The sequence below is a fragment of the Eubacterium sp. genome (genome assembly GCF_057858645.1).
Genome location: NZ_DBLZZO010000011.1, coordinates 1 through 57,671 on the forward strand (window position 1 = coordinate 1; position 57,671 = coordinate 57,671).

General features: G+C 32.4%; 53 protein-coding genes (1 of these 53 running past the window's edge). 46 read left to right on the plus strand and 7 right to left on the minus strand.

Going from position 1 to position 57,671, the window contains the following annotated elements:
• The 19 genes from ACZM4J_RS05055 to ACZM4J_RS05145 all read left to right on the plus strand — a co-directional run.
• The coding region (locus tag ACZM4J_RS05055) for a sensor histidine kinase (RefSeq protein WP_489485715.1) at positions 1-1,288 on the plus strand (1,288 nt) is incomplete at its 5' end.
• A gap of 5 nt (positions 1,289-1,293) precedes the next feature.
• The gene (locus ACZM4J_RS05060) at positions 1,294-1,992 is read left to right on the plus strand and encodes a LytR/AlgR family response regulator transcription factor (protein ID WP_256279007.1); all 699 of its coding nucleotides are present in this window, start codon (positions 1,294-1,296) and stop codon (positions 1,990-1,992) included.
• 228 nt (positions 1,993-2,220) lie between these two features.
• Positions 2,221-2,583 carry a hypothetical protein gene (locus ACZM4J_RS05065; RefSeq protein WP_302690391.1) on the plus strand — a complete coding sequence of 121 codons (363 nt, stop codon included), beginning with the start codon at positions 2,221-2,223 and terminating at the stop codon, positions 2,581-2,583.
• 88 nt (positions 2,584-2,671) lie between these two features.
• Positions 2,672-4,534 (plus strand): ABC transporter permease, encoded by a 1,863-nt coding sequence (locus ACZM4J_RS05070; protein WP_022164552.1) that lies wholly within the window; start codon positions 2,672-2,674, stop codon positions 4,532-4,534.
• Between the two features lie 5 nt (positions 4,535-4,539).
• Positions 4,540-5,169, plus strand: coding sequence for an ATP-binding cassette domain-containing protein (locus ACZM4J_RS05075; protein WP_022164551.1), 630 nt, complete (start codon positions 4,540-4,542; stop codon positions 5,167-5,169).
• Between the two features lie 337 nt (positions 5,170-5,506).
• Positions 5,507-6,385 (plus strand): S8 family serine peptidase, encoded by an 879-nt coding sequence (locus ACZM4J_RS05080; protein ID WP_489485717.1) that lies wholly within the window; start codon positions 5,507-5,509, stop codon positions 6,383-6,385.
• 1,216 nt (positions 6,386-7,601) lie between these two features.
• Positions 7,602-8,048, plus strand: coding sequence for a hypothetical protein (locus ACZM4J_RS05085; RefSeq protein WP_412622735.1), 447 nt, complete (start codon positions 7,602-7,604; stop codon positions 8,046-8,048).
• Entirely contained in the window at positions 8,014-8,406 is a 393-nt protein-coding gene (locus tag ACZM4J_RS05090) for a hypothetical protein (RefSeq protein ID WP_412335914.1), read from the plus strand. The genes ACZM4J_RS05085 and ACZM4J_RS05090 overlap by 35 nt, the downstream gene beginning before the upstream one ends.
• Before the next feature lie 256 nt (positions 8,407-8,662).
• On the plus strand, positions 8,663-9,955 hold the full coding sequence (locus ACZM4J_RS05095) for a sensor histidine kinase (RefSeq protein WP_412622737.1): 1,293 nt from the start codon (positions 8,663-8,665) through the stop codon (positions 9,953-9,955).
• 5 nt (positions 9,956-9,960) lie between these two features.
• Entirely contained in the window at positions 9,961-10,659 is a 699-nt protein-coding gene (locus ACZM4J_RS05100) for a LytR/AlgR family response regulator transcription factor (protein WP_022164693.1), read from the plus strand.
• A gap of 185 nt (positions 10,660-10,844) precedes the next feature.
• Entirely contained in the window at positions 10,845-13,802 is a 2,958-nt protein-coding gene (locus tag ACZM4J_RS05105) for a phage tail tip lysozyme (RefSeq protein ID WP_412622739.1), read from the plus strand.
• Between the two features lie 104 nt (positions 13,803-13,906).
• Positions 13,907-14,629 carry a hypothetical protein gene (locus ACZM4J_RS05110; RefSeq protein ID WP_302689958.1) on the plus strand — a complete coding sequence of 241 codons (723 nt, stop codon included), beginning with the start codon at positions 13,907-13,909 and terminating at the stop codon, positions 14,627-14,629.
• Complete coding sequence (locus ACZM4J_RS05115) at positions 14,616-14,810, plus strand: hypothetical protein (protein ID WP_302689957.1); 195 nt, start codon at positions 14,616-14,618, stop codon at positions 14,808-14,810. Before ACZM4J_RS05110 ends, ACZM4J_RS05115 begins: the two co-directional genes overlap by 14 nt.
• A gap of 24 nt (positions 14,811-14,834) precedes the next feature.
• Positions 14,835-15,257, plus strand: coding sequence for a hypothetical protein (locus ACZM4J_RS05120; protein WP_412622741.1), 423 nt, complete (start codon positions 14,835-14,837; stop codon positions 15,255-15,257).
• A gap of 737 nt (positions 15,258-15,994) precedes the next feature.
• Positions 15,995-16,468, plus strand: coding sequence for a hypothetical protein (locus tag ACZM4J_RS05125; protein WP_022165153.1), 474 nt, complete (start codon positions 15,995-15,997; stop codon positions 16,466-16,468).
• Positions 16,469-16,619: 151 nt separating this feature from the next.
• Positions 16,620-16,895 carry a hypothetical protein gene (locus ACZM4J_RS05130; protein ID WP_412622744.1) on the plus strand — a complete coding sequence of 92 codons (276 nt, stop codon included), beginning with the start codon at positions 16,620-16,622 and terminating at the stop codon, positions 16,893-16,895.
• Positions 16,885-17,523 carry a hypothetical protein gene (locus ACZM4J_RS05135; RefSeq protein ID WP_412622746.1) on the plus strand — a complete coding sequence of 213 codons (639 nt, stop codon included), beginning with the start codon at positions 16,885-16,887 and terminating at the stop codon, positions 17,521-17,523. The genes ACZM4J_RS05130 and ACZM4J_RS05135 overlap by 11 nt, the downstream gene beginning before the upstream one ends.
• 93 nt (positions 17,524-17,616) lie before the next feature.
• Complete coding sequence (locus ACZM4J_RS05140) at positions 17,617-18,726, plus strand: DUF6273 domain-containing protein (protein ID WP_412622748.1); 1,110 nt, start codon at positions 17,617-17,619, stop codon at positions 18,724-18,726.
• Between the two features lie 79 nt (positions 18,727-18,805).
• Positions 18,806-19,150 carry a hypothetical protein gene (locus ACZM4J_RS05145; RefSeq protein WP_412622749.1) on the plus strand — a complete coding sequence of 115 codons (345 nt, stop codon included), beginning with the start codon at positions 18,806-18,808 and terminating at the stop codon, positions 19,148-19,150.
• 75 nt (positions 19,151-19,225) lie between these two features.
• Here ACZM4J_RS05145 and ACZM4J_RS05150 read toward each other — a convergent pair whose 3' ends face one another.
• The 3 genes from ACZM4J_RS05150 to ACZM4J_RS05160 form a co-directional block, all read right to left on the minus strand.
• Positions 19,226-19,822: a metallophosphoesterase family protein gene (locus ACZM4J_RS05150; RefSeq protein WP_022165149.1), complete on the minus strand. Its 597-nt coding sequence runs from the start codon at positions 19,820-19,822 to the stop codon at positions 19,226-19,228.
• 47 nt (positions 19,823-19,869) lie between these two features.
• Positions 19,870-21,768 carry a BMP family ABC transporter substrate-binding protein gene (locus ACZM4J_RS05155; protein ID WP_302689952.1) on the minus strand — a complete coding sequence of 633 codons (1,899 nt, stop codon included), beginning with the start codon at positions 21,766-21,768 and terminating at the stop codon, positions 19,870-19,872.
• Between the two features lie 66 nt (positions 21,769-21,834).
• Positions 21,835-22,470, minus strand: coding sequence for a hypothetical protein (locus ACZM4J_RS05160; RefSeq protein ID WP_412622752.1), 636 nt, complete (start codon positions 22,468-22,470; stop codon positions 21,835-21,837).
• A 250-nt stretch (positions 22,471-22,720) separates the two neighbouring features.
• Here ACZM4J_RS05160 and ACZM4J_RS05165 point away from each other — a divergent pair, with 250 nt between their 5' ends.
• The 5 genes from ACZM4J_RS05165 to ACZM4J_RS05185 all read left to right on the plus strand — a co-directional run bounded on the left by ACZM4J_RS05165 (position 22,721) and on the right by ACZM4J_RS05185 (position 26,410).
• Positions 22,721-23,602, plus strand: a complete 882-nt coding sequence (locus ACZM4J_RS05165) for an ATP-grasp domain-containing protein (protein WP_303000133.1) — start codon at positions 22,721-22,723, stop codon at positions 23,600-23,602.
• 142 nt (positions 23,603-23,744) lie between these two features.
• Positions 23,745-24,572, plus strand: coding sequence for an ATP-grasp domain-containing protein (locus tag ACZM4J_RS05170; protein ID WP_412622754.1), 828 nt, complete (start codon positions 23,745-23,747; stop codon positions 24,570-24,572).
• Between the two features lie 60 nt (positions 24,573-24,632).
• Positions 24,633-25,214: a DUF5662 family protein gene (locus ACZM4J_RS05175; protein WP_412622756.1), complete on the plus strand. Its 582-nt coding sequence runs from the start codon at positions 24,633-24,635 to the stop codon at positions 25,212-25,214.
• 104 nt (positions 25,215-25,318) lie between these two features.
• Positions 25,319-25,921 carry a rhomboid family intramembrane serine protease gene (locus ACZM4J_RS05180; RefSeq protein ID WP_022165143.1) on the plus strand — a complete coding sequence of 201 codons (603 nt, stop codon included), beginning with the start codon at positions 25,319-25,321 and terminating at the stop codon, positions 25,919-25,921.
• A gap of 75 nt (positions 25,922-25,996) precedes the next feature.
• Positions 25,997-26,410: an HIT family protein gene (locus ACZM4J_RS05185; RefSeq protein ID WP_302689948.1), complete on the plus strand. Its 414-nt coding sequence runs from the start codon at positions 25,997-25,999 to the stop codon at positions 26,408-26,410.
• Positions 26,411-26,508: 98 nt separating this feature from the next.
• On the opposite strand, the gene murG is transcribed toward ACZM4J_RS05185, so the two are convergent.
• Positions 26,509-27,570, minus strand: a complete 1,062-nt coding sequence (murG, locus tag ACZM4J_RS05190; RefSeq protein WP_022165141.1) for an undecaprenyldiphospho-muramoylpentapeptide beta-N-acetylglucosaminyltransferase — start codon at positions 27,568-27,570, stop codon at positions 26,509-26,511.
• Positions 27,571-27,579: 9 nt separating this feature from the next.
• Positions 27,580-28,980 (minus strand): LCP family protein, encoded by a 1,401-nt coding sequence (locus tag ACZM4J_RS05195; protein ID WP_412622758.1) that lies wholly within the window; start codon positions 28,978-28,980, stop codon positions 27,580-27,582.
• 425 nt (positions 28,981-29,405) lie between these two features.
• On the opposite strand from ACZM4J_RS05195, the gene ACZM4J_RS05200 reads away from it, so the two are divergent.
• The 6 genes from ACZM4J_RS05200 (at position 29,406) to ACZM4J_RS05225 (ending at position 36,605) form a co-directional block, all read left to right on the plus strand.
• Positions 29,406-30,767: a sugar transferase gene (locus tag ACZM4J_RS05200; RefSeq protein ID WP_022165139.1), complete on the plus strand. Its 1,362-nt coding sequence runs from the start codon at positions 29,406-29,408 to the stop codon at positions 30,765-30,767.
• Between the two features lie 9 nt (positions 30,768-30,776).
• Positions 30,777-31,595 (plus strand): glycosyltransferase, encoded by an 819-nt coding sequence (locus ACZM4J_RS05205; RefSeq protein WP_412622760.1) that lies wholly within the window; start codon positions 30,777-30,779, stop codon positions 31,593-31,595.
• Positions 31,596-31,602: 7 nt separating this feature from the next.
• A complete protein-coding gene (locus ACZM4J_RS05210) occupies positions 31,603-32,727 on the plus strand; it encodes a CDP-glycerol glycerophosphotransferase family protein (RefSeq protein ID WP_412622762.1) in 1,125 nt (374 codons plus the stop codon).
• Positions 32,724-33,911 carry a CDP-glycerol glycerophosphotransferase family protein gene (locus tag ACZM4J_RS05215; protein ID WP_412622763.1) on the plus strand — a complete coding sequence of 396 codons (1,188 nt, stop codon included), beginning with the start codon at positions 32,724-32,726 and terminating at the stop codon, positions 33,909-33,911. The genes ACZM4J_RS05210 and ACZM4J_RS05215 overlap by 4 nt, the downstream gene beginning before the upstream one ends.
• 72 nt (positions 33,912-33,983) lie before the next feature.
• Positions 33,984-34,400 carry a glycerol-3-phosphate cytidylyltransferase gene (gene tagD / locus ACZM4J_RS05220; protein ID WP_117999977.1) on the plus strand — a complete coding sequence of 139 codons (417 nt, stop codon included), beginning with the start codon at positions 33,984-33,986 and terminating at the stop codon, positions 34,398-34,400.
• A gap of 9 nt (positions 34,401-34,409) precedes the next feature.
• Positions 34,410-36,605, plus strand: coding sequence for a CDP-glycerol:glycerophosphate glycerophosphotransferase (locus ACZM4J_RS05225; RefSeq protein ID WP_296964692.1), 2,196 nt, complete (start codon positions 34,410-34,412; stop codon positions 36,603-36,605).
• A gap of 146 nt (positions 36,606-36,751) precedes the next feature.
• Here the strand turns inward: ACZM4J_RS05225 and ACZM4J_RS05230 are convergent, their stop codons facing one another.
• Complete coding sequence (locus tag ACZM4J_RS05230; RefSeq protein WP_412622765.1) at positions 36,752-38,434, minus strand: CDP-glycerol glycerophosphotransferase family protein; 1,683 nt, start codon at positions 38,432-38,434, stop codon at positions 36,752-36,754.
• Between the two features lie 105 nt (positions 38,435-38,539).
• The gene (locus ACZM4J_RS05235; protein WP_412622767.1) at positions 38,540-41,002 is read right to left on the minus strand and encodes a CDP-glycerol glycerophosphotransferase family protein; all 2,463 of its coding nucleotides are present in this window, start codon (positions 41,000-41,002) and stop codon (positions 38,540-38,542) included.
• A gap of 181 nt (positions 41,003-41,183) precedes the next feature.
• Here ACZM4J_RS05235 and ACZM4J_RS05240 point away from each other — a divergent pair, with 181 nt between their 5' ends.
• From ACZM4J_RS05240 to ACZM4J_RS05315, 16 genes are all read left to right on the plus strand, one after another.
• Positions 41,184-41,984 carry an ABC transporter permease gene (locus tag ACZM4J_RS05240; RefSeq protein ID WP_412622768.1) on the plus strand — a complete coding sequence of 267 codons (801 nt, stop codon included), beginning with the start codon at positions 41,184-41,186 and terminating at the stop codon, positions 41,982-41,984.
• 8 nt (positions 41,985-41,992) lie between these two features.
• On the plus strand, positions 41,993-42,736 hold the full coding sequence (locus tag ACZM4J_RS05245) for an ABC transporter ATP-binding protein (protein ID WP_022165130.1): 744 nt from the start codon (positions 41,993-41,995) through the stop codon (positions 42,734-42,736).
• Between the two features lie 42 nt (positions 42,737-42,778).
• Complete coding sequence (locus ACZM4J_RS05250; protein WP_022165129.1) at positions 42,779-43,027, plus strand: TIGR03905 family TSCPD domain-containing protein; 249 nt, start codon at positions 42,779-42,781, stop codon at positions 43,025-43,027.
• 83 nt (positions 43,028-43,110) lie between these two features.
• Positions 43,111-43,803, plus strand: coding sequence for a 5'-methylthioadenosine/adenosylhomocysteine nucleosidase (locus ACZM4J_RS05255; protein WP_301956063.1), 693 nt, complete (start codon positions 43,111-43,113; stop codon positions 43,801-43,803).
• Positions 43,804-43,894: 91 nt separating this feature from the next.
• The gene (locus ACZM4J_RS05260) at positions 43,895-44,608 is read left to right on the plus strand and encodes a hypothetical protein (RefSeq protein ID WP_022165127.1); all 714 of its coding nucleotides are present in this window, start codon (positions 43,895-43,897) and stop codon (positions 44,606-44,608) included.
• 124 nt (positions 44,609-44,732) lie between these two features.
• On the plus strand, positions 44,733-46,079 hold the full coding sequence (locus tag ACZM4J_RS05265; protein ID WP_290989588.1) for a glucose-6-phosphate isomerase: 1,347 nt from the start codon (positions 44,733-44,735) through the stop codon (positions 46,077-46,079).
• A 271-nt stretch (positions 46,080-46,350) separates the two neighbouring features.
• Positions 46,351-47,655 (plus strand): leucine-rich repeat domain-containing protein, encoded by a 1,305-nt coding sequence (locus ACZM4J_RS05270; protein WP_489485721.1) that lies wholly within the window; start codon positions 46,351-46,353, stop codon positions 47,653-47,655.
• A gap of 168 nt (positions 47,656-47,823) precedes the next feature.
• Entirely contained in the window at positions 47,824-49,128 is a 1,305-nt protein-coding gene (locus tag ACZM4J_RS05275; RefSeq protein WP_489485721.1) for a leucine-rich repeat domain-containing protein, read from the plus strand.
• A gap of 319 nt (positions 49,129-49,447) precedes the next feature.
• Complete coding sequence (locus tag ACZM4J_RS05280; RefSeq protein WP_412335962.1) at positions 49,448-50,437, plus strand: LacI family DNA-binding transcriptional regulator; 990 nt, start codon at positions 49,448-49,450, stop codon at positions 50,435-50,437.
• Between the two features lie 218 nt (positions 50,438-50,655).
• Entirely contained in the window at positions 50,656-51,306 is a 651-nt protein-coding gene (gene rpe, locus ACZM4J_RS05285; protein ID WP_412623126.1) for a ribulose-phosphate 3-epimerase, read from the plus strand.
• A 15-nt stretch (positions 51,307-51,321) separates the two neighbouring features.
• Positions 51,322-52,224, plus strand: a complete 903-nt coding sequence (alsK, locus tag ACZM4J_RS05290; RefSeq protein WP_412335964.1) for an allose kinase — start codon at positions 51,322-51,324, stop codon at positions 52,222-52,224.
• A gap of 350 nt (positions 52,225-52,574) precedes the next feature.
• Positions 52,575-53,570, plus strand: coding sequence for a sugar phosphate isomerase/epimerase family protein (locus tag ACZM4J_RS05295; RefSeq protein ID WP_412335966.1), 996 nt, complete (start codon positions 52,575-52,577; stop codon positions 53,568-53,570).
• A gap of 33 nt (positions 53,571-53,603) precedes the next feature.
• On the plus strand, positions 53,604-54,710 hold the full coding sequence (locus tag ACZM4J_RS05300; protein ID WP_412335968.1) for a sugar ABC transporter substrate-binding protein: 1,107 nt from the start codon (positions 53,604-53,606) through the stop codon (positions 54,708-54,710).
• Between the two features lie 78 nt (positions 54,711-54,788).
• Positions 54,789-56,285 (plus strand): sugar ABC transporter ATP-binding protein, encoded by a 1,497-nt coding sequence (locus ACZM4J_RS05305; protein WP_022165119.1) that lies wholly within the window; start codon positions 54,789-54,791, stop codon positions 56,283-56,285.
• A 1-nt stretch (position 56,286) separates the two neighbouring features.
• Positions 56,287-57,261, plus strand: coding sequence for an ABC transporter permease (locus ACZM4J_RS05310; RefSeq protein WP_296963618.1), 975 nt, complete (start codon positions 56,287-56,289; stop codon positions 57,259-57,261).
• A gap of 139 nt (positions 57,262-57,400) precedes the next feature.
• A protein-coding gene (locus ACZM4J_RS05315; RefSeq protein ID WP_412623125.1) for a ribokinase crosses the window boundary here: on the plus strand, positions 57,401-57,671 show its 5' portion. The gene runs 629 nt beyond the window's last position; 271 of the gene's 900 nt are visible here — the first part of the coding sequence; the start codon lies at positions 57,401-57,403; its stop codon lies beyond the right edge, outside the window.

The following is a 57,671-nucleotide window of genomic DNA, read 5'->3' on the forward strand; positions in this document are numbered from 1 at the left end:
ATATATGAATCTATTTATAGCAATATTAACAGATTTCAGCCATTTTATAAAAATAATAATGGCAATGAATTTGTTTGGAAATTTTGAAGAGAGAATTAATAAGTATAAAATCATATTGATAGCTGCAATCATAGCACTGGCATCAGGTATTATTTACTTTGATGAGAAAATGAAGATTGGTTCAATTGTATACTTTATTACAACATATTCAGTGTTTAGAATGTGGTATGCAGAAAAAAGAAAATTATTGCTTTTATTTTCTATATGGATTCCATTTATGATGTCTATGATAGACACTATGTTTTTAATTTTGGTAAAACTCTTTTTGGGACTTTTACCGTTTGGCATTAAGAGTTTTGAAGAACTTATGGCGTCAGTTTTATCGTTAATGTTTATTTATACGGTAGGCTATATTTATAGGAAACATTATCAATACGGATTGAAAAAAATAGAATATAAAAATCTGGTATTACTGACAGTGCTAATTGTTGTAAATTCCATTGTGGTGATGACGGTTGCAAAAGTTGCAACAATTGAATTGTCTGAAAAACATAAACTAGTATTTTCAGGTGCGTTCATAGCTGTTATAGTTGGGATATTCATACAATTGGGGGCAGTAATTCTACTTAAGGTTTCAAAAAATGTTTCTCAGGAAAGAGAACTGGAAACAAAAATGTACTTGAAGGAGCAGCAAAACTATTATGAATATCTTGAAGAACGTGAAAAAAACACAAAAAAGTTCAGACACGATGTTAGAAATCACTTAGAATTGCTTACAAAACTTATAAATAGCAAACAGTATGAAGAAGTAAATGACTATTTAGAAAAAATAAACATAAAAATAGATGAGTTGGGAAATGCAGTTAGCATCGGAAACGGAATAGCGGAAGCAATAGTGAATAAATACTATTATCAGGCAATAGATTCAGGTGTAAAAATGAAAGTTTCAGGTGTTTTACCTACAGAGTGTAGGATTGATGCTTATGATTTATGTACAATATTTTCAAATGTTTTAAGCAATGCAATTGAAGCTGCAGGTAAGTCAAAAAAGAAACAGATTTATTTAGATTGCAGATACAACGATGAAAACATAATTATAAACATAAGAAATACCTATAAGGATAATGGACAATTTAAAAATAAGAATCTGGTTACAACAAAAAGTGACAGAGAATATCATGGTTTCGGACTTGAAAATGTTAGAGAATGTGTAGAAAGGAATAATGGTCTTATATACATAGAGATAGGGAAGGAAGAGTTTATGGAAACTATTTCTATAAAAAGGTAAATAACATGAAAATTGCAATAGTTGATGATGAGGCTTACTGGAGAGAAAAGGCAGAAGAATGCATTAAGGAAGAGATGAAGAATGAAATAGAGATTACAGTGTATGACAATCCAATATCCTATTTGGAATCTAAGGATGAATATGATATATCTTTAATAGATATAGAAATGGATGAGTTGGATGGCTTTGAAACTATTAAAAAAGCCAGGGAGAAAAATAAGGACACCATCTTTATGATATTAACAACACATACGGAAATGAGTAGAAGAGGTTATCTCGTAAATGCATTTAGATATTTGGACAAAGTGAATTTAAAAGAAGAGCTGAAAGAGGCGTTTTATTCAGCAAAAAAATTGCTTGAAAAGGATAAAAAGATAACCTTAAATATCGTTGGAGAAGCACAGCAGGAGGTAGCGCTAAAAAACATTTATTATTTTGAAGCACAAAGACATGGGGTACTGATTTATACGACATTGGGAGTAAAAAGATGTAACGACAGTATGTCGGAGATGGAACAGAAACTGGACAATAAATGGTTTTACAGATGCCATAATTCGTTTATAGTAAATCTGGACGAAATAGAATCACTAAAAGGCACAGTAATATATATGAAGAACGGTAATGATATAGATATATCAAGAAGGAAGGTCAGTGAGTTTAAAAAAGTTTTTTTGAAAAGACAATATGAATGTGCAAATGGTTAAAAAGTCACGCAAGTGGCTTTTTTTTGCTACAAAAGTATGGGAAAAATATTAATAATAAACATTTTCACATTTAGAACTACCATTTAAGTAAAAATATATACCATTTAGGCAAAAGATATTGAGTTTATGAAAGTAAAAGGATATATTCAGATTGTTTTGAAACAACGAAAAATAAAATCTTATAAGAATTTATTTTCTTTAAAAACATAATAAGAGGAGGAAATTAAAGTGAACAAATTGAAGAAAGTAATGGTTTATGTTTGTACGGTGGCAACAGTTTTTGGCGCTACTACAGCAGTTTATGCAGGAGCGTCAAAAACACTTAACGGTGGCGGAGCAAAATGGACGGGTGGAGAAACATCAGATGGTATATTATACTCTAATTTGTATGATGAAAAAGAAGATGGTATAAAATATAATGTTACAGTATGGGTAGATCCAGATTGGAGTCCTAAAAAAGAAAAATCTGGTGAAACGACTGCTAAAGGAAAGAAAGGAAGAGTACATGTTGCAAAAGCAGCTACTCATAAAAATCCTTTTGTGGCAGAAAAATGCGGATATAAAGATTTCAAGGCTGTCGCTGTAAAATAATCTTTAAAGGATAGAAAACCTTGATAATGATATATCAAGGTTTTCTAAATATACACTATTAATTTTATGAATAAATAGGGGAGGCTTTATGAAAAAAATATTCTCACTAATTGGCGTGATGCTTGTGATTTTTTCAGTATATTTTATGCTACTTGTAGTTGATAAATCTAACTATATTAGTGACGAAAGGATTTCCGATTTCTCATTAGAAAAACAAGTTGGGTTTGATACACTTGAAAAATTTGCAAAGGAAAGCGATGTATCAGTACAGATTAGAACATTTAATAATTATTCTTTTGGAAATGTTCAATGCAAAATTGAGGTTATTAACCCTAAACATAATACTCAATATGGTGTTATGAAGAGCCTGTTTCCAAATAGACATATAGAAATAGTACCAAATGAAAAAAGGAAAGATAGAAAAGCCAGATATTTTATGGTACAGGATAATGAATTAGGTAAAGTTTCAGCATTAAAAAATATATTGGATAAAAATGGTTATAATGCAGAAGTGGTATACAAAGAACCGGTTAAGTTTAGTTTTGAAATGTTATTTAGTCCTTTAAATATTGGCTTTTTTGTATCCATCTTTTGTTTATCTTTATTCAGCACATCGATATATTATATTTCAAGATTAAAAGAAATTGGAATATTGAAATTAAATGGTTGGTCTGAACGAAGAATTTCAGTACGATTGTATAAGGATATTGTAAAAAATACAGGATATGGATTTGTACCATGTGCAATATTATTTGTCTTGTACATAATGTTTATGGATATTAGTCAATTGCCGGAATATTTAATAATGTTGCTGTTTTTAATTTTAGCTCTGGATTTTGTGTATATATGTGTTGCAATGGTAGCAGTAATTTTTATCAAGAATACAGATTATATAGATTCTATAAAGAACAAAAAAAACAATAAAATCATATTTTTAATGGTAATGCTGTTTAAAGTAATCTTGGTGGTAGTAGTGCTTATTATATCAACACAATTAATAGATAATACTTTGAGACTAACGGAAGGAGTTAAAAGAGCAGAGGAGATTGAAGCTCATAATTGGTATATTTGTACACAGCATGTTGCATTAAGTAGTGATGAAGAAAAAGAACTTGATTTATATATGCAAAAGTTTAAGTCTAATGAAATCTTTAATTATTGTCCATCAGACAGCACACAAGATAGAAATGAACCTGCTGTTGTGTACAAGGACTTAGATAGCATTGAAAGCAATATGATAATTGCTTCATCTAATCTTATTTCTTATTTGGGAATAAAAAATAAAAACGGAAATAAATTGCAAATAAAAGATAATAGAGAGTACTTGTTAATTCCAGAAAATTTATGGGAAAAACGTAGCAAAATAATAAAGTATGAAGGATTAGAAAATATAGAAACCATATGCATTCCAAATGGACAATGGATTATGGATTTGGAAACTCCGGGTAAGTATTCTTATAATTCTGTTATACAGGTATCAAAACTAGAAAAAAGGGCTACAGTTAGCTATGGTGATGTTTTTATGACTGAAAATGTAGCAAAACAGATGGAAGAAAAATTACTAACAATGGGATATGAAAAAGCAGATATAGAGATGGAAGAATTGGGTGTAGAATTGCGCACACATATATCAACTTATCAGACGGAATTATTTGAAAGTGTAATATATTTCTTTATTGTTTTTTTAACATATGTACTTGTAGATATAAGTTTGTATTGTATTTATTATGAATTTAAGAAAAAGAAAATGGCGGTATATAGTTTGTTAGGAAGAAAGACCGTGAATGATATTTTTAATTTTATATTTTATAATGCTACGATTATAGTAGCAGCATCTATTATCATAAATAGGATCTTTATGTTTTTAATTATTCCTGAAACAATAATATTTTATATTATCTTATCAAGAAAATCATTTGAAAGCATAGGAACTGTAATTAAAGGAAGGTAGTTATTATGAATGCGTTAGAATTAAAAAATATATCAAAGAAGTATGGAAATAATACTATATTTGATAACTATAATTTAGAGGTTAAAAAGGGTACATTTCTAGGAATTAAAGGAAAAAGTGGACGAGGAAAAACAACTTTGTTGAATATAATGGGTTTATTGGAGGACTATGAGGGTACTCTCAATATTATGGGGGAAGAGGTAAGGTACAGAGATAAGAAAAAACGAAAAGAGATGTTAAAAAAGGTAATAGGTTATCTGTTTCAAAATTACGCACTTATTGATGATTTGACAGTATATGAAAATCTCAAGATTGTAATCAATAAAAAGAATAAGATAAAAGGAAAGGAGTTAATGTTAGAAGCTCTTGAGAAAGTTGGAGTTGCAAATGAATTTTTAAATAAAAAGATTTATACTTGTTCAGGAGGTGAGCAACAAAGAATTGCCATTGCAAGACTGATGCTTAAAGATTGTGATATTGTTCTGGCAGATGAACCTACAGGAAGTTTGGATGACAAGAATACGGCGATTGTGATGAAATTATTGACTCAATTAAATGAAGAAGGAAAAACAATTGTTATGGTTTCTCATGATGATGTTGCACTTTCATATTGTAAGGAAATAGTCCAATTGTAATAAATTTTTATTGAATATCTTGTCAGTTTTAATAAACAGAAAGAGCATATTGCGAAATCGAAATCGCAATATGCTCTTAGGTTAAAAATGCATAGGTTTAGTTGAATACATTCATTGCTTTAACATACCCTTGCAATCCATCGGGTTGTAAGGCGAAATAGATATAATTAAATGGTTCTTCCCTTGCAAGTCGATGGAGATAAGCAATATCCAACGGATATTCAAGATAAACATTTTTATTTAATCGAGTGCAGTTAAGCACAATTTTTAGTTTGTCTTTGGTATAAACTTCAATATCATCATCTTCCGAATTGTGAATTGCAAAATAGATATTTCAATGGTTGATTTAAATGAATATTTAAAATATCGTAAATGTACTATTGCAGTTATTGATTCAGGAATTAATATTGAAAATGCTATTTTAAAAAGACATTTGTGGAAAAATACTGATGAAAAGATAGATAATATTGATAACGATGCAAATGGGTATGTGGATGACATATGTGGATATAATTTTAAAGATAACAACACTAAATTGTTTTCTAGGGAGGATACAAGTCATGGTACAAGTATAGCCAATATACTATGTACAAATTCAACAGAAGATGGTAATTTTGAAGAAAACGAGTTTATTGAATTTATGCCATTAAAAATCATGCAACAAGGTAATGATGGGGAGTGTGATGACTTGGTAGACGCTATACTTTATGCTCAAGAAAATGGGGCTGAAATTTGTGTTGTAAGTTTGCTTATGTTTAAAGAAAACTTAAAATTGAAAAAGGTAATAAAAGAATCTAATATGCTTTTTGTGGTAGCGGCTGGTAATTATAATTTAGACATAGATGAAGTGAAAATGTATCCTTGTAGTTATAATTTTAATAATGTTGTTACGGTAGGAAGTTTTAGATATGATGGATGTTTAAGTACTACTTCTAACTATGGTGAAAGTGTTGATATTGTAGCACCAGGAACGGATATTTTATGCTTAACAAAAGATAATAAAGTTTCTTATATGGGTGGAACTTCTTTTGTTGTGCCATATGTTGCAAAGGCCTGTGCAATAATATATAGTATGAGTGAAGAAATAAAGTCAGCAAATGAGATGAAGAAAATACTATTAGATGCAGCATCTAAAAATAAATGCCTAAAAGGGAAAATAAAAGATAATAATCAGCTAAATATTTTGAACATAATACAAAAATTGAAGGAGGAGTAAAATAATGAAAGTTGAAAAGAAAAAAATCGTTATCCTTTTGATAATGATAATATCAATTTTAATTTGTTTGTTTAATTTTATGAGTATTATAATGGATGATTTCTTTTGGAAAACACAATATACAGTAATTATGTTTTTTATTGATACAATATTAATTCTATTATTAATATTTTCTAGAAAAAGAAGTTAGAATTGACGAATGATATTAATAAAATGTTGTAGGATAGGAATTGTAATAGTACTAATTTCATCATTCTTTGCATAGAAGATAGCTATTATTTGGAATAAAAAGAGAAAAATGGATAACTAATTATTATTACAAATAAATGTATTAATTAAGTATAAAACCTAAAATCCTTCCCACAAACACTTGAACTTTTTACATTTTATTATAAAATACCATAAAGTTTCATATTGCCCGCAATGCCGGATAAACAAAGGAATTGCGGACATTTTTATAACACAAAATAATGTTTAATAAACTGATATAAAATGCCCTAGGGCTTTCAGGGTGTGCAGGGTTCGAGGTCTCAATTGGCATTTCGGTCGATGCTACTGCCAAGGGCAGAGTTGTCCACAGGACAATCGCATCCCTGAAGGCGCACTTGCGGGTACCGTTTCGGACATTAAATTGCCTGGGGTGGTACTTTTCTTTGTGCGTAAGCAATGAGTCACATAAAAAAAGAGAGAATGTTCAGAGAGAAATGTTTACATTTCGAAAAGAACATTCTCTCTTTTTTTAATGCGGCGAATGCCGCATCAGCGAAATGAAGCGAAGCGTAATTGAGCTGTATGTGACTCATTCAATCCTGAGTGCTTGCATTCAAGACAGAGAGTCTTTTTCTCTTTTTTTGATGCGGCGAATGCCGCATCAGCGAGATGTAACGAAGTGGAATCGAGTTGTATGTGACGAATTAAAGTTGAGAGCAGCAAATGTTAGGCGTTCTATTCGTAATTATTGGTGCAATAGAAAAGCATAAAAAACAGGGCAGGTAGCTTTAAACACTGGAATTTTTGACAAATATATGAATACATATTATTATAAGGTTGTATGCGTTTTGTGTACAACTTTATTTCATAATGGGGAAGTATGAAAAAGTACATATCTAAATAAAAACTTACAAAATCTATTTCTAAAAGTTTCAGTTACAAGTTTTATACATTTTTCCATTACAGTAGTTTTAACACAAGATAAAACAAAATTCAGGAGGAAAATATGAAAAATAAGAAAAAAACATGCATAACTATTGTGGTGTGCTTGGTGGTTGGAATTATCAGTGGAATTGCGTATTTCCAAGTTGGTAAAGCAGCAAAAAAAGACAACAGTCAGGTAGTTAATGAAAGCACTATTACTAATAGAAAAGACAAAGGTAAAACCGGGAAATCTTTGTTAAACGAAATCAATATAAAATCTTATAAGGACATTTCAAAAATTGTTGTAGGTGAAAATACACAGGAAGATGTATCCTGGGTAGAACCAATTCAAACAATAACATTCACAAATAAAGATGATATTGATTATTTATATAATCAACTATCTCAATTAAAAACATTGAATAAAAGTGGGTCTGATGATGAAAATGAAGTAGAGGCTCCAAAAAAGCGAACAATACAATCGGTACCAGAAAATGCAAAAATATGTTACTGCATTACAAAAATATGAAGGTGAATCCTGGTATAGCGGCAATGAAATTGCACTGGTTGATGGAGAGCTGAAATTGAAAGCTTTTATATGCAGGGATAACAGTGAAAATCGCAAAAAAATATTAAAAATTGTAGATTCACCAAAGGACATTGTGTTTGGAAATGGAGAAATTTCTTATGTAAAATTAAAAACTATAAAAGAATTTATTAGCAATCAAATTCTTCACGACAGAGACAAATATGACTATATAATTGGATGTGCTACTATTTCCAAAGAAATCAAAATTACCATGTCAGGTAATGTAAAAAAATCACAAATAAACGACTTTTTAACAGAATTTGAAGAGTATAAAAATTATATAAACATAGTCAAATAAGATGTAAAAATCAGAAAAAAATCAACGCTTATGTCGAAAAAAACGACGTTCGTGCAAAAACTATTTACAATTAAATAAAAAGAAGTATGCTAACTCTTGTCCGGGCAATACAACAGTATATACGGAAAGGACAAGGGAAGTGTACAAGTGGGTACATTGGTTTTGGAGCTTATTAAAATGAGTTGATTTATATTAATCTTATATGTAAAAATATGGTATAATTTAATATATTTTACATTAGGGAGCAAAGAAATCAATGAACATATTTTGTAATATACTGGCAAATCTTTTTCATATAATGGGGATTTTATTGATTGCAGAAAATATTTTACAGTTTACTAAATCTAAAAATAGTAATGGTCTAAAAATATTAGCAACAATTATTGTATCCATATTCAGTGCTAATCCTGTATTGATGAAACATACGGGGCTGGATTTAATAAGCTTTTTAGTATGTATATTTATAATTATGAGGATTTGTTTTGTTGAAAAAAATAAGACGGTAATTGTATATATCATAGGAAGTTCTATGGTATTGGAATGTGTTGAGATGTTTTTTTCACAAATTGTTGAGACAATAGTAGAGATGCTAAAACTCAATGCAAGAAATTATTCTAATCTTATAGCATCACTATTAACGTTGATTTGCATTATTGTTTTATCAATTATAATAAAACGAAAGTATATTTACGGAATAAAGAAGATAGCTGTTAAATATTGGATAATTATGACGATAAATATAATGGCAAATTTCTGCGTATTGGCAATACTGGCATATATAACAATGAAACAGGTTGTACATGACGGGAAAGCTGTTTACATCATAATTTATTTACTTGTTTCCATAGGATTAATAATTCAAATAGTTTCAACAGTAGCTTTGATAATTTCAAGAAATATACACAGAGAAAATGAAATGTTAGCAAAGAAATACTTGGAAGAACAAAAAAACTATTACGAATACCTGGAACAAAGGGAAGTCGAAACCAAGAAATTCAGACATGATATAAGAAATCATTTATATCTATTGGATAAAGTGAAAAAAGAGGGGAAGAATGAAGAATTTGAAAAATATCTTCAGGATATTATAGAGCGCGTTGACAGGTTAGGAACTAAGGTAAATGTTGGAAATGATATTGCCAATGCCATATTAGATAAATATTATGCTGAAGCAATTAACAAAGGCATTAACATACAGATTCAGGGACATTTTCCAATAAACTGTAGTGTTAGTGCATATCATTTATGTACAATATTTTCTAATCTGTTGAGCAATGCTATAGAGGCGGCAGAAAAAGCCACGATAAAGAAAGTTTGGGTAATATGTCGTTATACGGAAAACGAGATAATAATAGAAATTGGAAATTCTTATTGTGATAATAATCTTAATAAGAAAAATCTAAAAACTAAAAAGCCCGAAAAACAGTATCATGGTTGGGGATTGAAAAATGTAGAAGATAGCGTCAATGCATGTAACGGGTTAATAGACATAGAAATCGAAAATGGTTGTTTTGTTGTATCAGTTACATTAAAGAATAATGAGGTATAAGGAAAATGAATATAGCCATTGTTGATGATGAAAGCTGTTGGAGAGAAACAGCGCAAAAAGTAATTAATAATTACACAGGAGATAAAGACAGAATTGAAATGTTTAGCTCGGGAATGGAATTCCTGAAAAAAGACAAATACTATGATGTTGTAATTATGGATGTAGAAATGCCGGATTTAAACGGCTTTGAGACAATAACGGAATACAACAAAAGTAATAAAAACAGTATTGTCATAATTCTTACGACACATTTGGACTGTGCAAGACAGGGATTTTTGGTAAATGCATTTCGATACATTGATAAGTTAAATATGCAGAATGAATTAGAAGAAGCTTTTGGAGCAATACAAAAAATAAATGAAAATAAATACGCCTGCATAATAGGGCATAAAAGTAATGAGACAAGAGAAATTCCTATTAATTCAATTCTATATATTGAAACAAAGTCAAGAAAAACACTAATTCATACAGAAGAGGGTTGCTTTATTTCGGATGAAAAAATCAATGACTTGGAAAACCGGTTAGAACCGTATGGGTTTTACCGAAGTCACAAATCCTATTTGACCAATATGGCAAAGGTTGAATACATTGATAAAGAATTTGCATATTTTAAAGATAATGAGAAATCTTATGTTAGCGTGAGAAAATATGCAGAAACGAAAAAACGATATATTGCAGCAAAGAAAAAAATCGCAGCTATGTAATAAAAAAACGGCATGAACGTCAAAAAAACAACGTTCATGTCGTTTTTTTCGACGTTCGTGCAAAGTCTATTGATAAGGAAGGGAAATGTGAGTATACTGTGATGCGTATCTAAATTTAGATGTACAAACATAAAAAGTAGGGAGAGCTTTTTTACATTACTAATCAAAAATGGGAGAAGAAAAAATTGAAGAATGTACTTAAGAAAGGAATCGCATTTACATTGGCATTAACATTAAGCGTTAGCAGTGCAAACGTGAGTCTGTTTATTACAAAAGCAAATCAGCAGGCAGAAGAAAAAAGCAATGTTAAAAGCACAACTGTATATAACAACAAAAATGAAATTGTAAGTCAGAGCTTTGTTGATTACGATGGAAGAACTGTTAAGGAATTAAGTAATGGATTGTATATTGATTATACTTATGATGCGTCTGGAAGAGTTTTTACTGAATATACTAACGGAACAAATCAAAATAATCCGTCAGGAATAGACGATGGTAAGCTTATAGTGAAAACATATGATGAAAAAGGAAATCAGACAGCTACAATTACTAATCCCGAGATATCTGGTAACACATTGAAAGTAGGTAAGGATTCAATTGTTACAACAAATGAATACAACCAAAATGGAAACTTAATAAAAAGCACAGACGGAGAAGGAAATCAAACAAAATATGAATATGATGAGCAGGGAAGGACAACAAAAGTAATTACACCTTCTGATGCAACTAATACATACTCATATGATGAGTTGATAAAAGATGGTAATGACAGGGGTGTGGTAGATACCGTTACGGATGCATTAGGAAGAGTATCTAAAACAACAAATAATGGCTCTGATCAGATTACTAAAATTGAAGATATAGCATCAACAAAAAGCATTGTAAAAACATATGAATATGATTCTAATGGCAGACAGACAAAAGAAATATATTCTGATGGAAGCTATATTCAAAATACATATGAAGATGCAACAGGTGAATTAATTAAGTCAACAAGAATTGATGATAGCGGAAATGTTGAAGGCTATACACAGTATGAATATACAGTGGATGATAAGGTTAAGTCAGCTATTGATTATAAGAGTGGAAAGCCTTACAGATACACATATTATGAATATGATGCATATGGAAGAAATACAGGTGTGGCTGAGATAAATGCAACAAGTACACCGACAACTGAGAAAATTAAAGATTCAATGATTAAATATGTGTACGATGTTGATGATAATATCATAAAGATATATTATCCTAACAGTTCAAAGGATAAATTGAAAGGCATTAAGTTTATTTATAATAAAGACAAATGGATTACAGAAATTGACGGCATTCTATCAGGTGGTGATGATGACACAACTGTAATTCGAAAATATGATTATTACAGTAATGCAAAAGTTAGAACAATAAGAGATTATAAAAATTTCCTTAATAAGGGTACGGACTATATTCAAAGGGATTATTCATATGATAAAATTGATAGAGTAGTATTAATGACATATTTTACAAGTGATAACCCAAATACTGTAAAGGAAAAATATGAATATAAGTATGATAAAAATTCTAATATTACCTATAAACATGAGATAAGTAATTACGAAGATTCACGTAAGGATGAGGAAGTATTCTATGCTTACGATGAAGAAGGAAGACTTGTAAAATCAGAAAAGAATAATAAGTTAACATACAAAACGGTACGTTGTACATACAAATATGATAAAGTAGGAAACAGAACCTATGAATCAGAGTTTGAGACAGATACTGTTGCAACAGATCAGTCAAAAACAACAGGATATTATTCATATAATGGTTATAACGAATTAAATCAGTTAACATCAAGTACGGTAATAGAATGCGCTGATGGTTCAAATGTTAAATCGTATAGTAAATCATATAATTATGACAATAAAGGAAATCAAATTTCTGTTATTGACAGTGGTAAAAAAACAAACACTACTTACAAATACGATGTAAATAGCCAGTTAATTGATGTGGAAATAAAGACAAATGGAGTAATTACATCAAAACAACATAATGAATATAATGGACAAGGTCAACGTATTTTGAAAACAGATACGCAAATTGAAGGAAATAAGGTTAATTCCCAAACAATAAACTATTATTATGAGGGAAGCTTGCTATTATATACAACTGATGAAAAAGGCAATAAGACAAGCCAAAACATTATTGGAAATGATAGTAATACATTTGCTACAATAAGGTATGATTCAGGTACACAGACAGAATACTTTTATTCTAAAGATGTACAGGGAAGTGTCGTGGCAATTCTTAATAATAGTGGAAAATGTGAACAGGCGTACAGTTATACTGACTACGGAGAAACACAAAAGAACATTGATAGTAAGTTCTATAATGAAATATGTTATACGGGTGGTATTTATGATGAAAATACAGGACTTTACTATTTGAATGCAAGATATTATGATTCAAATGATGGAGAATTTTTAAGCCAGGATACCTATAGAGGCACAGAAACTGACAAAGATACGTGGAATCTATATGCTTATTGTTCCGGAAATCCAATAAATTATGTGGATCCGAGTGGACATAAGAAGAATAGAAATAGTGGACAATATTATCCGGCAGGTGCTTGGGATTCTATAAGAGAACAGGAGGCAAAAAAGTATACATATTATAATACGAACAAAGCCAGAAAATACATATATAAATATTTAAGGAAAAAGTTGAAGACTAACAAGAAGCAGGCATGTGCAATATTGGGCAATATTTATGTTGAAACGTGGCATACATATAGTTCTTTAATTTTACAAGGAAGCTCAGAACCGGCATTTTGGTATGTCAAAAAGTATGATGCATATGATAGTAAAGGATGGGGGATTCTTCAATGGACCTATTTTACTAGGAAGGAAGCTTTGTTAAAATATGTAAAAAAAGCTAATAATAAGCATAGGACTCAAAGTTTGAATGTTGGTGATTTGATTGTTCAGTTAGAATATTTTAATAAAGAGCGAAAGAGTGCTTATAAAAATAAGTGGAAAATATTTAAAGGCAAAAAAGAGATAGCTGATATGGTGAATTCTTTTTGTAAAGATTATGAGCAGGCAGGAGTACCACATTTAGACGAGAGAATAAATACCGCAAAAAAATTGTTAAAAAAATATAAGTAAAATATTTATTTAGTAACAACTCAAAATAACTTAAATAATTTTAGTTATTTTGAGCTGTTAGTAGATATTTTCGTAAGAAAATTAATAAAGGAGAGAAAGTAACTATGACTTTGAATAATAAGAAAAAAAAGATAATTTGTTTATGTATAATAGTGTGCATACTGTCCTTAGTAGGGTGTAATAAAAAAACAGAAAATACAAACAAATCTAATGAAAGTTCAACAGAAAAAAATATAGTTGTGACAACTAGTAGTAAAGTAGTGAAAATTGACAATAAAGAAATATTAGACGTACTTAAAAACGAGACAAGGTATTATAATACTGAATTAAAAAAGGAATGCTACATTAGAGATTACAATTCAGATAATTATATGAGTGTTAATTCAAAAGGTAAATATGAATATCAAGAAGAAAGTAATGTTGAAAAAACAAAAATTAAATCTTGGTGTCAAGTGGATATAGATTATGATGGGGAGCAAGAGGTTGTGTTACAAACAAGTTTAGGAAATGAGTTGGTATTAACTTATAAAGATGGAAAAGTGTATTGTTATTCATTTCCGTTCAGAGGAATGAAAAATATAAAGAAAGACGGAAGTTTTGAAAGTTCTGGAAGTGCTGCAGACACATATATTGGTAGACTGAAATTTAATAATGGAGAGTGCCATTATAGCGAACTTTGTGCATGTGATAATGAAAATGAAGAGTCTCCTATTTATAGAGTGAATAACAAAAAAACTACAAAAGAACAGGTTGATAGTTTTTTGAAAAAACAAGAAGAAAAAGAAAATGTAGTGTGGAGCAAGGGAAATCCAATTGATAAAGAATGAAACTACTTTGAATTATATTTTAATAGATGGATATGATTTTAAACGCGAAAGTTATGACTCTATAGTTATGTTTGACAATAACTATGAATGGTTAAGCCAGGCTATAGGTGCTAGTCACAGCTATAAAATAAGGGTAGAAATGGAGTATAAAGATAGAAAAATAAAGGCTAAATTCGTATAATTAGTAATAAAATGGAGGAAGGAAATGAAGATTAAAAAGCTATCAATATTTGTGTTAATATTTATATTATGCTTATCAGGATGTGCAGGTACAAAAAAGGTAAAATATCAGTCTGGAAGAGATACGTACCTATCTGTAGGCGATGGACGATTTCAAATGATGAGTAGTTTTGATTACACAATATATGATTTAAAGGAAGATGAGTCTGTATTTGATAAAATTACTTTTTATTATGATGATTCTAAAGAGAGTAAATTATATTTAGTTAATGAGAATAATAATTATATGATTATTGATTACAAAAACAATAGCTATAAATCGTATGATAAAAATAATTTATCAAATGAATTGGAAAAAATCTTTGATTCAACAAAGATGATTAAATTACAAAAGATAAATTATGAAACTCTTGGTAGTGATGAACCGGCCTTGATAATTGACAATTAGAAGGATTATATTTATCAAATAAACAATTAATTAAGAAGTATAACGGAGATAAGAATGTTAGATTTGTACATAGGCATACATGGTGAAATTACAATAACTATATTTAGAATATTAATTGGAATAATATTACTTATTAGCGAGACAGTCTATTGTGACAACATATTATGGAGTGTTATTTGGTGTGATTTCAATTTATATATCAAATCTTAGGGTATCAGGTATACTAATAGGTGCCATATTAGGACTGCTCGTTAGTTTTGCGCTAATCATTTATAAAGAAACAGAAAATATTAATAATTTTATAGTATTATTTATAACTTTTTATGAAATAACAGAAATCATAGTATATTCTTTTAAATTTGACTTTTATAAATATGCCCCTAATATTAGTGAATTATATGCAGACCATAGAACAATATACTTTAAGTTAGTGGTAGCATTTTATGTTACATTGATTAGTTACATCATTATAAACCACCAAGAGAAAAAAAGAAAAATATTGGAAATAACAAATTTTTTTGGTTAGGAATATTTTTTATTGTAGGAGCAATTTTTGCTAATACAATACATCCATTAGATGTTCCTGACGAGTGGGAAGATTTGTGTTTAATCTTACTGAATGTGAATTATAGTCGCTACGATTATCTTGTACCTATATGTATTTTATTGGCAATAGCTTTAATAAGAATGAGCTTTAGATTACTAAGAAAAAAGGGAATTTTAGGAGAAAATTTGAAATGAAAAAACGAGTTATAAAAATATTGTGGATAATGGATTTATTGATTTATGTACTTTTTTCATATGTATACCGGACTGATGGCTTAGAGGTACAACTAGCGAAGAAAGGTTCTGATTTACATAGAGTGTATATTGATAATCAGGTAACATATAGCAATTTATATTATAATCCTATTAGTCCAACATTATTAAAAATTGGTTTGGCAGGAATGATCATAACCGCGTTAATTTTTGCTTTTTACGGAACATATATTTCAAGGAGATGGATTCTGAAAAAATATGCAAATAAGACAAAGGGGACTGACTTAAAGGAGAATGATAAAAATAATAAATCTATGAAAGCAAATACACCGTTGCGAAAATTGTTAAGCAATGTAATTTTAGTAGTTATTATTTTGTTTTTATATTTATTTGTTTTACATATAATTCAACGTTTCATTTACATAAATTTTTGTATGCTAGTAGGCGAGTAAAGTTTAATGATTATTTTAAACTAAAGAGAGGGAGAAGTTATGATTGAAAGTTACATTATGAGTGCTTTTAGATATGCACTTGCTTTTTGCATAATGGAAACTGTGCTATAATACAAAAGTATTGTGAATCAAATACGGAGGGGAGTAAAAAATGAAGAAACGTATATTCGGAGCAGCAGTAGTTATAGTGGCAATTGTGTTGATAATCGTTGCCTTTAATTCAAAAAATGATAATCAGAAAGAAACAGTTAAATTTGATAAATTATTAAGTAGTTTATATACTGACTCCCGGCAATTAAATCTAAATTTCAAGTGTTACAATCCTAATAGAGCTTCATGGAAGAAAAGTAATATTGAATCTGTAAGAGTGGCAGTTGGTTCTGATGAATTTGATGTGAATGTAGATGAGTTGAAACTTGAAACTTGAAGACGAATTAATAGATAACAAATATTACATGGGACATATTACTTTATCAGGAGAATTCGAGACATCAATAGGGGATGATGCAAGGTTAATTGTAAAAAAGAAGGACGACAACGAAGAACATAGCTATGAAATAGGAACATTGGTGTTTATAAATGATGAAAACGAAAATTACAAGGAGTGTAGTTTTGTTAATGCAGAAGCTGTTTTGAAAACTGATAATAATGACAACGTATATAATTACGGCATTATAATAGAGTTAAATACAAATAAAAATATAGAAATAAGTAATGTAAGGTTAGGTTTGGATAATTATGTAGAAGTTGATAATAATTATAAGATTTTTAACCAACAGGATTTTGAAGAAATTCATAGTATGATTGGCGATTCCAAACTTGAGAATAAAATCAAAGATGTTTATAAGAAGAAATTTTATGAAACAATTATCATAGAGGATTTAGGATTAAAACTGCAAAAAGGAAAGAACTATGTATATTTTCCATTAAAATATAAAAAGGGAAACACCTTGAGTTTAGATGAGGCTGTTATTTCAATAAATTATAAATCAAGTGGAGAGAATAAAGAAAAGGTAGTGACTAATTCTGCGACTTTTTATGTAGCAGGTAATTAAAAGAAGAAAATTACATAAACTGTCCATGCCACTTTTTCAGTTGCTTTTAAAGTGTATGAGTAATATAATGAAAAAGATAAAACGGAGGTATATATGGCGGCAAAAACAAAAGTTAAAGAAGTTAAGTTGACTGACGAAGAAAAGTATGCGAAAGCGAAAGAACTGACACAGGCTGTTAATTGTCTGACAAGAGACAAGGAAAGAGCAGAAATTTACGGAACAATAGCTAAGAAATATAGAGAGCTGGGTGACTATGAGGACTCGGCTAAGTTAGCTGAAGAGGCAGAGGCTAAGGCAAAAGAATTTAAGAAAAAGGCTGATGCTAACAAAAAGAATGAAAAGAAACCTGATAATTTTCAGGAAGAAGAGAAGAAGAGTAACGGAGTTGTCCGAAAAATAGTTTTAGGAATTATTCTTGTAGTAATAGTTGTTGGAATTGGAGGAGTAATTTTTTCTCAGACAAAACAGGGAAGATATGTTAGAGCTTCATATTATGAAAAGGTTGGCAATTATGAAAAGTCCTATAAGATGTTCAATAATTTAAAGTCTTACAAGGACAGTCAGGATAGAGCAACTTTAAGCAAATATGAATATGGCATAGATTGCAAAAAGAAAGATGAATACGAAGTCGCAAAGAATACATTGAGAAGTTTGGGAGATTATAAAGATTCCGAAGCTCAGTTGTGTGAATTGGAACTTAACAATATTGATAAGTCTGAGGTTGGCACAAGTATACTTTTTGGAGAGTATAAGTGGCTTATTCTTGAGAAAAAACAGGGAAAAGCATTTTTGGTTAAGTCAGAACCAATTCCAGGATATGCATACAATGATGAAAATATTAGCGTAACATGGGAAAAGTCATCTCTTAGAAAATTCTTAAATAGTGATTTTATTGATGAAACATTCTCTGAAAGTCAGAAGTCAAAAATATTAGAAACAAGGATTTCAATTCCCCTTAATAGTCAGTCTAAGACAAAGGGTGGAAAGGAAACAACAGATAAGTTGTTCATGCTTAATGCTGAGCAGGCAAACAGATATGAAGAAATCTTAAGTAATTATACAAGAGACTGGTGGCTTATTGATGCGGGTATCAGCGACAATACAGCTCAGTTTGTATCTAACGGCAAGGTCATGGATTATGGTTACGAGGTATCAAGCCAGAATATTAACATTCGTCCGGCAATGTGGATTCAGTATAAGTAAAACAATATTGAACGGGTGGTAGATTATATTAGTTTAAAAACTAATTAATAATACAAATGAGAATGAAAGGAGAAGAGTTATGAAAGCTAAAACTACATTATCAAGTTTAATTTTAGCAGTTGCAGTAATAGTTGCACAGTATTTAAATTATAAGATTGAATCAAAGGTAAGTCTTACATATAATTCTACATATGAATTTGTATGGTGTTCAATTATTATGTTGGTTTTAGGACTTATAGCGGGCATTAATATAATTTGGATTTTACATTCTGAAAATACCATTGAAACAATTATAGCTATTGCTTTTCAGGTTATAGCAGCAGTTGTGGGATTTGAAGCATTGAAAATTATAACATTTGTACCGCTTATGATAATAGGTGTGTATATTTGCATATTAGTATTGCAGAAAAATAAAAACAAATAAAAAAGATGTGATAATTCACCGGTTTAATCAGATATATAATCTGAGATTTAAACATTAAAGTGAATTATCACATCTTTATTTTTCGTAATCTATTACGCAGCGTTCACAGGCATTAACGATAATTGTGTTGCCGAATTTGTCGTAGCGTTTGAATTCGTGACCGTATGCTTTATGAACATGACCATGCACAAAATATTTTGGTTTATATTTTGTCATAATTTCCTTAAACACACTGAAACCTGTATGCGGCAAATCTTCTCCATCATTAATTCCCTTGGCAGGTGAATGACAAACCAAAATATCAACACCACCTTTCAGGAAAAGCTTACGCTTAAGTTTGGTGTAGCGGCGTCTCATTTGTCTTTCTGTAAACTGGAAAGTTCCCGGACGGTAACGCATTGAACCACCAAGTCCCATTATTCTAATTCCGTTGTAGACAATCAAATCGTCATCAATACACACGCATCCCTCTGGAGGTGTTGAAAGATAACATTCGTCATGATTACCATGTATGTAAAGAACTGGAACGTGAGATAGTGTTACAAGAAATGACAAATATTGTGGAGCCAAATCACCACAAGATATTATCAAATCAATATCTTCTAATTTATCAGGTGAGTAATAATCCCAGTAGTATTTGGATTCCTCGTCTGATATAAATAAAATCTTCATATTAGTCCTCCGAACTTATTTTTAAGAAACCCCATTGTTTCTTTTGGTTATTGATTTACACCTTGCTGCATTGCAACAGGTTTTGCTTCTTCTTCAAGTTCATCAATAACAGGTATCTCACCGATAATATTGTCCGAAAGCCAGTCCATTGTAATAATGTCATTTGGTGAGAGAGTTTGGTTTTCACCATTTTTTATTGTTTTGTCCTGTGAATAAATAATTCCTGAAAATGGATTAAAATCACCGGAGCGAATTGTTTTTGTTAATAGATTTATTAATTTTTTAATGCCCTCAGGTAACCATGGAGAACTAATTACTTCAATTGCGTTTTCAGCCATGCCCCACCAGTAGTTAATTGCCTTTACATTCTTTGAGTCATCTGCTTTCCATGTACCATTAAGAATGGCTTCTATAAGCTGCTCATAGAATTTTCCCCAGTTATATATTGGAATGGCAAGATTCCAAATACTGTCAGGATATGACATGTATAAACCGTAGTATCTTGTTCCGGCTTCTGGAACAGACAAATCTTTGTCGGAAACGCAGTCAGGCTGTAATTGTTTAATCTGTTCTTCAACGTCAACGTCTTTTAAACAGCTCCAAAGCAGATGAATTTTTGCTCTTGGATTGGTCATTTTTACACCCTGTGCAAATGAGTTAATATTGGCAATTGTTCCGTATATAGGATAATCGGCAATGTATACAATTTTGTCATGCGCTGCCATTGAACCGGCAACTGCACCCATAATGAATTTAGCTTCATGCATTCTTGCGTAGTATGTTCTCATTGAAGTATGAGGGTCATGCAGTGAGCAGTTTAGTATTGTAATTTTTGGATTAGCAATTGCAGCCTTTAAGCTTGCCTGAGAAAAAGTTGGCGATGTTGTAAATATTACATTGCAGCCATTGGCAATGGCATCATCAATTGCCTCTTCAATATTGTGTGAATTAATACTGTCATAGTATACGGTAGTTACATCATCAGGAAAAACTTCGTTAAGGTGCAATCTACCTAACTCATGGGAATAGGTCCATGCACTGGATGCTGAAGTTTTTTCATAAATAAATGCTACCTTCAAATGCTTTGCACCCGGTGTCAAAAGCTTTGTTAAAACAGAAGCTTTTTTGGTTGAAGCAGTCATTCTTAAGTCAACTTCGGTATCTGACATAAGCTCAAACTCAGAGAAATTTGAATTAATTAATTTAGTTAATTCACTGTCTGACATTTCTAAAAGTTCTTTATAGCCATATAGTTGTGTAAACGCTAGGAAAGCATCGCCACAAGTGATTTCCTTAAGATTTTCGCCACCGATTTCATCATATTTGGATTTAAAAGTTAGAAACAGCGAGCGAAAATCTATTCTTTCGTTATGGCTCCAAACTTCTCCAGGCTTTTTGCCTACAACAGTTTGCAATTTTTCAAAACTTCCTAGTTTTGAAAAATATAAGTAATTGATTTCTGACAAACTATAGAAATCAACAAATTCATAATAAAGTTTAACATCATAATCATCTGTTTTTTTCGGTAAAATTCTTGTTACCTGTCCCATTACGGAAACTGCATCGTAGTATTTCAAAACGCTGACACGTTTATTTCCTTCTAAAACATAGAATTTGTTCATGTATTCATAAGCAATAATAGGATCGGTAATTCCTTCTTCCTGTTGGGCTGTGGAAAGTGTCATCCACTTGGAAGCAAACTCGGAATTAGGGTCGAGAATAGGCATAAAGTTGCTGGAAAAAGAATTGCTTCTTCCGGCAGTTTTGGTACCTACCACCTGGGCTAATGGAATCTGAACTAACCCAAGAGATACTTCTCTGTAACTTTTGGTTGTATGCAAAATATCATCAAGAACTTCAAGAGTTGGACTTTCTCCAGCCATAAGTTTTGACTGATAGTCTTTTTTCCCAATTTTAGCTGCCTGTACATAATCTGAATAAGACATAGAAACCTTCCTTTCAAATAAAAACAACTCTAAGCATAAGCAAAGAGTTGTCTGGTGTCATGTTAATTAATTTTTTCTGAGATAAACACTTACACTTGTACTTTGGTAATATGCTATAAGTGTAATACTCTTTGTTTTCCACCAATGCTCAGCGGAACCATTTGAATATGTTCTTGCAAATGTATAATTTCCGTATGTACCTGAAATGTTAGAAACTATAGCATCATAAGAATCCTTTGAAAGTTTGCCATACTGTAAACGCACTTCATAAAGCTTACCTTTTTCGTTAAGTACATACTGAAGTAGAGCGTTAGAATCAGTAGGAAGAACTTGTGCACCAAAGTATTCAGGTGGATTCTTCTCGCTGAATTTGTATGTAAGATATGCAACTTTTCCATCTGAAGAAGCTGCGTATGAACCATCCTGAGTACCTTTCTGTTTCTTTTCATAAGAAGAAATAGATTTACGTTTACTGCCAAACTTAACATCAGTTAAATTCTTAATGGATTTACTAAGTGTTTCATCCTGTGAACCTTCTGTTGACATTACAGATACTGAATCAGGTGATGAATTGCTGCTGCTAGTATCTTTATTCTTAAGTTTTGGTATAAAAATTATTAGTAATGCAACAACTATAATCATTATTGTAAATATAACGATATATGTTATATTTTTGTTCATTGTTTGTTTTGTATCGCGCATTTGTCGCCTCCTAAAAGCTAATCTTTACATAATTCTAGCATAAAAGGTCAATAAGTTAAAGGTAAAAAGCAAAAGTATGTTGATAAAAAATAAGAATTTGTTATAATTAAAGGGTAGTACCTATTACTTATAAGTCTCTCCTAAGACTCATAAGTATACTAACATATTTTTCAGTCCGGAACGGTTAATGGCAAGGGGGCCTTAACCGTTCTTTGCTGTTAAAGGGAAAATGCAAATGTAGGAGGGCAATATGAAGACAGCTTGGTTGGTAGTAAATGGATATTTAAAAAGTGAAAAGTTTGAAGAAATATATAGTTGGTTAATTGAAGCAGCAAAGGAAAGAAACATTAATTTGAAAAAGTTGCCTAATGACCAGCTTGATTCAATTATTCCGGCAGATCCTGAAAATATAAACTGGAGAGAAAGACCGGAATTTGTTTTGTTTTGGGATAAGGATGTCAATTTGGCAAGAATGCTTGAGAGAGAAGGCTTCAGGGTATTTAATAATGCAGATGGAATTGAGGCATGCGATGACAAGGCGCTAACTTTTATCCGCCTAAAAAACAAAAACATAAAAATGCCAAAAACTTTTATTGCACCAATGACATTTGATAAGGAATATAAAGATTATACTTTTTTACTTCAGGTTGAAGGAAGCCTCGGCTATCCTATGGTGATTAAGGAAAACAAAGGTTCTTTTGGTGAACAGGTATATTTGGTAAATAGCTATTATGAAGCAGTTGATAAAATAAAAGAAATCGGGCATCATGAGTTTATTATGCAGGAGTTCATCGAAAGTTCTAAGGGTAAAGATGTTCGAATACACGTTGTAGGTGATGAAATTGTTACGGCAATGGAGCGTGTAAATGAAAATGATTTCCGCGCCAACATAACTAACGGTGGTAAAATGAAAAAGTACACACCAACTAAAGAGCAGGCACAGATGGCTATAGATGTATGCCGCGAACTTAATTTAGATTTTGCAGGTGTGGATATCATGTTTGGAAAAGAGGGAGAACCGGTTCTTTGCGAGGTGAACTCCAATGCTCACTTTAAAAACATATATGACTGCACAGGCGTGAATGTAGCGGAGAGTATTTTAGATTATATTGTTAAAAGTATTAAAGATTAGCATTGAAATTAAATGAGTGGAAAATTGATGCTAAACATATTAGTAAGCCAAGATTTATATTTGAAGTAAATAAGAAAAAGATTCAATTTATTAATAGAAACTTAAAATTAGTTGATTAATATAGGAGGGAATATTCCAAAAAATGAGCAACATTGGCTGGGTGATTTATTCAAGAGAAGATGCAGAAAAAAATAAAGGTTTTATCAGAATGCTTAAGGAAGATTTCGACCAATATAATGTTGAACTTAAGCTGGTTATTTTAGAAGAAATTGATAAACCAGAGGTGTTTGTAAAGAATGCAAACATTGATTTTGCAATAAACAGAAGCAGAAATTCCTACATTGCAGAACTTCTTGAGAAAAGAGAAATAAGAGTTTTTAATAACAGCATGGTTACAGACATCGCTAATAACAAAGGCAAAAATTACAAATATTTGGAAGGCATAGTTCCTTTTCTACCAATAATTTATCAGGGAGAAGTAATTGGTAGCCATGAAAGCATACAGGATTTTTCTTATCCTTATGTAATCAAAAGTTGCTGTGGACATGGTGGAAGTCAGGTGTTTTTAGTACATAATGAAGATGAGAAGAAACAGGCACTTTCTAAGATAAAGGACGAGTATGTTATCCAAAAACTTTGCTCCGACATTGGAAAAGATGTTAGGGTATATGTTATAGGAAACAAAATTGTTAAGGCTGTTTTAAGAACTTCAAAAGAAAGCTTTAAGAGCAATTATAGTCTTGGTGGAAGTGCCCGGGAATATAATTTAAATAATTATGAAATTGCCATGGTTAAGCAGATTTTAAACAAATTCCAAATTGATTATGGTGGAATTGATTTTACATTTCATAATGGGAAGGCTGTGTTTAATGAAATTGAGGACGCAGTGGGAGCAAGAATGCTTTACAGCGTTTGTGACATAGACATTGCTAAGTTATTTGTAGATTATATTATAGGTGAGATATCATAAATAATATTCAAATATGGACACTCGTTGGAGTTAAAAGAAAATAAAAATGGAGATATTCAAATGGAAAAAAGAAACTTTTTTCAAAGGCTGGCAGGTCATTTTTGTACAATAACAAGACACAGACATCAGGTAATTAAACATTGTAAAAAAGCTGGTATATTGTGGCAGGGACTTAGACATGACTTGTCTAAATATACGCCAACAGAATTTATTCCGGGAGTTAAGTTTTATACAGGACACAGAAGTCCTAACGAGGGCGAAAGGGAAGTTTTCGGATATTCAAAGGCTTGGATGCACCACAAAGGACGTAATCGTCACCACTTTGAATATTGGGTGGATTACAATATTGAAACCCATAGAAATGAACCGGTGGAAATGCCTTACAATTATGTGGCTGAGATGTATTGCGACAGATTGGCTGCCAGCAAGATATACAATGGCAAGAAATATAAACAGACGGATCCCTTAGACTATTTTAGCAGAAGAAAACCTCACAGAAGCATTAATTTAAAAACAAGGGATGAAATTGAAAAATTGCTTGTTATGACTGCAGAAGCCGGTGAGGACGAGGCATTTAAGTACATTAGAAAGAGACTTAAAGAAGAAAAGAAAATTAAGGGAAAGAATAAAGCAGGACATTAGATAAGTAAATTAAATACCAGAGAAAGTAAGAAAATATATAAGAAAATAGATCACTGGAAAAGTAAGAAATCAAGTAAACAAAGAAAAAATAAGGAAATAAAACTATGAATAAGAAGAACATACCAATAGTGACAACAATTTTGATAATTATAAATATTGCTGTGTTTCTAGTAATGGAGTTCACAGGCAGCACTGAAAATACTCAGTTTTTATATGAACATGGCGCAATGTACTGGCCGGCTGTTTTGGAAGATGGCCAGTGGTACAGATTGATAACCCATATGTTTGTACATTCAGGCGCCAACCACATAACAAATAATATGTTTATGCTTGGAATATTGGGCTATCAGATTGAAAAAGAATATGGACCAATTAAGTATCTGATTACTTATTTTGTAAGTGGTATAGGTGGCGCGGTATTGTCGGCTTTAATTGAAATGAGTTTAGGAGAAGCTGTTGTTAGCGTAGGTGCTTCAGGCGCAATATTTGGAATATTCGGAGTTATGCTTGTTATGATTTTCAAAAACAGACAAAGAATGGGACAGGTATCTGCACCACGACTTATTATTTTATTTGTTTTGATGGTATTTGGAAATATGGAAGAAGGTGTGGATGTAATGGCGCATCTTGGCGGAGCATTAATTGGTGTGGCAATGGGATTTTTGCTATATCGCATCAAAGACAGAGGCAGATATTTTAATTTATAGTAGAAAAAATATTGGGATGCTTTTGACACCCTAATTATATATGATAAAATTATAAAAAAGATTAGGAGGCATAACATGAGTGATTGTATTTTTTGTAAAATAGCAACAGGAGAAATTCCTAGCACTGCGCTATATGAAGATGACAAGGTAAAGGTGATTTTTGATGCAGGTCCGGCAACATTAGGACATGCTTTGGTTTTACCAAAAACACATGCAGCAAACGTGTTTGAGATTGATGATGAAACACTTGCACATGCTCACATTGTTGCAAAGAAAGTGGCAACAGCCCTTAAAGAAGCAACAGGTTGTAAGGGTATCAATATCTTACAGAACAATGGAGAAGTAGCAGGCCAATCAGTGTTCCACTTGCATATTCACATTATTCCAAGATATGATGAGGATGATGCAAACATTAAGTGGACACCTGGCACACAGGACACAGAAGGTTTAGAAAAAATTGCCGCAAAGGTTAAAGAAATATTGAAATAGTTATTAATAAAAAAGCCCTATGTTATATTCTGATATGAAGTTAAATTATTGTATGCATATCAGTTTTAACATAGGGCTTATATTTTATTTATATTATTTTATTTGCTCAAATCTTTTATTAAGCCAACAATTTTTTCAACACCACCTGTACCTGATGATTTTGACATTGCTTCAATGTATGTGTCCTTGTTGTCAAAGACTTTATGTACTGTTGAAATCAAATCATCTTTTGTGGCTACATCTTCATCTAGAACTTCACTGAAGCCCTGCTTCTTATAAGAGTTAGCATTTAATATCTGGTCACCACGACTTGCATTAGCAGATAGTGGAATCAGAATATTAGGCTTGTTTAATGCTGAAATCTCGCAAATGCTGTTGGCACCGGCTCTTGATATAATTATGTCTGCCATTGCAAAGAAATCTTTCATTTCTTCACTGATATATTCAAACTGAGCATAACCTTCTGTACCATTAAGAGATTCATCTACCTTACCTTTTCCACAAAGATGTGCAACCTGAAAATCTTTAAGAAGTTCAGGTAAAGCAGCTCTAACAAGTTTATTTACCTTCTCGGCACCAAGGCTACCGCCTGTTACCATAATAACAGGCTTGTTTGCAGTGAAACCACACATGTCAAGAGCTGTGATTTTATTTCCTGTAAATAACTCTGCTCTTATAGGTGAGCCTGTGTGAACAGCTTTCTCGCCTAAATACTTAGCAGTTTCAGGAAAGTTATGGCATACTTTTGTTGCCTTCTTTATAGCAAGTTTATTTGCAAGTCCCGGTGTCATATCTGATTCGTGGATAATTACAGGAACTTTGTATTTGGCTGCAGCAAAGACTACAGGAACTGTAACAAAACCCCCTTTTGAAAATACAATATCAGGTTTAAATTTTCTAATAATTTTCTTTGCCTGAAAATAGCCTTTCAAAACTCTAAATGGATCTGAAAAGTTTTTCCAACTAAAATAACGTCTAAGTTTACCTGAAGAAATTCCCTGGTAATCCAAGCCGGCATCTTCAACTAACTTAGTTTCCATGCCACCTTCAGAACCAATGTATTTAATTTCAAAGCCTGCCTCTTTAAGCTGAGGTACAAGGGCAATGTTTGGTGTAACATGTCCTGCTGTTCCACCACCGGTTAAAATAATCTTTTTCATAATATTCACCTAGTTTCCTTGTTCTTTATTATATTTTTTAATTTGCTTTTTGATTTCCTGTGTAGTTTTTCCATTTAAAGTCATGTTCACTAAATCAGTAGCTCTTGCCACAGAATCTTTATCCTGTAAAACAGTTGCAAGATATGTTCCTGTATAAGTACATAAGTCTTTTGAAGGAGTACCGATTACACCAAATGACATAATGTTCCAACCGTCAGAACCACCATCTTTTAATAAATTAATTGATGATGAAATATCCATGTCAGTTGTAAAACTGTTTTCGATAGCATCTAAAATACTATTATAATGAAGCAATGTTGTGCCGCTTAATGCCTTTTTCTCAATGGCTTTAATAACCTTAACCTGATTTTTGTTTCTTTGCATATCACCATTGCCGAATGAATGACGCTCTCTTGCATAAGTAAGGGCTGTGGCACCATCCATTTTCATGTTACCTTTAGTGTATGTGTATTTCTTACGTTCTTTTGTTTCAGTATCACCGTATGAAGCATAAGTTGTTGTACTGAAAGGTTTATCAACCTTAACAGTAATGCCACCCATGGCATCAATAAGTTTGGCAAAACCTGTAAAGTTAAGCTTTACATAATGATAACGGCTGCTTGAAATTTTGAATCCATATAAAGATTTTAATGTGTCCATTAAAGCTTTATTGCCAGGATTCCATGAAACCTCACTTGCCCATTGCCAGTCACTAACAGTAGCAGCAGTTCCGTCTGCTTTCTTAGCCGTGCCTTTTCCATATAAACCAACGTGTGTTAATTTGTCGTATGAATCAGGGGCAACGCATTTTGCCTTTACTTCTACATAATAATCTCTAGGAGTTGAAACCATTAAAACGTTGTGAGTTTTTGGATTTACAACTGCTAAAATATTTGTATCAGAACGTCCTAATGACTTCCTGTTAAATTCTCCAAAAGTATCATTTGCAGAAACGAAAACTACAAATGGTTTATTATCTAGCTTTTTACCGTTAGTGAATTTAGAAAAATCACGGAAAAGGAAAAAGCATGCAAGTGCCAATAAAATAATTACAATAACTGAAATAATCTTCCCAAATGTTTGAGCGTTCTTAGACTTCTGTAATAAGAAGAAAACTAAGCCTAAAAGTACAAGAAGAATAAGTATTGTTACACCAACTATTGTAGGTGTGATAAAAGCAAAGTCTTTAGTAAGGAATAAATAAACATCAGTAATTGACAATGCAAGCTGAATTAGCACTAGAACAATCCCGACGATTTTTCCTGCCTTTGAACCTTTAGTTGGATCTTTAGCCTTTACACTCTTTTTACTACCGGAGTTTGATTTGGCATGATTTGCTGCTGATGTTGTTTCAGAGCTATATCCGTAATAGCCGGCTTTTGTATCTAATGAATTTTGTTTTTTACTCATAAGTACCTCCTAAATTCTTTTATAGAGTAACATTTTAATTTTTAGTAAAAGCTAAATAATCACTTTATTTGAAAAAGTGATTAAAAAACTTTAGCCATATAATTGTTTGTATCTGTTATACGAAATAAAATGCATATTTATTGAGCAAAATATAAATAATTCATTCAAGTATATTCATTAATATTTCATTCAAATTAAAATGCGTTGAAAAACTATCAAAAATTGTTTCTGACAGTTCGCAAAATTCGGTCTAATTATACTACATATTTATAAAAAAAACAAAGTATAACAGTCTACCTATTATACGGTCAGGGTGGTAAAATTGACAAATAATAGTGGCTTTGGTAAAATTATAAAATATTATGAGCTGGCGTTGCGGACTTTGAAACTGATGCAAGCCAGCTTATGTTGTTGTAGGAGAAAAAATGAAACAGTCAAGAGCGTTTAGAAGAATAATAGTATTATTGTTGCTTGCAACAGTAATAACTGTACAGACAATAGTATTCTGGTATTGTTGGGATAATCATTACAGCGGTGGAATGGACAGAGGCTTTTTCTTTAAAGGTCATATGGTGCTGTTGTTTGTATATGCTTTATTGTTTACAGTGTTATGTCAGGTGTACGGAGCATTTAAGTTAGGAAGACTTAAGTATTCGGATTTGGTATTCTCGCAATTACTTGCATTGTTATTTACTAATGTAATAATGTATTTGCAGATTTCTATGTTAAGTCTTAAATTAGTAAATCCGGCACCTATTATCGGGATGAGCTTTGATAATATTTTATGTTGTCTCATTTGGGCGGCAATAGCCATGTCGGTTTACAAATGGTTATATCCACCAAAAGACATGTTATTAATATATAGTGATAGGGATCCGGATAATTTAGTAAAGAAAATCAAAACAAGAGAAGATAAATATCACATTAAAGAGTCAATTCATTGTGATGAAGATTTTTCAAAAATAAAAGAAGCCATTTTGGGACATTCAGCAGTATTGCTTTGTGACATACCAAGTGGAACAAGAAACTCAATTATCAAACTTTGTTATATGTATGATAAGAGGGCATATATTACACCGAAGTTATCAGATATTATTGTCATTGGTGCAGAACAGAATAATTTATTTGACTCGCCATTATTGGTAACTAAGATAAGAGGACTTAAGTGGGAACAGGCTTTTGTGAAGAGAATTATTGATATTGTCATTGCCTTAATCTTATGTATACCAACAGTTATTATTACTGTGATTGTTGCAGTATGCGATTTGATTTGGGACAGAGGACCGGTTTTCTACACACAGCCAAGACTTACGGTCAATGGAAAAGTTTTTAAAATATTAAAGTTCAGAAGCATGAAAGTTGACTGCGAAAAAGACGGCGCACGTTTAGCAGCCAAAGATGATGACAGAGTTACTAAGGTGGGAAAAATATTAAGAGCAACACATCTTGATGAATTACCACAGGTGTTTAATATCCTTTCAGGTAAGATGTCAGTTGTAGGTCCAAGACCTGAACGACCTGAAATCGCAAAACAGTACGAGGAAACAATTCCTGAATTTTGTTTCAGATTAAAGGTAAAAGCAGGGCTTACAGGATATGCTCAGGTATACGGAAAATATAACACAACACCTTATGATAAATTGAAGTTGGATATGTATTATATTCAGCATTATAAGATTTGGACTGATATTCAGTTAATATTAATGACCTTTAAGATTATGTTCATGAAGGATAATACTGAAGGCGTGGACAAGAATCAGAAGACAGCAATTATAGATAAGAAATAGGTGATTTATATGACAGAGAATTACTCAGTGCTAATGTCAGTTTATATAAAAGAAAAACCTGAATATTTAAAGGAGGCCATTACCAGCATTCTTAATCAGACAGTAAAAACTAATGATTTTGTAATTGTATGTGATGGCCCTCTTACAGAAGGCCTGAATAAAGTTATTGCAGATTTTGTAACAACCTATTCAGGCTTATTCAATGTTTACAGGCTTGAGCATAACATGGGGTTGGCAAAGGCACTTAACAATGGAATATTACAATGTAAAAATGAGATAATCGTTAGAATGGATAGCGATGATGTAAGTATGCCTGATAGAGTTGAAAAGCAGATGAAGGCAATGAAGGAAAAAAATGCAGATATAGTTGGCTCTAACATAATTGAGTTTGTGGGAGATATTAGTAACACCGGAAACATGCGCGTGGTTCCTGAGAATAATGAAGAAATAATTATGTTTGCAAAAAACAGAAGTCCTTTTAATCATCCATCAGTAATGTACAAAAAATCAGCAGTAATAGAAGCCGGATTTTATGAGGATTATAGATTTTTCGAGGATTATAATCTTTGGTGTACAATGTTAAACAAAGGCTACAAAGGATATAATGTTAAGGAAAATCTCCTGTATATGCGTGGTGGCAGTGAAATGTACAAGAGACGTGGCGGTGTTTCTTATGTAAGGCATATTTACAGATTCAGAAAACATTTGAAAAAGATAGGATTAATATCTGTGGGAAATTTCCTTACAAGTGTATTAACAAGAAGTATTGTAAGTATTATTCCTAACGGCTTAAGAGCTACCTTATATGGAAAGACATTAAGAAAGTAGTAGGACAATGAATAAAGAAGTTTTAAAAGTTTTTTTCAAACCATTAACGTGGTTTAACAAGGCTATAAAAAAAGACGAAAAGCTAATATTTTTCTATACTAACTTAGGCTTTAGAGATAATGTTAAGGCTTTTTATGATTATTTAATAAGAAAGAACTATAACGATGATTACCGGATTGTGGTAAGCAGTAATGATTATGAAAAATATATTGAAAGCGCTCCTACTAATGTTACATTTGTGGGAAACAAGCAGGGCATTAAGTATTTTCTAAAATCAAAATACGCTTTTTACTGCTTTGGTAAATATCCAATAAAACCTAGTAAAAATCAGACAGTTGTTAATTTGTGGCATGGCACACCTTTGAAGAAAATCGGAAATTTGGAAAAAGGATTAGAGAAAATAGACTATAACTTTTTTACCATTGTGGCTGCAAGTTCGCCATTGTATAAACCTATTATGGCAAAGATTTTCGGCTGCAATGAGGAACAGGTACAAATACTTGGAAATCCAAGAAATGATGAGCTATTTGTACCAAACAAAAAAGAAGATGAATTGTTGAAAAAGCCAAATGAGAAATTAATTTTGTGGCTTCCAACATACAGAGAATATAATGATGATTATATTGTTTCGGTTTTAAAGAAAACTCAGATTGAAGAGTTGAATTCGAAATTAAAAAAATCAAACATTAAGATGGTTATAAAAATGCATCCACTTCAAAAAGCTGATGCTTACAAAGAAAAGCACAGCAACATTAAATTCATGACACAAAAGGCACTTGAGAAGAAAGGTCTAAGTGTGTATGCACTGCTTAGAAATGCAGATGCGCTTATTACTGACTACTCATCAGCTTACTTTGACTATATGCTTCTTAACAGACCGATTGCTTTTACAGTTGAAGATATTGAAGAATATAGAAAGAAGCGAGGTTTTGTATTTGATAATCCATTTGAATACATGCCAGGTGAGAAGATTAATTCCTATGAAGATTTGGAAAAATATGTGGTGAATGTGGCAGAAGATAATGATGTTTTCGCAGCAGAACGAGAGAGAGTTAATATGATTATTAACTCTTACAATGACGGCGAAAGCTGTCAGAGAGTGGAAAAGAAAGTTTTCGGAGGTATTAAATGAAAAAGGTAAAAGACATACTGAGAAAACTAATGCTGCTTTACAAAAGATTTATATATTTTCTGGCAAAGCTCATAGAAAAAAGAGATGACAAAATGGTTGTGTTTGAGTCTTTTCAGGGAAGAAATATTTCGTGTAACCCAAAGGCGTTGTATGAAGAAATGAAAAATAATCCTAAATATAAAGATTACACACTGGTTTGGTCTCTTAGAAATCCTAACAGAACAGATGTGAAAAACGCTGTTAAGTTTGAAAGTTTTGGCTATTACAGAGCCTTGGCAAAAGCAAAATATTGGATTTTTAATTCAAATCCAAGAATGTTTTTGAAACCTAAGGCTGACCAGATTTTTGTTCAGACATGGCATGGTACACCTTTGAAAAAAATTGGTCTTGATGTGGAAAAGCAGGGAAACGCATTAACAAACAAGTCTCAGATGAAAAATATTTATGTGGAGGAATCAAAGAAAATAACTTACATGATTTCACCATCTAAGTATTGTACAGATAAGTTTATTTCGGCATTTAATATGAAAAATGTGTCTAAAGAGAACAATGTGCTGACAACAGGCTATCCAAGAAATGACTATCTTTTTAAATTTACAAAAGACCAATGCACTAATATAAAGAAAGAACTAAATATACCAACAAATAAGAAAGTTGTACTTTACGCACCCACATTCAGGGATAATCAGTACAGTGCAGCAGAAGGTTTTAAGCTGGCTAACTATATTGATTTTAAGGAAGCGTACAAAGAACTTGGTGATGATTATGTAATTTTATTTAGGGCACATTATTTTATATCAAAGAAACTGGATGTAAGTGAGTATAGAGGCTTTGTTTATGATGTATCTTCAGTTGAAGATGTAAACACTCTTTATGCCATAAGCGATATGCTTATTACAGATTACTCATCGGTATTCTTTGATTATGCTAATCTGAAAAGACCAATTGTTTTCTTTATGGCAGATTATGACGAATACAAAAATAAGACCAGAGACTTTTATTTTGACGTGAAAGAGTTGCCTGGTCCGGTAGTGTTTAATCAGCAGGAAACAATGGCGTATGTTAAGAAATTCATTGACAATTTTGTCATTGATGATAAATATAAAAAGTTTAACGAGAAGTATAATTATTTAGACGGACCTGACGTCAGTAAAAAAGTGCTGGATATGATAATAGAAAATTAGTATAATTGTTGTGATACTATGGGTTCGTTAAGATTATACAATCACACGAATGCAGAAATGGAGGAAGAATACGTGAAACGAGTTATAACATATGGAACATTTGATATGCTTCATTATGGACATATTAATATTTTAAGAAGAGCAAAGGAAATGGGAGACTATTTAGTAGTAGTGCTTTCAACAGATGAATTTAACTGGAACTCAAAGCAAAAGAAATGTTACTTTACTTATGAGCAGAGAAAGCAGGTACTTGAAGCTATCAGATATGTAGATTTAGTTATCCCTGAAAATAACTGGGATCAGAAGATTTCAGATGTACAGGACTACAAGATTGATACTTTTGTAATGGGTAGCGATTGGGAAGGCAAATTTGATTTCCTTAAAGATTATTGCGAAGTAGTTTATTTACCAAGAACAGAAGGTATTTCAACTACACAGATAAAAGAAGACCTTAACAAAAAAGACATGACTGCTAAGGGCGATAAGTAGGAGATGGAAATGGTAAGTATAATTGTAACCCACAGAAAGTGGCTATTGTATTTAAAAGACTGCTTCAAAAGCATTTCAGAACAGGAATTTAAGGATTATGAAACAGTGCTTGTTGTAGATGATTTACAGGATGACAAAGATGAATTCCAGCAGGTTATTGACGAATACAAGGACAAAATTAATTTAAAAGTATTCTATTTGGAAGGCAAAACCGGCGTATCCGCAGCCAGAAATTTGGGCATGGATAAGGCGCAGGGAGAATATATTTATTTTCTTGATAATGACGACTACATTTACGATGATGGAATTAAGAAATTATTAGATGTAATGGATGAAGATACAGACATGGCTTATGGTCGTGTTCAGGGAACATATCAGGGAACAGTTACATTTGAGGAAAAGCGTGATATTGAAAAGGAAGAGGAAAATCTTGAAAAATATGATTTTGATAATCCCATAGAGTCAAGACTTACTCATTTTAGAAGACTGGAAAGATTAACAGTTCTTGGTGCATTATACAGAAAGTCATTATTTACAGACAATAACATTAGGTTTAATGAAGAACAGTATTGTTTCGCAGATGTTAGAGTGCTTACAGAGATTTTGTGTACAACAAAGAAAATCAAAAGTAACGTAAATGCAATTTATGTAAAGAGACATCATAATGACAGATATAATAATCCGGCAATCGAACAGACACCTAAGATAGAGTCAATGCCTTATTATTTTATGGCAATTGACAATGCAAAGAAGGTAGCTGAGGGACATCCTGAAATTCAGGGACATTTTGATCTTATTGAAGCTAAGTTCGTCACATTATACTTAATTAAAAAACTCCGTTGGAATACAGAGGAAGAAGAGTGCTGGGAAAATGAATACTTCCAGGAATTCTACAAGAGATGTAGCCAGATGGATAAGAAGAATTTAAAAAGAAGATATTTTTATTTTCTTGAAAAGCCTGTAATAAAGGCAATGGCAAAGGGCGATTTGGCAAAGGTTAAAAAAACAGGCAACAGATATCTGGCCAAGAAGAAGTTAAAGAGAATGTTCAAAAATAAATGGGCCAGAAATAAAGCTTTTGCATTGCATATTTTTAATAAAATGCCAATGAAAGAAAACTATGTAATTTTTGAAAGTTTTATGGGAAGAAATTATTCCGGACAGCCTAAATATATTTACGAATACATGCAGGAACATTTTGGAGATAAATACACTTATGTGTGGTCTGTGGATAAGAGAGGCTTGAAGATACCGGGAAAACATAAAACAGTTAGAAGATCAGGTCTTAGATATTTCTATTATATGAATAGAAGTAAATATTGGATTCTAAATATGAAACAGCCACTTAGTGTTCCAAAAAGGGAAGATACAGTGCTTTTGGAAACATGGCATGGAACACCACTTAAGAGACTGGCTTTTGACTTAAACGATGTTGTAGGTGGCGTATCAAATTACAAGGACAAGTTTTACAGACAGAAAGAAAACTGGGATTATCTTTTATCAGACAATCCGTTTTCAACTGAAAAATTCCAAAGTTGCTTTATGTATCCAAAAGAAAAAATTCTTGAATACGGATATCCTGCAAATGATCCTTTATATGCACCTGACAGAGAAGAACGTGCTAGAAAGATAAAGGAAAAATTAGGAATTCCTGCCGACAAGAAAGTAATTATGTACGCTCCAACATGGCGTGATGATAATTACTATGAAATTGGACAGTTTAAGTTTGACTTGGATTTAGATGTAAACAGATTAGAAAAAGAATTCGGTGACGAATATGTGTTATTGCTTAGATTGCATTATTTAGTTGTTGAAGCTTTAGACATGTCAAAATACGGTGAGTTTGCAGTTAATGGAAGTGCTTATGATGATGTTACGGATTTGTATTTAATAACAGATATTTTAATAACAGACTATTCATCAGTATTCTTTGACTTTGCTAACTTAAAGAGACCGGTTCTTTATTATACTTACGATCTTGAAAGATATAGAGATGTTTTACATGGTTTCTATTTATCCATGGAAGATGATCTTCCAGGACCAATGCTTCTAACAAATGATGAAGTAGTAGATGCCATAAAGAACATTGACCAAATTCAGGAAAAATATAAAGACAGATATGAAGAATTTTACAATAGATTCTGTTGCATAGATGACGGTCATGCTACAGAAAGAGTTGTAAATAAGATTTTTAAAGAATCATAATAAAAAGGCCTCATTCTTATGAGGTCTTTACTTACAAATCAGCCATGGGCTCAATATTAATAACAGCCGGCACATTATTTATGGTGCTGTAAAAAACGGTCAGTATTTGGTAAAATCCATACTGACCGTTTTTTTGTAATTATTATTTAGTCCTGCTGTGGCTCCTTTTCGTATAAGCCATTTAGGTTGTTTGCAAAGTCTGCAAAATATTCATTAATATCACCTTCAACTAAAACTTCATCAAAGTGTACATCACCAAAAGCTCTAAGCGCTTCTCTGTCATAGAAAGTTTTAGACGCCTCAATGACAAATGGTAATGCAAACCAAACTAAAACTCTTACTTCATCAGGAAGATTGTTAAAATATTTTTTAGATTCTAAATCTTTAAAAGAAGTAACAAGTACAGTTACGTCTGTAGTTTTAAAATCGTATTTCTTAAGCTTCTGATAAAATTCAGCCCAAAAGGCATTGCTCTTTTGTTTTGAATTAACACATATAAGAACTTTTTTCTTCCCTTCATCAAAAGTTTTGATAATATCCTGATTTCTTGATGATAGATAGGTGTAGTCTTTAAAGATAATGTTAATAAGTCTCTGAGTAGACAATCCATCATCATTGTAAGTACACCAACGATTCATTTCATCTAGCTGTGGTTTGTAGAAATCGCAATATTCTTTTCTATTCTTGCAAATTGCATCCAGTGAGGAAGCAACTTCATCTAAATCAGAGGATACAATTCCCGGCAAAGTATTAACCGGTACATAAAGCCCTCTACCACTTTCATATTCCTTTAAGTCAGGAACGTAGAAAACAATTGGTCGACCTGTAATCAGAAAGTCGAAGAAGATGCTTGAGTAGTCGGAAATTAAAATATCCACAACTGAGAGTAGCTCATTAGTATCAATTGTAAAAGGTATTAAAATATCCTTTAATTCAGAATCCTCAGCTAAAATTTTGTATAAGAAATAATGAACTCTTAAATAAATTCTATATTTGCTTTGGTCAATGTTTTCTGAAAACTTCTTAACAGTATTTTTAAACTCTTCAACATCATATTCAAGTTGATTGTAAAGATTACCTTTCCAGGTTGGTGCATACAAAATAATTTTCTTGTCAGTCTTGATACCAATGTCTTCAAGTTTTTGTTTTACCTTCTTAATATCTGCATTTATAAGTAAATCACTTCTTGGATAACCAATTTCCAAAGTAGTGCCCTCATACAGACCGTCAAGCTTGTAGGCACGCTTGTACATAACTTCTGTCATAAATTTGTTGGCTGAAATAAGATAGTCAGCACCTAAGAAGTTTCTTGCAGGTCCTCTGGCATTTTCAACACGTTCAACAGTATGTTCGTAACCCATGTATTTGGTTGGAACGCCATGCCAGGTGTTAATGTATGTTTGCTCAGGACGTTTCACAAAAAAGTACCCAAAAGTTGAATTTGATACAAGATACTTGCTGCTGGCAAGATAACGGTAATAATCTTCAGATTCACGCTTAACAAAACGAACATTTGGTAAATCTTCAAATTCCTTAATGTTGTCTTTTGCCATATCCATATCTGAAATGGACCAAATATGAATCATATCCTCAAATGCAGGATCTTTCAATAACTGTAGAAAAATGGCACGAGGATTATCAAGAACACCAAGTCCTGAGAAAGCTTCGTAAAATATATGATGCTCACGAACCGGTATAGACAAAAATGAGTAGTATTGTTTTTTACCTAAATCTTTTTCAGGCATCTTTATGTTTTGAGTATATTTCTTTATGTTTCGCTTCAGAGTGTATTTAAACCCATTTTTTATAGTGGCTGAATATTTCTCCATACTTGCACCATAATCAAGTAAAATACTTGTCCTTTCTTTGAAATAAGTAAATAGTTAAATGTTATATTAATTATATATGGGGGTTACGTGACAGGTTATCGTAAACTACCCGATAATTTCCTCAAACTGTTCTATTGTAGTTTTATTATAATCTTTGTAATTAAAATCGCAAGTAGGAACCTGACCGTTAATAAAAGTAGTTAAACCTTTATAAATTTCCTCTTCGCTATTACCAATTAAAAGTTGTCCGTTTTCAAATAAAGAAGATTTAGCAGAGCTAAAGTCAGACATTATAATTGGCAGACCAAGTAATCTTGCTTCTAATAATGAAACAGGTTGTCCTTCGTGTAATGAAGGTAGAACAAAACAACTGCATTCTTTCATTAACATAAAAGGATTCTCCATATTACCGGTCATAATAACCTTCCCCTTTAAACCTAAAGACTTGATTAAAGATTTAAGGTGTTCCATTAATGGACCGTCACCTATAATGTAAAGTCTTGTGTTAGGATTCTCTTTGTTAACTTTGGCAAAACCTTTAATTAAAGCTTCCTGATTTTTCTCAGGTGATAATCTGCCCATATTAACAAAAGAAATTAAATCTTTATTAAGAAGCTCCGGTAAGCCTGCATTGATAGCAGTCTCTTCATTATATGATTCCTTGGCTCCTTTTAGTACCCTGTCAAAATTAGCTGCGTTTCTAACATAAGTACATTTTCTCTTCAAATTCTTGTAACCGATTTTTTCAAGGTTTACTTCCATTGTGGCTTCTGAACAACCAACGATTTTGTCATAAAACTGATAGGTTGAAAAAACAACACGAAGTTCACGACTGTGTGGTTTCTTGTTGTTTACAACTTTGTTCTTCTCAGTAAGCAGGTCATTGTGCTGCCAAATTAACTTCTTTGCACCTGTAGCACTTAAAAGAAGTATGGAATAGAAACTACCATAACCTGAATAATCAATAACAGTGTCAAAATGACTTGTACCAAAGCATCTTACAAATTCCCTGTCATACATTGCCTTTGGATAGATCTTTTTCATAAGACCATTACAAAAACCAAAGACTCTTAGAAAATCATTGCGAATCATTTCGCCAAACGTTGAAGGTGTGTAAGAAACTCTAGCAAAAATTCTAGGATTTTTATTAAATGAACAAATCATTTCTTTACTGTCAGGAAATTTCAAATTCCCTGCGTAAACAGTTACGTCATATTTGTCATAGTCAATATAATCAAGCATTGTTCTAAGGGCAGTGGAAATACCGTTCATTCGTAAACCGCCACCGAAGAATAAAAGCTTTTTCTTATGGTTACTACATTTAATTAAATTATAGTCCCTGCCGTTAGCATCAGATGTTCTGCCATAAAAAACAACATCAACAATACGTTTTGCCACATTGCCGTCATCCATTGGACAACCAAAAGCTTTTGCTTCATTATATTTAATTTGATATTTGTTAATATAAAAATCTAAATTGTTAATAACTTTTCCAATTTCATCAATATTTGTTAAACAAGGTCCCGGAAGTTGTTCCGGAGCAAGGTATAAACCACGATAATTCTTGTATTCTTCCAAATCAGGAATGTAGAAAACAACAGGTTTTCCAGTTGCAAGAAAATCGTAGAAAATACTTGAATAATCTGAAATCAAAACATCTGTAATTGACAAAAGTTCATTTGTATCTACAAAAGCAGGTATAAGCGAATCGCTTATTCTGCCGGATTTCTTAAGCTCCTTATAAACTACCTGATGAGGCTTAAGTAGAACCTGATATTTATCAGTGTCAATTAAGGACTCCAGTGACCGCTTAAAATCAATGTATTCATTAACATCAACCTGTGGGTGATTATAGTCGTTGCCCTTCCAGGTTGGCGCATATAAAATAATCTCTTTTTTTGAATCAATATCTAAGCCGTATTTTCCAAGAAGTGATAATAGAGCTTTTCTATCAGTATTAAAAAGCCTGTCGTTTCTAGGATAGCCTTCTTCTATAATTGTTCCTTCGTATAATCCCTGTAATTTGTATTTTTCAAGAAATACAGATGTTAAAAAAGGATTGGCTGAAATCATATAGTCCGAAGAAAGAAAGTTCCTAAGGACATTAGAAATTGTAACCGGTGCGTCTGGCATATCAAAACCTAAACTCTTAATAGGAGTTCCATGCCATGTGTTAATGTATATTTGGTCCGGCTTCTTACAATAATAAAAGGGTAAGGAAACGTTAGTTATAATATATTTTGCTGAAGCTAAATAGCGAAGATGGTCATCGCTGTGTCTGCCGATAACAAATACATTTTTGTTTCCTGCAAACTGCTCCATAACAGGTTCGTTTCCATATTTATCTTCAATAACCCAAACGTGGGTATAATCCTTGAAATCGTCATTATTAAGTAACTCAAGAAAAATGCCAAAGGGGTTACAAATCATGCCTCGTCCAAAATAAGAATCATATAAAATAACCTTATCTTCAATTAAAAGGTTTTTGTAGTATTTAGCATATTTGGAACGCCTTGCAGTTTCTTTGAAATTGCCGGCTTTTCTTTTGACTTTGCCTAAAAATCCCATAAAAATCTCCGTTCTTTTGAATCTAGTATTCCTTATATTATAGTACAAATAAAAAAGAAATACTATAAATTTCACATTTAATAACTTTTTTGTTATAATAAAAAAATGTGGCTATTTGTTGACATTATAAAAGAATAATATATAATTATTGCGAGTATTACTAAGAAAAGATGGAGGTAATATGAAGAAGTATATTCAAGGATTTATGAGATATAGATACCTTTTAAAAGAATTAGTATATAAAGGTATTAAGCTCAAATATAGAAGATCATATTTAGGTTTAGTGTGGACGCTGTTGGAACCATTACTTACAACAATGGTATTAGCATTTGTATTTGGTGAACTGTTAGGAAACAGTCATCCTTACTACCCGGTATATATTTTATGCGGTAGATTGATTTACAGTTGCTTCTCAAGTACAAGTAAGGTGGCAATGAGATCCATTAGAGCAAATCAGGCTATGATAAAGAAGGTATATGTACCAAAATATTTATACCCATTATCAACAATTATATATAACTTTATTTTATTCTTATTATCATTAATAATACTTGCAATATTGGCTATATTCTATAGAGTTCCAATGTCATGGCATATTATTGAAGTGTTTATACCACTGGGAATATTATTTGTTTTCTGTGTGGCAGTTGGACTTATATTATCAACTGTATGTGTATTCTTTAGAGATTTGGAATACTTATGGGAAGTTATAGTAATGCTTATTATGTATTGCTCAGCAATATTCTATTATGTAGACAAAGTTGAAAAGGTAAAAACTGTACTTCAGTTTAATCCATTATACTGCATTATCAGTAATGTAAGATGTGTAGTTATGGAAGGCGGTTCACTTTTCACAAGCATGAGTTATGGTATATCAAACTTAACAATGATGCTTTACTCACTTGGATTTAGTTTGGTAGCATTAGTAATTGGAATTGTAATGTTCAAGAAGAATCAAGATAAGTTCATCTTGCATATTTAGGAGGAACTATGGAAAAACCGGCACTTAAAGTTGAAGATATAAGTATTCGTTTTAACTTAAGTAAAGAAAAAGTAGATAATTTAAAAGAATTACTTATAAAGAAAATAAAAGGCGAGACAATTCGTTTTAACGAATTCTGGGCTCTTAAAAATATTAATTTTGAACTTCAAAAAGGTGACAGACTTGGAATCCTTGGTCTTAACGGAGCAGGCAAGTCTACACTTCTTAAAGTTATTGCAGGAGTTTACAAACCTACAACAGGTAAGGTTACAAGAAACGGTCATATAGCTCCAATGATTGAACTTGGAGCAGGCTTTGATCCTAACTACACAGGAAGAGAAAACATTTTCCTTTATGGTTCAGTGTTAGGATTTTCAAGAAGTTTCTTGGAAGAAAAATATGATGAAATTTTAGAGTTCTCTGAACTTGGTGAATTTATTGATGTACCTATTAAGAATTATTCTTCAGGTATGAAAGCAAGATTAGGTTTCTCAATTGCCACAGTAGTTGAACCGGAAATTTTAATCTTAGATGAAGTATTATCTGTAGGTGATGCTAAGTTTAGAAAGAAATGTGAAAAGAAAATGCAGGGGATGTTTGACCATGGAGTAACGGTACTTTTTGTATCACATAGTTTGCAGCAGGTTGAACGTTTATGCAATAAAGCTATATTATTAGATCATGGTCAGTTAATTGCCAAAGGTGATATTGATGAAGTGTCAGCAATTTACCAGAGCAAGTTAAATGACTAAAACATTGTCGTATGTAATTCTTAGAAAAAGGAGGACAAGGTAATGGAATATACAACAAGAGGAACATGTTCAAGACTTATTAAGTTTGACGTTGACGGTGACAAGGTAAAAGACGTGCAGTTTGTTATGGGTTGTCACGGAAACACACAGGGCGTGGCAAAGTTAGTTGAAGGAATGGATATTCACGAAGTTATTAAAAGACTTAAAGGTATTGACTGTAACGGTAGAGGAACTTCATGTCCGGACCAGCTTGCACAGGCATTAGAACAGTATTTAGAACAGCAGAAATAAATTAATTTAATAGAACCGTTGTCAGAAAACAATATGACAACGGTTTTGTTAGCTTTAAATGAAAGAATTTTAGGAGGATAAACATGCTTGGTATAATTGGAGCAATGGAAGTGGAGGTGGCAACTTTAAAGTCAGCCATTAATAATTTGGAAGTAACAAAGAAGGCAGGAATGGAATTCTGCATGGGTAACATTTTTGGAAAAGACGTTGTAGTTGTAAAAAGCGGTATTGGAAAAGTAAATGCAGCAATCTGCACACAGATATTAGCAGATGATTTTCAGGTTGATGGGGTAATTAACACAGGTGTGGCAGGTTCCCTTAATAATGATATTAATATTTGTGATATTGTAATTTCAACTGAAGCCTTAGAACATGATATGGACGTTACACCACTTGGATATGAAAAAAGCGTAATTCCTGACATGGAAACTTCAGTGTTTAAAGCTGACAAGAGACTTATGGAGGTTGCCAAGAAATCTGCAAAAGAAGCTGAATTGGATGTGAAAATATTTGAAGGGAAGGTAGTTTCAGGTGACCAGTTTATCGGAACTGCAGAAAAGAAAAAATATCTCCGTGACCAGTTTGGCGGCGACTGTGCGGAAATGGAAGGGGCATCAATTGCCCATGCAGCATACTTAAACAACATTCCATTTTTGGTAATAAGAGCTATTTCAGACAAAGCAGATGGCGGTGCAGAAATGGATTATCCAACATTTGAGAAAAAAGCCGCAGAAAATTCAATTGAATTAATGTACAAAATTATTAAAAATTATTAGAAAATATGTCGAACGATTTTTAGTGCAACAAGGTTAAGTTTGTGCTACCATTTACTGAAAAGAAATTAATTTTCAGTAAGGGGGAAAATAAATGTTTGACTATTACATAAGTCAGTTGGAAAACTGGGCTGAAACAACAATACCAAAGATAGTAAATCAGGAAAACTTTCTACTTATTGTAGGGAGTTTTTTTGCGTTAGGAGTTGTCACAAAATGGCTTGTTTTACATAATTACAATAAGCTTATAAGAAAAGCAGGCAATATAAACAAAACCAACAACGCAACTTTAAGACAGATTAAAACTAAATATGATAGTTTAAGACAGGTAAATCACAACATGGAAAATCCTATAGGATTTGTGCAAAAGAGTTTGAACAGATGCAGAATAATGTATATTTCCGTAAACAGGGTAAATAATATAATTAACTATTGTACGCTAATTATTATGGCAGTGTATTCAATTGTATCTTATGAGGTGTACTTAGAACGTCCTAATGAAATTACATGGGTTCAATATTTGATTATAGGCAGTTTTGTGGCAATTAGTTTGGAAATGGTTAATAGGACACTTGCCTGCAGTGATAGAAAAATGGAATTAACATATGTTTTGGCTGAGGCTTTGGAGGAAGGCAATGGCAGACGATTTAACCAGAGTCAAACGATTGAAAACAAAGTGGCTAATGAAATACCTGAAAATGAAAATATTAAACCTGATATTGCCTACTCTCAGGAAACGTCTGAAAAAGAAGAGCAGGCAAGAGAAGAGGAAGTTTTAGACCAGGTTATTGGAGAGTTTCTTAGGTAAAAAAACATAAAAAATAGGGGAGTTTTTAGTGAAAAATACCATAAAATACAGGGTTGAAAAAATCGTTTCAAAAAAGTATAATAAAAGTTGAGTTTTGTTTTAAGTTTAAACGGAGGAAAAAGATATGTCTAAAGTAACATTTGATTATTCTAAAGCTACTTCATTTATTTCAGAAGATGAAGTAACAAGCATGAAGAAAATCGCAGAAGATGCAAAGAAAGTTTTAGTTGAAAAAACAGGGGCAGGTAATGACTTTTTAGGATGGATTGATTTACCGGTTGACTATGATAAGGATGAATTTGACAGAATTAAGAAGGCAGCAAAGAAGATTCAGGGAGATTCAGAAGTTCTTGTTGTTATTGGTATTGGTGGTTCATACTTAGGTGCCAGAGCAGCTATTGATTTCTTAAGACATGGTTTCTACAACAATGTATCAAAGGAAATTAGAAAGACACCTGAAATCTACTACGCAGGAAACAGCATTAGCCCGGCATACTTACAGGGATTAATCGATGTAATTGGAGATAGAGATTTCTCAGTAAACATTATTTCAAAATCAGGTACAACAACAGAACCTGCAATTGCTTTTAGAGTATTTAAGGAAATGCTTGAAAAGAAATATGGAAAAGAAGAAGCAGCAAAGAGAATTTACGCTACAACAGATAAGGCAAAGGGAGCCCTTAAAGGACTTGCAACAGCAGAAGGTTATGAAAGCTTCGTAGTTCCTGATGATGTAGGTGGACGTTTCTCAGTTCTTACAGCAGTTGGACTTCTTCCAATCGCAGTAAGTGGAGCAGATATTGACAAGCTTATGGAAGGTGCAGCAAGTGGAAGAAAGGCTGCATTAGAAAATGCTTTTGAAGATAATGATGCAATGAAATATGCAGCAATCAGAAATATCCTTCTTAGAAAGGGTAAGGCAGTAGAAATTACTGCAAACTATGAACCAAGTTTACATTACTTTGGTGAATGGTGGAAACAGTTATTTGGCGAAAGCGAAGGAAAAGACCAGAGAGGTATTTTCCCAGCAGCAGTTGACTTGACAACAGATCTTCACTCAATGGGACAGTTCATTCAGGACGGTTCAAGAATTATGTTTGAGACAGTTTTAAATGTTGAAAAGTCAAAAGTATCAGTAGTTATTGATGAAGATCCTGAAGACCTTGACGGACTTAACTACTTAGCAGGAAAAGATATGGATTTCGTAAACAAGAGTGCCATGAACGGTACAATTCTTGCTCATACAGACGGTAATGTTCCAAACCTTATTGTAAACATTCCGGAACAGAACGAATTCTATCTTGGAGAGCTATTATACATGTACGAATTTGCATGTGGTGTAAGTGGTTATATCCTTGGTGTAAATCCATTTAACCAGCCAGGTGTTGAAAGCTACAAGAAGAACATGTTTGCACTTCTTGGAAAACCTGGTTATGAAGATTTAACAGCAGAATTAAAATCAAGATTGTAATCATAAATTTAATGGTTCAAAGATTTTAACAAAAATAAATATGGGAAGAAGTCACCCGGAGAATACCACTCAATATAGACTTCGACACATATATTTCTAAATAATAAAAAGGACTTGATTATGAAGGAAGAGACGCCTTTGTAATCGGGTTCTTTTTTATGAAAAAAATCCCTATGAAAAAAAATTTAAAGTTGATGCAATATTTTTTGAAAAGCCTTCGTTCTATATATATCAACAAAATAAATCAAAGAGAAAACAGGAGGAGATTAAGATGAGAAAATCAAAATTTTTATCAGTATTAACAGCAACAACTTTGGCATTAACATTAGCAGTTCCAACAGTAATGCCATTAGAATTAACAACAGGAGTAGTAAAGGCAGTGGAAGTTACAACTACAGCACCTAGTCAGAAAATTGAAGGGCGTTGTGGTGACAATGCCATTTATAGCTACGATAAAGCAACTCGAACATTAACGATTAGTGGAACAGGTGCTATGTGGAATGGCACTAATTATTCACGTTTAGGCACTGTTGACAAAATTGTAATAGGAAATGGAATTACAGTAATTGGTGAAGACGCTTTTGCACAATTCAATGGCGTTGGCAGCGCTGAAATATCAGATACAGTAACAACAATTAAAAGTAACGCATTTCACTATTTAGATTCAATTACAATTCCAAAAACAGTTAGAACAGTTGAGACAGATGCTTTTTATAGTGTAGGAAAAGTTGTAGTAGAAGGAGATATGAATAATTTCCAGTATGGGGCATTAGGTGATGATGTAGACGAAGTTCAGTTAAAAGGAAGTGCCGAAACATTAGGTCTTGCATTAGCAAAAGTACGAGAAAGAGATTATTTATCAGTTACAATTCCTAAGGATAATAACAGATGCAGAATCGCAAATGGGTGTTTAGTATCATCTGACGGTAAAACAGTTTACTACCACATTTCAGATAGCAACAAAGTAACAATTCCTGATACTGCAGTAACAATTAAATCAGCAGCTTTTTATAATCAGGGAATTTCAGAAGTAAAATTAGGCAAGAATGTAAAAACTATTGAACCATATGCATTTGCAGAATCAGACGTATCAAAATTAACTACAAACTCAAAGTTAAAGAAGATTGGCAGATGCGCATTTAAGGAAACAATATATTTAAAGAAAGTTACATTAAAGAGCAGTGTAGCAATGGGTCCAAAGGCATTTGACCAGAAAGTAATATTGACTTCTACAAAGTCATTAAAGAGTGCAAAAACAGTAATGACAAGTGCAACTTTCAAAAAGAATAAAATTAATGCTAAGTTTGCAAAATTAACAGGTGCCAAGGGCTATCAGGTTCAGATTAAGAAAGGTGGCAAGACATATAAGTATTTTACAACAAAAACAAGCATTAAGGTTAAAGCCCCTAAGGTGTTCAAGAAAAAATACAACGTTAGCTTCAGCTATGCTATATATAAATATACATCAAAGATTGAAGGAAAGCCTGCTTATATTTCAGTAAGACCATACAAGATTGTAAAGAAAAATAAAAAGTCTTATGGTAAGTGGAGCGAAAAGATTGTTTTAACAAAATAAAATAATAAAATAATGCAAAGCCCTTGGAAATTATGTAAAATTAATTTCTGAGGGCTTTGTAATCGGGTCTATGAAAAAAAATTAAAGTTGATGCAATATTTTTTGAAAAGCCTTCGTTCTATATATATCAAACAAAATAAATCAAAGAGAAAACAGGAGGAGATTAAGATGAGAAAATCAAAATTTTTATCAGTATTAACAGCAACAACTTTGGCATTAACATTAGCAGTTCCAACAGTAATGCCATTAGAATTAACAACAGGAGTAGTAAAGGCAGTGGAAGTTACAACTACAGCACCTAGTCAGAAAATTGAAGGGCGTTGTGGTGACAATGCCATTTATAGCTACGATAAAGCAACTCGAACATTAACGATTAGTGGAACAGGTGCTATGTGGAATGGCACTAATTATTCACGTTTAGGCACTGTTGACAAAATTGTAATAGGAAATGGAATTACAGTAATTGGTGAAGACGCTTTTGCACAATTCAATGGCGTTGGCAGCGCTGAAATATCAGATACAGTAACAACAATTAAAAGTAACGCATTTCACTATTTAGATTCAATTACAATTCCAAAAACAGTTAGAACAGTTGAGACAGATGCTTTTTATAGTGTAGGAAAAGTTGTAGTAGAAGGAGATATGAATAATTTCCAGTATGGGGCATTAGGTGATGATGTAGACGAAGTTCAGTTAAAAGGAAGTGCCGAAACATTAGGTCTTGCATTAGCAAAAGTACGAGAAAGAGATTATTTATCAGTTACAATTCCTAAGGATAATAACAGATGCAGAATCGCAAATGGGTGTTTAGTATCATCTGACGGTAAAACAGTTTACTACCACATTTCAGATAGCAACAAAGTAACAATTCCTGATACTGCAGTAACAATTAAATCAGCAGCTTTTTATAATCAGGGAATTTCAGAAGTAAAATTAGGCAAGAATGTAAAAACTATTGAACCATATGCATTTGCAGAATCAGACGTATCAAAATTAACTACAAACTCAAAGTTAAAGAAGATTGGCAGATGCGCATTTAAGGAAACAATATATTTAAAGAAAGTTACATTAAAGAGCAGTGTAGCAATGGGTCCAAAGGCATTTGACCAGAAAGTAATATTGACTTCTACAAAGTCATTAAAGAGTGCAAAAACAGTAATGACAAGTGCAACTTTCAAAAAGAATAAAATTAATGCTAAGTTTGCAAAATTAACAGGTGCCAAGGGCTATCAGGTTCAGATTAAGAAAGGTGGCAAGACATATAAGTATTTTACAACAAAAACAAGCATTAAGGTTAAAGCCCCTAAGGTGTTCAAGAAAAAATACAACGTTAGCTTCAGCTATGCTATATATAAATATACATCAAAGATTGAAGGAAAGCCTGCTTATATTTCAGTAAGACCATACAAGATTGTAAAGAAAAATAAAAAGTCTTATGGTAAGTGGAGCGAAAAGATTGTTTTAACAAAATAAAATAATAAAATAATGCAAAGCCCTTGGAAATTATGTAAAATTAATTTCTGAGGGCTTTGTTATAGAAAGAAATCTCGTTGCAAAAGAAAATAGTTATTGAATAGGCACGTATCCAGAACAAATAATGTCGCAAGATACGTTTACGGTTCTATAGTTGATAAGTAAATTTAGTTATTTTATAATGATTACAGTGTCAAAAGGTTTTGCCCCGCTTGCATTTGCATAATTTTGAAAGTGCGAAGCGCGGAACAAGATTTGGGCATTTTGACATTCAAATCTTGAAAATAAGCTATAATCAAAAATTCAAAAGGAAATAATCATGAGCAACAATTTATCAATCAAAGATATTGCCAGAATGGCAGGGGTATCTATTGCAACTGTATCAAGAGTAATTAACAAAAACGGAAAAGTGGCAAAAGAAACTGAAAAGAAAATATTGAAGGTTATGGAAGAAAACAATTATGTTCCTAACCTTTTTGCAAAAGGAATTAGAACTAGAAAATCTACCATTATAGGAATTATTGTTCCTGATATTTCCAATGAATTTTTTAGTAAAATTGCTCAAAAAGTTCAAATGCTTTTTTTCGAAAAAGGTTATGCTAGTATTATTTGTAATACAAATGAAGATTACAGAATAGAAAACCAATGTTTGGATATGTTGCAGGCTCAGCAAGTTGCTGGAATAATTCATATTGTTTCCTCTACAAGAAAGAGAAAAAAAGCAATTCCAATGCCGACAGTTTATATTGACAGAGAACCAATGTACCTTGAAGGTGAAGAGGTTGTAGTTGTGGAGAGTGATAATGTTGAAGGAGGGTATCAGGCGACAACGGAAATGATAGAAAACGGATGCAAAAATGTAATTTGTATAAGTCCAGAACACAATGTTTCAACACACAAAAATAGATATTTAGGTTACAGGAAAGCTATGGATGAAGCAGGATTAAAGTCGAAATTGATTAAAACAGGAAAAATATCTCAGATTGATGGTTATGAAAAAGCAAAGAAATATATTAGGGAAAATAAAAATGTAGATGGTATATTCTCTACAACAGATATAATTGCCATTGGAGTAATGAAGGCTTTAAAGGAACTAAAAATACAAGTTCCAAAGGAAGTAAAAGTATTTGGATACGACAATAGTATAGCATCTGACATAGCAACCACATCAATATCAACTGTGAAACAGCCAATTGATGAAATGGTGAAAATAGCTGTTTTGCAATTAGAAAAATTAATGAATGAGGTAGAAGTAATAAACAAAAAAATAGTATTACCAATTGAAATTATAAAAAGAGAAAGTGTATAGAAGAACCAATATACCAAAGATGGAAATGTTACATTTGGTAGATAACAATGAAAAAAAATGAAAAAGTTTGGAAAAATTATCATTGACATTATATTTGCTACAGTATAAACTAAAAATAAATAAGGAAGCTGTGGATGCAGTTTCTTTTAATTGCAAACAAATGTAAACGTTTACATTAAAGTAGGAATAAAATTACAAAATGAAAGGAAGGTATTGCAATGGAAAAATTATTATGCCCATCAATGATGTGTGCTAATTATGGAAATTTAGAAAAAGAGGTTCAGGAGTTGGTTGATGCAGGAGTAGACATTTTTCACATTGACATTATGGATGGACAGTTTGTTCCAAACTTTGGAATGGGATTACAAGATGTAGAATTTATTTGCAAGAAGTCAATAATTCCTGTAGATGCTCATCTTATGATTGAAAATCCTGGCAACTATGTGGAGAAATTTGCAAAGCTTGGAATTGATATTATTTATATTCATCCTGAAGCAGATGTTCATCCAACAAGAACACTTCAGTCAATTAAGGATGCGGGAGCAAAACCAGGAATAGCAATTAATCCTGGAACGGCTGTGGAAACTATTAAGCCATTATTACCATTTGTAGATTATGTAATGGTAATGAGTGTTAATCCTGGATTTGCAGGACAGAAATATATTCCATCAGTTGATGAGAAAATTCAGCAATTAGTTGATATGAAAGAAAAGTATGGATATGAAGTTATGCTTGATGGAGCATGTTCACCGGAAAGAGTTGAAACTTTATCAAAAGTAGGTGTTAAAGGATTTATTCTTGGAACATCTTCATTATTTGGAAAAGGAAAGCCATATAAAGAATTAATTGAAAATTTAAGAGCTTTATAAGATAAGGAGAGGCCTATGAACAAAGAGTGTGTTATTGGAATAGATATAGGTGGTACAAATATCAGAATAGGTCATACAGATGAGAATGGTGATTTGGCAGATTTTGAAAGAATATCAAGCAAAGAAACTTTCAAAGATGGCAATATTTCTGAGAGTATGGCTAAGGTTCTGGAAGACTATATTAAAAGAAATTGTAATGAATTTGAAGTTAAGCAAATTGCAATTGGAATTCCTGCAGCATTAAGTGCGGATAGAAAAGAAATTCTTCAGGTTCCAAACATAAAGGGAATGGATCACCTGTTTCTTGGTGAGGAATTGGAAAAGCACCTTGGCGTTAAGGTAGCATTGGACAGAGATGTTAATATGCTTTACTATTGGGATAAATATGACAAGAAATTATCTAATGAAGGAATTGGTGTAGGAATTTATATTGGAACAGGTGTAGGAAATGCAATTTTTATTAATGGAGAACCACTTGTAGGTCGTGATGGAGTGGCTGGAGAACTTGGACACATTCCGATGATAGGTGGACAAGACAGATGTGGATGTGGAAACATCGGCTGCTCTGAATGTTATGCTTCAGGTTGGAAATTAGTAGAAATTAAGGATGAATATTTTCCAGACATTGATATGAATGATTTATTTGTCATGAAGAGCAATGATTCAGTGCTGAAAAATTTTGTTGACAATATTGCTTGTGTTGCATGTTCGGAAATAAATATTTTGAATCCTCATTCAGTAATTTTTGGCGGAGGAGTAATTAACATGAAAGGATTCCCAAAAGATTATTTAGAAGAGAGATTATATGTTCGTATGAGAAAACCATATCCTGCAGAAACTTTGAAGGTGCAGTATTCAGAAGATAAAGTTGACAATGGTGTAAAAGGTGCCATTATCTATGCTAAGACTTTAGTATAAGTTTAAGATTGGAATGGCTGAAAATCAGTATAGGGTAAGTATTTGGTTTTGACTAACAATGTTATAAGTCTTAAATTTGATTAAAATATAATAAATACATAATAAAAGTGTTGTTTTCATTCACGATTTTTTTGAATAAATGAAAAAAAGTGAAAGAAAATGACACTTTTTTTATTCTGCCACAATAAGAAAACAGAAGATTTGACGAAAAATGTAACGTTTTTATCACAATAAATTATACAATATGCACAAAAGAACAACTTTAAAACTGTGCAAAACGTGAAAAAATAATGAAAAGTATTGACGAATAATGAAAAGAATTATACAATTATGATAACAGATGAAAACATTTGAAAGAAAATGAAATCAAACGAAAAGAACTAAAGACAATGAAAGACAAAGAGAAACATAGAAAGGAAGGTATTATGAACTACGCAGGAAGATTTAATTCATTTATATTAAAAGGCCAGAACGTCTTTGATGCAATTAAGGCATATCACGAAATGGACGGAATTACACATTTAGAATTTAACTATCCGGAACATTTCGCAGGATATGATTTAGAAGAAATTAAGAAAGCAATTGGAGACTTAAAGGTAAATGGTCTTGCAGTAAGATGGAGAAATTATTTTACAAATGGCGACTTCACTAATCCTGATAAGGAATTAAGAGAAAAAGCTATTCAGTATTGTAAAGAAGCCGCAGAGATTTGTAGAGAGCTTGGCGGAACATACATTACCCTCTGGATGGAGAATGATGGTTTTGATTATGCATTCCAACTTGATTACGAAGAAGCCTGGAATCAATTAATAGATGCTTTTAGAGAAGTTGCTGATTATGCACCTGATTTGAAAATAAGCATTGAATACAAACCATTTGAACCAAGGAACTTTTCAATGATAGATAGTACAGGAATGACCCTCCTCCTTATAAAGGAAATTGACAGACCGAATGTTGGATGTACATTAGATTTTTGCCATATGCTAATGAAGAGAGACAGCCCGGCATACGGTCTGGCGATAGCCGCAAGTATGGGTAAGCTATACGGATTACATATGAATGACGGATATTCACAAATGGATAGCGGAATGATTTTTGGATCAGTAAACATAGCACATGCGGCGGAGTTCATTTACTACTTAAAGAAATATAATTATCAGGGAGTTGTGTTCTTTGACACATTCCCAATTAGAGAAAATGCCAAAGAAGAAACTCAGGCAAACATTGATTCTTTCGAAAAGATTTCAAAAATAATTGATGAAATCGGAATGGACAGAATCGCAGAAGTTGTATCTAAACGTGACGGTGTAGAGGCCCATCGCCTTGTACTGGACATGTTAAAATAAGAAATTTTATAAAAGAAAAAGGAGAAAATGCAAATGAGAAAGAAAATTTTAGCAGTAGCATTAGCAGCAACAATGGTGTTCGGATTAGTTGGCTGCGGTAGCTCATCACAGAGTTCAGACAAAACAACAAAAGCGAACAATGAAACACAGGCAACAGAGGACTTCAACCCAGATAAGATTGAAGACAGCAAGACAATCGAAGATATCCGTAAGGACAACGGAGAAGAAGTTAAGGTTGCAAGTGACTTAAAGTTAGGTGCCATCGCAAAATCATTCTCAAATGAATTTTGGCGTAACTTTAAGAATGGTTATGAACAGTCAGCAAAGGTTATTAAGAAAGCCGGAGTTGATATAACAGTAAAAGTAGATGGAACAACAGATGAAGGTGATGAAATCGGACAGCAGACAATGACAGATAACCTTGTAAACCAGGGATACAGTGCATTAATGTTAAGCCCAATCTCAGATTCAAACTTAACATCATCAGTAGATAATGCTAAGAACAAAAAAATCCCTACAATAAACGTAAACGATGGATTAATTTCAGCAGCAGATTACTTTGTAGGACCTGATGCATACCAGAATGGTGAATTAGCAGCTGAATGGGTTTCAAAGAAACTTGGTGACAAGGGTGATGTTGCTATCGTTGTAGGTATGGCAAAAGCTTTCGCAGCTCGTGAAAGAACAGCAGGATTCAAGGGTTGGATTAAAGACAACAAGTCAGGACTTAATGTAGTAGCAGAACAGAACGCTGACTGGGATCGTCAGAAAGCTAAAGAATTAGCAAGCACATGGATTCAGCAGAAACCTGACTTAAAGGCAATCTTCTGTAACAATGATGATATGGCTTTAGGTGTAGTTGAAGCTGTAGAAGAAGCTAAGGCTGACATTTTAGTAGTAGGTGTTGATGGTATTGGTGAAGCTTATGATTCAATCAAAGCCGGAAAGCTTGATGCAACAGTAGATTCATTTGGATACTATATGTCACAGGTTGCTACAGAAGTAACATTAAGAATTTTAGATGGACAGGATATCCCAAGAGTAGTACATACTCCACAGGCACTTATTGATTCATCAAATGTAAACGAAGATGCAGCTCAGATCATTGGATGGAAAGATCCAACATATGTTGCAAAATAATTTAACTTGAAAATAAAAGGTAATTTTACAATGGGAGAAGGCACTGCTTTCTCCCATCTATAAAAAGGAGGAACTATTATGGCGAAGGCTGTTGAATTTGTTAATATTAACAAACGCTTTCCAGGAGTACACGTCCTTAAAGATATATCTTTTTCTGTAGAGGAAGGAGAGGTTCACGCATTATTAGGTGAAAATGGTGCAGGAAAATCCACACTATTAAATATATTACATGGGGTTTATCCGGAATATGAAGGCGAAGTAAAGCTTCATGGAGAGAAAGTAAGCTTTAAAGACACAAATGATGCTATTGTAAATGGCAAAATATCTAAAGTTCATCAGGAAACTTTAGTAGTAAAAGATCTTACTGTTGGTCAAAATGTAACAATGGGTTATGAACCTAAAAAAGGAGTCTTTATAGACTTCAAGAAAATGAATAGAGAAGTTGATGAAATACTGGCAGAATTAAATTGTAACTTTAAATCATCAGATTTAGTAAGTACATTGACAGCAGGTGAAATGCAGATGTTGGCAATTGCAAGAGCATTGTACCATCATTCAACAATTATCTCTCTTGATGAGCCAACAGCATCGATTACAATGAAAGAAACAGAAGCTTTGTTTGATGTAGTAAGAAAACTAAAGAAACAGGGCGTAACTATTTTATATGTAAGCCATAGATTGGAAGAAATTTTCCAAATCTGTGATAGAGCTTCCATTTTAAGAGATGGGGAATATATCCAGACAATGGACATTAAAAATACTACCAGAGAAGAATTAATTCATGCAATGGTAGGTAGAGATGTAGCAGCAGTGGCTTCAAGAACAAAACCAAGTCCACGAACAGACGAGGTTGTTTTAAGTGTAGAACATTTAACAAACGAAAATTATCAAGACGTAAGTTTTGAACTTCATAAAGGTGAAATCCTTGGTTTCTTCGGCTTGGTAGGAGCAGGAAGAACAGAGGTAATGAGAACAATCATTGGAGCTGACCAGAGAACTTCAGGAAAGATTGTTTTAAAAGGCAAAGAGGTAAAGAGCGGCTGGAATACTACAAAGGCTTTGAGAGCCGGAATAGGTTTATTACCGGAAGATAGAAAAACACAGGGATTTATGAATCTATCAAACAATTATGAAAACATAGCTATTTCCAGTTTAGAGAAATATATGACAGGACCATTTACAGACACAAAGAAGAAAGTCAAAAATGCTGAAAAGTTTTTTGAGGAAATGGATGTACATCCAAGACGTGTCGATTATATGACAAGTAATATGTCAGGTGGTAACCAGCAGAAAGTTATTTTAGCAAGATGGATGTCTACAGATGTAGATATTATCATTTTCGATGAACCAACAAAGGGTGTAGACGTAGGTGCTAAAGCTGAAATTTACAGACTTATGGAGGAACTTGTAGAAGCAGGAAAAAGTATCATAGTGGTATCTTCAGAATTACCTGAAGCAATGGGTATTAGTGATAGAATTATCATTATGAGTGAAGGAAAGATAACTGCTGAGCTTACAAACGAAGTTGATTTTGACGAAGATTCAATTCTTGATTTGGCAATTGGAGGTAAATAAAATGAAAAATATTTGGAATAAGTATAAGCGAGAATTTGTAGTTCTCATTGCTACAATCGCTATGTGTGTAGTATTTACAGCACTAAATAAAAACTTTTTGAATTATAGTAACTTTATAACAGTTTTACAGCAAATGGTATTAAATGGTATTCTTGCCGTAGGTATGATGTTCACAATCATAACAGGTGGTATCGACCTTTCAGTAGGTTGTACATACGCCATAACCGGTATCGTAGTTGCGTCATGTACAGTAACTTATGGAATGAATCCAGTATTAGCAATTGTTGTTGGTATCGTAATCGGTGCAGTTCTTGGTGCATTTAACGGATTCTTAATTAACAAATTAAAATTACAGCCTTTCATTGCTACACTTGGTACAATGAGTTTATACAGAGGTATTGCTTACGTAGTAACAGGAGGCGTACCGGTAACAAATGTTCCAGAATCATACAGAAACATTTTCAACGGTGAAATATTTGCCGGCGTTAGAAGTTACATTGTAGTAATGGTAGTAGTATTCGTAATTGCTCACATTATTTTATCAAAGATGAGAAGTGGTGATTACTTATATGCAATCGGTGGAAACGAAGAAGCAGCTAAACTTTCAGGTGTAAACGTAATCAAAACAAAATATGTAGCATACATTTTCTGTGGAATCTGTGCAGCAATCGCAGGTATGATTATGTTAGCAAGCTTAGGTTCAGCAGAAGCAACAGCAGGTCAGGCATATGAAACAAATGCCATCGCAGCAGCAGCTATCGGTGGAACAAGAATGGCAGGTGGTAAAGGTACAGCCCTTGGTACATTCTTCGGAGCATTAATGCTTGCAGTATTAAAAGTAGGTATGGTAGTAATCAACGTAGATTCTTTCTGGCAGTTCGTAGTAACTGGTATTATTATCATCGTAGCTTCATACTTCGAATTCATCCAGCAGGATATTAAGGGATTCGTTTCAAGACATAAAAAGACAGCTTAGTTTTAAGCTACAAAACAAAACCGCAAATAGCACACAGTATTGCGGCACTAATATATTTTCAAAGCATTTGAATTATAAAAAGGCGCAAGGATTTAAACTTTGCGCCTTTCTTTTTTAACAGATGGCAGGAGGTAAGAAAGTGAAAAATAAAATCACTGTAATAGGCAGTTTAAATTATGATGTTATCTTAAAAGTAGATAGACTACCTTATAAAGGCGAAACAATGGCAGTAGATAATTCTACATTTAGTGCCGGTGGAAAAGGCGCAAATCAGGCAGTGCAGACAGCTAAATTAAAAACACCAACATATATGGTAGGTTGCGTTGGAACTGATGCATCAGCAGACTTTTTGGTTTGTACAGCAAAACAGTACGGAGTTGATACAAGGTTCATTAGAAAAGTTGAAGGCA

Coding starts and splice junctions, on each gene's coding strand:
- ACZM4J_RS05060 (WP_256279007.1), top strand. CDS start 1,294: ATGAAAATTGCAATAGTTGATGATGAGGCTTACTGGAGAGAAAAGGCA.
- ACZM4J_RS05070 (WP_022164552.1), top strand. CDS start 2,672: ATGAAAAAAATATTCTCACTAATTGGCGTGATGCTTGTGATTTTTTCA.
- ACZM4J_RS05075 (WP_022164551.1), top strand. CDS start 4,540: ATGAATGCGTTAGAATTAAAAAATATATCAAAGAAGTATGGAAATAAT.
- ACZM4J_RS05080 (WP_489485717.1), top strand. CDS start 5,507: ATGGTTGATTTAAATGAATATTTAAAATATCGTAAATGTACTATTGCA.
- ACZM4J_RS05085 (WP_412622735.1), top strand. CDS start 7,602: ATGAAAAATAAGAAAAAAACATGCATAACTATTGTGGTGTGCTTGGTG.
- ACZM4J_RS05090 (WP_412335914.1), top strand. CDS start 8,014: ATGCAAAAATATGTTACTGCATTACAAAAATATGAAGGTGAATCCTGG.
- ACZM4J_RS05095 (WP_412622737.1), top strand. CDS start 8,663: ATGAACATATTTTGTAATATACTGGCAAATCTTTTTCATATAATGGGG.
- ACZM4J_RS05100 (WP_022164693.1), top strand. CDS start 9,961: ATGAATATAGCCATTGTTGATGATGAAAGCTGTTGGAGAGAAACAGCG.
- ACZM4J_RS05110 (WP_302689958.1), top strand. CDS start 13,907: ATGACTTTGAATAATAAGAAAAAAAAGATAATTTGTTTATGTATAATA.
- ACZM4J_RS05120 (WP_412622741.1), top strand. CDS start 14,835: ATGAAGATTAAAAAGCTATCAATATTTGTGTTAATATTTATATTATGC.
- ACZM4J_RS05125 (WP_022165153.1), top strand. CDS start 15,995: ATGAAAAAACGAGTTATAAAAATATTGTGGATAATGGATTTATTGATT.
- ACZM4J_RS05130 (WP_412622744.1), top strand. CDS start 16,620: ATGAAGAAACGTATATTCGGAGCAGCAGTAGTTATAGTGGCAATTGTG.
- ACZM4J_RS05140 (WP_412622748.1), top strand. CDS start 17,617: ATGGCGGCAAAAACAAAAGTTAAAGAAGTTAAGTTGACTGACGAAGAA.
- ACZM4J_RS05145 (WP_412622749.1), top strand. CDS start 18,806: ATGAAAGCTAAAACTACATTATCAAGTTTAATTTTAGCAGTTGCAGTA.
- ACZM4J_RS05150 (WP_022165149.1), bottom strand. CDS start 19,822: ATGAAGATTTTATTTATATCAGACGAGGAATCCAAATACTACTGGGAT.
- ACZM4J_RS05155 (WP_302689952.1), bottom strand. CDS start 21,768: ATGTCTTATTCAGATTATGTACAGGCAGCTAAAATTGGGAAAAAAGAC.
- ACZM4J_RS05160 (WP_412622752.1), bottom strand. CDS start 22,470: ATGCGCGATACAAAACAAACAATGAACAAAAATATAACATATATCGTT.
- ACZM4J_RS05165 (WP_303000133.1), top strand. CDS start 22,721: ATGAAGACAGCTTGGTTGGTAGTAAATGGATATTTAAAAAGTGAAAAG.
- ACZM4J_RS05170 (WP_412622754.1), top strand. CDS start 23,745: ATGAGCAACATTGGCTGGGTGATTTATTCAAGAGAAGATGCAGAAAAA.
- ACZM4J_RS05175 (WP_412622756.1), top strand. CDS start 24,633: ATGGAAAAAAGAAACTTTTTTCAAAGGCTGGCAGGTCATTTTTGTACA.
- ACZM4J_RS05180 (WP_022165143.1), top strand. CDS start 25,319: ATGAATAAGAAGAACATACCAATAGTGACAACAATTTTGATAATTATA.
- ACZM4J_RS05185 (WP_302689948.1), top strand. CDS start 25,997: ATGAGTGATTGTATTTTTTGTAAAATAGCAACAGGAGAAATTCCTAGC.
- murG (WP_022165141.1), bottom strand. CDS start 27,570: ATGAAAAAGATTATTTTAACCGGTGGTGGAACAGCAGGACATGTTACA.
- ACZM4J_RS05195 (WP_412622758.1), bottom strand. CDS start 28,980: ATGAGTAAAAAACAAAATTCATTAGATACAAAAGCCGGCTATTACGGA.
- ACZM4J_RS05200 (WP_022165139.1), top strand. CDS start 29,406: ATGAAACAGTCAAGAGCGTTTAGAAGAATAATAGTATTATTGTTGCTT.
- ACZM4J_RS05205 (WP_412622760.1), top strand. CDS start 30,777: ATGACAGAGAATTACTCAGTGCTAATGTCAGTTTATATAAAAGAAAAA.
- ACZM4J_RS05210 (WP_412622762.1), top strand. CDS start 31,603: ATGAATAAAGAAGTTTTAAAAGTTTTTTTCAAACCATTAACGTGGTTT.
- ACZM4J_RS05215 (WP_412622763.1), top strand. CDS start 32,724: ATGAAAAAGGTAAAAGACATACTGAGAAAACTAATGCTGCTTTACAAA.
- ACZM4J_RS05225 (WP_296964692.1), top strand. CDS start 34,410: ATGGTAAGTATAATTGTAACCCACAGAAAGTGGCTATTGTATTTAAAA.
- ACZM4J_RS05230 (WP_412622765.1), bottom strand. CDS start 38,434: ATGGAGAAATATTCAGCCACTATAAAAAATGGGTTTAAATACACTCTG.
- ACZM4J_RS05235 (WP_412622767.1), bottom strand. CDS start 41,002: ATGGGATTTTTAGGCAAAGTCAAAAGAAAAGCCGGCAATTTCAAAGAA.
- ACZM4J_RS05240 (WP_412622768.1), top strand. CDS start 41,184: ATGAAGAAGTATATTCAAGGATTTATGAGATATAGATACCTTTTAAAA.
- ACZM4J_RS05245 (WP_022165130.1), top strand. CDS start 41,993: ATGGAAAAACCGGCACTTAAAGTTGAAGATATAAGTATTCGTTTTAAC.
- ACZM4J_RS05250 (WP_022165129.1), top strand. CDS start 42,779: ATGGAATATACAACAAGAGGAACATGTTCAAGACTTATTAAGTTTGAC.
- ACZM4J_RS05255 (WP_301956063.1), top strand. CDS start 43,111: ATGCTTGGTATAATTGGAGCAATGGAAGTGGAGGTGGCAACTTTAAAG.
- ACZM4J_RS05260 (WP_022165127.1), top strand. CDS start 43,895: ATGTTTGACTATTACATAAGTCAGTTGGAAAACTGGGCTGAAACAACA.
- ACZM4J_RS05265 (WP_290989588.1), top strand. CDS start 44,733: ATGTCTAAAGTAACATTTGATTATTCTAAAGCTACTTCATTTATTTCA.
- ACZM4J_RS05270 (WP_489485721.1), top strand. CDS start 46,351: ATGAGAAAATCAAAATTTTTATCAGTATTAACAGCAACAACTTTGGCA.
- ACZM4J_RS05275 (WP_489485721.1), top strand. CDS start 47,824: ATGAGAAAATCAAAATTTTTATCAGTATTAACAGCAACAACTTTGGCA.
- ACZM4J_RS05280 (WP_412335962.1), top strand. CDS start 49,448: ATGAGCAACAATTTATCAATCAAAGATATTGCCAGAATGGCAGGGGTA.
- rpe (WP_412623126.1), top strand. CDS start 50,656: ATGGAAAAATTATTATGCCCATCAATGATGTGTGCTAATTATGGAAAT.
- alsK (WP_412335964.1), top strand. CDS start 51,322: ATGAACAAAGAGTGTGTTATTGGAATAGATATAGGTGGTACAAATATC.
- ACZM4J_RS05300 (WP_412335968.1), top strand. CDS start 53,604: ATGAGAAAGAAAATTTTAGCAGTAGCATTAGCAGCAACAATGGTGTTC.
- ACZM4J_RS05305 (WP_022165119.1), top strand. CDS start 54,789: ATGGCGAAGGCTGTTGAATTTGTTAATATTAACAAACGCTTTCCAGGA.
- ACZM4J_RS05310 (WP_296963618.1), top strand. CDS start 56,287: ATGAAAAATATTTGGAATAAGTATAAGCGAGAATTTGTAGTTCTCATT.